Annotated in this window: 58 protein-coding genes (1 of these 58 cut by a window edge); 16 read left to right on the top strand and 42 right to left on the bottom strand. The window is 68.6% G+C overall.

The window, feature by feature from the left end; translation table 11 throughout:
• The 4 genes from ABZ855_RS28100 to ABZ855_RS28085 all read right to left on the bottom strand — a co-directional run.
• On the bottom strand, window positions 1-138 hold the 5' portion of the coding sequence (locus ABZ855_RS28100; protein WP_360811430.1) for a hypothetical protein. Its footprint begins 627 nt before the window's first position; 138 of the gene's 765 nt are visible here — the first part of the coding sequence; it begins with the start codon at window positions 136-138; its stop codon lies beyond the left edge, outside the window.
• 39 nt (window positions 139-177) lie between these two features.
• Complete coding sequence (locus ABZ855_RS28095) at window positions 178-762, bottom strand: CYTH domain-containing protein (protein ID WP_360811428.1); 585 nt, start codon at window positions 760-762, stop codon at window positions 178-180.
• Between the two features lie 158 nt (window positions 763-920).
• Window positions 921-1,220 carry a hypothetical protein gene (locus ABZ855_RS28090; protein ID WP_360811426.1) on the bottom strand — a complete coding sequence of 100 codons (300 nt, stop codon included), beginning with the start codon at window positions 1,218-1,220 and terminating at the stop codon, window positions 921-923.
• Between the two features lie 80 nt (window positions 1,221-1,300).
• A complete protein-coding gene (locus ABZ855_RS28085) occupies window positions 1,301-1,810 on the bottom strand; it encodes a nucleoside-diphosphate kinase (RefSeq protein WP_360811424.1) in 510 nt (169 codons plus the stop codon).
• Window positions 1,811-2,213: 403 nt separating this feature from the next.
• Between ABZ855_RS28085 and ABZ855_RS28080 the strand changes: the two genes are divergently transcribed.
• From ABZ855_RS28080 to ABZ855_RS28065, 4 genes are all read left to right on the top strand, one after another.
• Window positions 2,214-2,873 (top strand): NUDIX hydrolase, encoded by a 660-nt coding sequence (locus tag ABZ855_RS28080; RefSeq protein WP_360811422.1) that lies wholly within the window; start codon window positions 2,214-2,216, stop codon window positions 2,871-2,873.
• Window positions 2,870-3,283, top strand: a complete 414-nt coding sequence (locus ABZ855_RS28075; RefSeq protein WP_360811420.1) for an NUDIX hydrolase — start codon at window positions 2,870-2,872, stop codon at window positions 3,281-3,283. Before ABZ855_RS28080 ends, ABZ855_RS28075 begins: the two co-directional genes overlap by 4 nt.
• A 241-nt stretch (window positions 3,284-3,524) precedes the next feature.
• Entirely contained in the window at window positions 3,525-4,967 is a 1,443-nt protein-coding gene (locus tag ABZ855_RS28070; RefSeq protein ID WP_360811418.1) for a DNA phosphorothioation-associated putative methyltransferase, read from the top strand.
• 59 nt (window positions 4,968-5,026) lie between these two features.
• Window positions 5,027-5,878: a hypothetical protein gene (locus ABZ855_RS28065; RefSeq protein WP_360811416.1), complete on the top strand. Its 852-nt coding sequence runs from the start codon at window positions 5,027-5,029 to the stop codon at window positions 5,876-5,878.
• A gap of 113 nt (window positions 5,879-5,991) precedes the next feature.
• Here the strand turns inward: ABZ855_RS28065 and ABZ855_RS28060 are convergent, their stop codons facing one another.
• The 5 genes from ABZ855_RS28060 to ABZ855_RS28040 form a co-directional block, all read right to left on the bottom strand.
• Complete coding sequence (locus ABZ855_RS28060; RefSeq protein ID WP_360811568.1) at window positions 5,992-6,792, bottom strand: phosphoadenosine phosphosulfate reductase; 801 nt, start codon at window positions 6,790-6,792, stop codon at window positions 5,992-5,994.
• Between the two features lie 222 nt (window positions 6,793-7,014).
• On the bottom strand, window positions 7,015-7,662 hold the full coding sequence (locus tag ABZ855_RS28055; RefSeq protein WP_360811414.1) for a hypothetical protein: 648 nt from the start codon (window positions 7,660-7,662) through the stop codon (window positions 7,015-7,017).
• A 207-nt stretch (window positions 7,663-7,869) separates the two neighbouring features.
• A complete protein-coding gene (locus tag ABZ855_RS28050; protein WP_360811412.1) occupies window positions 7,870-8,772 on the bottom strand; it encodes a phospholipase D family protein in 903 nt (300 codons plus the stop codon).
• Window positions 8,769-10,652, bottom strand: coding sequence for an ATP-binding protein (locus ABZ855_RS28045; protein WP_360811411.1), 1,884 nt, complete (start codon window positions 10,650-10,652; stop codon window positions 8,769-8,771). The genes ABZ855_RS28050 and ABZ855_RS28045 overlap by 4 nt, the downstream gene beginning before the upstream one ends.
• Window positions 10,637-12,265, bottom strand: a complete 1,629-nt coding sequence (locus ABZ855_RS28040; RefSeq protein ID WP_360811409.1) for a DEAD/DEAH box helicase family protein — start codon at window positions 12,263-12,265, stop codon at window positions 10,637-10,639. Before ABZ855_RS28040 ends, ABZ855_RS28045 begins: the two co-directional genes overlap by 16 nt.
• 366 nt (window positions 12,266-12,631) lie before the next feature.
• Here ABZ855_RS28040 and ABZ855_RS28035 point away from each other — a divergent pair, with 366 nt between their 5' ends.
• Genes ABZ855_RS28035 through ABZ855_RS28020 form a run of 4 tightly spaced genes read left to right on the top strand, consistent with a single transcriptional unit; the run spans window position 12,632 to window position 19,470 of the window.
• Window positions 12,632-13,894, top strand: coding sequence for a cysteine desulfurase family protein (locus tag ABZ855_RS28035; RefSeq protein ID WP_360811407.1), 1,263 nt, complete (start codon window positions 12,632-12,634; stop codon window positions 13,892-13,894).
• Between the two features lie 58 nt (window positions 13,895-13,952).
• A complete protein-coding gene (locus ABZ855_RS28030) occupies window positions 13,953-15,068 on the top strand; it encodes a DUF4007 family protein (RefSeq protein WP_360811405.1) in 1,116 nt (371 codons plus the stop codon).
• Window positions 15,065-18,640 (top strand): ATP-binding protein, encoded by a 3,576-nt coding sequence (locus ABZ855_RS28025; protein WP_360811403.1) that lies wholly within the window; start codon window positions 15,065-15,067, stop codon window positions 18,638-18,640. The genes ABZ855_RS28030 and ABZ855_RS28025 overlap by 4 nt, the downstream gene beginning before the upstream one ends.
• Window positions 18,637-19,470, top strand: coding sequence for a phosphoadenosine phosphosulfate reductase family protein (locus tag ABZ855_RS28020; RefSeq protein ID WP_360811401.1), 834 nt, complete (start codon window positions 18,637-18,639; stop codon window positions 19,468-19,470). The genes ABZ855_RS28025 and ABZ855_RS28020 overlap by 4 nt, the downstream gene beginning before the upstream one ends.
• A 137-nt stretch (window positions 19,471-19,607) precedes the next feature.
• Here ABZ855_RS28020 and ABZ855_RS28015 read toward each other — a convergent pair whose 3' ends face one another.
• Window positions 19,608-21,419 carry an IS1182 family transposase gene (locus tag ABZ855_RS28015; protein ID WP_360811399.1) on the bottom strand — a complete coding sequence of 604 codons (1,812 nt, stop codon included), beginning with the start codon at window positions 21,417-21,419 and terminating at the stop codon, window positions 19,608-19,610.
• 367 nt (window positions 21,420-21,786) lie between these two features.
• On the opposite strand from ABZ855_RS28015, the gene ABZ855_RS28010 reads away from it, so the two are divergent.
• Both ABZ855_RS28010 and ABZ855_RS28005 read left to right on the top strand, forming a co-directional pair.
• Window positions 21,787-21,966, top strand: a complete 180-nt coding sequence (locus tag ABZ855_RS28010; protein ID WP_360811397.1) for a hypothetical protein — start codon at window positions 21,787-21,789, stop codon at window positions 21,964-21,966.
• A gap of 31 nt (window positions 21,967-21,997) precedes the next feature.
• Window positions 21,998-24,454, top strand: coding sequence for a DUF262 domain-containing HNH endonuclease family protein (locus ABZ855_RS28005; RefSeq protein WP_360811395.1), 2,457 nt, complete (start codon window positions 21,998-22,000; stop codon window positions 24,452-24,454).
• A gap of 119 nt (window positions 24,455-24,573) precedes the next feature.
• Here ABZ855_RS28005 and ABZ855_RS28000 read toward each other — a convergent pair whose 3' ends face one another.
• From ABZ855_RS28000 to ABZ855_RS27895, 22 genes are all read right to left on the bottom strand, one after another.
• Window positions 24,574-25,944 (bottom strand): DUF317 domain-containing protein, encoded by a 1,371-nt coding sequence (locus ABZ855_RS28000; RefSeq protein WP_360811393.1) that lies wholly within the window; start codon window positions 25,942-25,944, stop codon window positions 24,574-24,576.
• Between the two features lie 58 nt (window positions 25,945-26,002).
• Window positions 26,003-27,118: a DnaB-like helicase N-terminal domain-containing protein gene (locus ABZ855_RS27995; RefSeq protein ID WP_360811391.1), complete on the bottom strand. Its 1,116-nt coding sequence runs from the start codon at window positions 27,116-27,118 to the stop codon at window positions 26,003-26,005.
• Complete coding sequence (locus tag ABZ855_RS27990) at window positions 27,118-28,389, bottom strand: DNA cytosine methyltransferase (RefSeq protein WP_360811566.1); 1,272 nt, start codon at window positions 28,387-28,389, stop codon at window positions 27,118-27,120. Before ABZ855_RS27990 ends, ABZ855_RS27995 begins: the two co-directional genes overlap by 1 nt.
• A gap of 5 nt (window positions 28,390-28,394) precedes the next feature.
• Entirely contained in the window at window positions 28,395-29,270 is an 876-nt protein-coding gene (locus ABZ855_RS27985; protein WP_360811389.1) for a hypothetical protein, read from the bottom strand.
• Window positions 29,271-29,396: 126 nt separating this feature from the next.
• Window positions 29,397-30,101, bottom strand: a complete 705-nt coding sequence (locus tag ABZ855_RS27980; protein WP_360811387.1) for a hypothetical protein — start codon at window positions 30,099-30,101, stop codon at window positions 29,397-29,399.
• A 135-nt stretch (window positions 30,102-30,236) separates the two neighbouring features.
• On the bottom strand, window positions 30,237-30,836 hold the full coding sequence (locus tag ABZ855_RS27975; RefSeq protein ID WP_360811385.1) for a hypothetical protein: 600 nt from the start codon (window positions 30,834-30,836) through the stop codon (window positions 30,237-30,239).
• A gap of 80 nt (window positions 30,837-30,916) precedes the next feature.
• A complete protein-coding gene (locus tag ABZ855_RS27970; protein WP_360811383.1) occupies window positions 30,917-31,480 on the bottom strand; it encodes a hypothetical protein in 564 nt (187 codons plus the stop codon).
• A 455-nt stretch (window positions 31,481-31,935) separates the two neighbouring features.
• The gene (locus ABZ855_RS27965) at window positions 31,936-33,723 is read right to left on the bottom strand and encodes a TraM recognition domain-containing protein (protein WP_360811381.1); all 1,788 of its coding nucleotides are present in this window, start codon (window positions 33,721-33,723) and stop codon (window positions 31,936-31,938) included.
• 191 nt (window positions 33,724-33,914) lie between these two features.
• Window positions 33,915-34,514 (bottom strand): hypothetical protein, encoded by a 600-nt coding sequence (locus ABZ855_RS27960; protein WP_360811379.1) that lies wholly within the window; start codon window positions 34,512-34,514, stop codon window positions 33,915-33,917.
• 2 nt (window positions 34,515-34,516) lie between these two features.
• The gene (locus ABZ855_RS27955) at window positions 34,517-35,344 is read right to left on the bottom strand and encodes a DUF317 domain-containing protein (protein WP_360811377.1); all 828 of its coding nucleotides are present in this window, start codon (window positions 35,342-35,344) and stop codon (window positions 34,517-34,519) included.
• Window positions 35,335-35,475, bottom strand: a complete 141-nt coding sequence (locus ABZ855_RS27950; protein WP_360811375.1) for a hypothetical protein — start codon at window positions 35,473-35,475, stop codon at window positions 35,335-35,337. The genes ABZ855_RS27955 and ABZ855_RS27950 overlap by 10 nt, the downstream gene beginning before the upstream one ends.
• Before the next feature lie 27 nt (window positions 35,476-35,502).
• The gene (locus ABZ855_RS27945) at window positions 35,503-36,303 is read right to left on the bottom strand and encodes a DUF317 domain-containing protein (protein ID WP_360811373.1); all 801 of its coding nucleotides are present in this window, start codon (window positions 36,301-36,303) and stop codon (window positions 35,503-35,505) included.
• Window positions 36,300-36,683, bottom strand: coding sequence for a hypothetical protein (locus ABZ855_RS27940; RefSeq protein WP_360811371.1), 384 nt, complete (start codon window positions 36,681-36,683; stop codon window positions 36,300-36,302). The genes ABZ855_RS27945 and ABZ855_RS27940 overlap by 4 nt, the downstream gene beginning before the upstream one ends.
• A gap of 288 nt (window positions 36,684-36,971) precedes the next feature.
• Entirely contained in the window at window positions 36,972-37,748 is a 777-nt protein-coding gene (locus ABZ855_RS27935; RefSeq protein ID WP_360811369.1) for a DUF317 domain-containing protein, read from the bottom strand.
• 43 nt (window positions 37,749-37,791) lie between these two features.
• On the bottom strand, window positions 37,792-38,193 hold the full coding sequence (locus ABZ855_RS27930; protein WP_360811367.1) for a hypothetical protein: 402 nt from the start codon (window positions 38,191-38,193) through the stop codon (window positions 37,792-37,794).
• Between the two features lie 15 nt (window positions 38,194-38,208).
• Window positions 38,209-38,862 carry a hypothetical protein gene (locus ABZ855_RS27925; protein ID WP_360811365.1) on the bottom strand — a complete coding sequence of 218 codons (654 nt, stop codon included), beginning with the start codon at window positions 38,860-38,862 and terminating at the stop codon, window positions 38,209-38,211.
• Window positions 38,859-39,617 carry a hypothetical protein gene (locus ABZ855_RS27920; RefSeq protein ID WP_360811363.1) on the bottom strand — a complete coding sequence of 253 codons (759 nt, stop codon included), beginning with the start codon at window positions 39,615-39,617 and terminating at the stop codon, window positions 38,859-38,861. Before ABZ855_RS27920 ends, ABZ855_RS27925 begins: the two co-directional genes overlap by 4 nt.
• A gap of 24 nt (window positions 39,618-39,641) precedes the next feature.
• The gene (locus tag ABZ855_RS27915; protein ID WP_360811361.1) at window positions 39,642-40,253 is read right to left on the bottom strand and encodes a hypothetical protein; all 612 of its coding nucleotides are present in this window, start codon (window positions 40,251-40,253) and stop codon (window positions 39,642-39,644) included.
• A gap of 13 nt (window positions 40,254-40,266) precedes the next feature.
• The gene (locus tag ABZ855_RS27910; RefSeq protein ID WP_360811359.1) at window positions 40,267-41,124 is read right to left on the bottom strand and encodes a relaxase/mobilization nuclease; all 858 of its coding nucleotides are present in this window, start codon (window positions 41,122-41,124) and stop codon (window positions 40,267-40,269) included.
• Window positions 41,121-41,735, bottom strand: coding sequence for a hypothetical protein (locus tag ABZ855_RS27905; protein WP_360811357.1), 615 nt, complete (start codon window positions 41,733-41,735; stop codon window positions 41,121-41,123). Before ABZ855_RS27905 ends, ABZ855_RS27910 begins: the two co-directional genes overlap by 4 nt.
• 162 nt (window positions 41,736-41,897) lie before the next feature.
• On the bottom strand, window positions 41,898-42,335 hold the full coding sequence (locus tag ABZ855_RS27900; RefSeq protein WP_360811355.1) for a hypothetical protein: 438 nt from the start codon (window positions 42,333-42,335) through the stop codon (window positions 41,898-41,900).
• Between the two features lie 139 nt (window positions 42,336-42,474).
• Window positions 42,475-43,020: a hypothetical protein gene (locus tag ABZ855_RS27895; protein ID WP_360811353.1), complete on the bottom strand. Its 546-nt coding sequence runs from the start codon at window positions 43,018-43,020 to the stop codon at window positions 42,475-42,477.
• A gap of 515 nt (window positions 43,021-43,535) precedes the next feature.
• On the opposite strand from ABZ855_RS27895, the gene ABZ855_RS27890 reads away from it, so the two are divergent.
• From ABZ855_RS27890 to ABZ855_RS27875, 4 genes are all read left to right on the top strand, one after another.
• Window positions 43,536-43,796 (top strand): hypothetical protein, encoded by a 261-nt coding sequence (locus tag ABZ855_RS27890; RefSeq protein WP_360811351.1) that lies wholly within the window; start codon window positions 43,536-43,538, stop codon window positions 43,794-43,796.
• A 296-nt stretch (window positions 43,797-44,092) separates the two neighbouring features.
• Window positions 44,093-44,983: a helix-turn-helix transcriptional regulator gene (locus ABZ855_RS27885; protein ID WP_360811350.1), complete on the top strand. Its 891-nt coding sequence runs from the start codon at window positions 44,093-44,095 to the stop codon at window positions 44,981-44,983.
• 91 nt (window positions 44,984-45,074) lie between these two features.
• On the top strand, window positions 45,075-45,503 hold the full coding sequence (locus tag ABZ855_RS27880) for a hypothetical protein (protein ID WP_360811348.1): 429 nt from the start codon (window positions 45,075-45,077) through the stop codon (window positions 45,501-45,503).
• 188 nt (window positions 45,504-45,691) lie between these two features.
• Window positions 45,692-46,519 carry an SAM-dependent methyltransferase gene (locus ABZ855_RS27875; protein ID WP_360811346.1) on the top strand — a complete coding sequence of 276 codons (828 nt, stop codon included), beginning with the start codon at window positions 45,692-45,694 and terminating at the stop codon, window positions 46,517-46,519.
• A 3-nt stretch (window positions 46,520-46,522) separates the two neighbouring features.
• On the opposite strand, the gene ABZ855_RS27870 is transcribed toward ABZ855_RS27875, so the two are convergent.
• Window positions 46,523-47,461 (bottom strand): helix-turn-helix transcriptional regulator, encoded by a 939-nt coding sequence (locus ABZ855_RS27870; RefSeq protein ID WP_360811344.1) that lies wholly within the window; start codon window positions 47,459-47,461, stop codon window positions 46,523-46,525.
• Window positions 47,462-47,548: 87 nt separating this feature from the next.
• Complete coding sequence (locus ABZ855_RS27865; protein ID WP_360811342.1) at window positions 47,549-47,788, bottom strand: DUF397 domain-containing protein; 240 nt, start codon at window positions 47,786-47,788, stop codon at window positions 47,549-47,551.
• A 247-nt stretch (window positions 47,789-48,035) separates the two neighbouring features.
• On the opposite strand from ABZ855_RS27865, the gene ABZ855_RS27860 reads away from it, so the two are divergent.
• Window positions 48,036-48,491: an ATP-binding protein gene (locus ABZ855_RS27860; protein WP_360811340.1), complete on the top strand. Its 456-nt coding sequence runs from the start codon at window positions 48,036-48,038 to the stop codon at window positions 48,489-48,491.
• 10 nt (window positions 48,492-48,501) lie between these two features.
• Here the strand turns inward: ABZ855_RS27860 and ABZ855_RS27855 are convergent, their stop codons facing one another.
• The 5 genes from ABZ855_RS27855 to ABZ855_RS27835 all read right to left on the bottom strand — a co-directional run bounded on the left by ABZ855_RS27855 (window position 48,502) and on the right by ABZ855_RS27835 (window position 52,768).
• Window positions 48,502-48,999, bottom strand: coding sequence for a hypothetical protein (locus ABZ855_RS27855; RefSeq protein WP_360811338.1), 498 nt, complete (start codon window positions 48,997-48,999; stop codon window positions 48,502-48,504).
• A 79-nt stretch (window positions 49,000-49,078) separates the two neighbouring features.
• Window positions 49,079-50,224 carry a hypothetical protein gene (locus ABZ855_RS27850; RefSeq protein ID WP_360811336.1) on the bottom strand — a complete coding sequence of 382 codons (1,146 nt, stop codon included), beginning with the start codon at window positions 50,222-50,224 and terminating at the stop codon, window positions 49,079-49,081.
• Between the two features lie 41 nt (window positions 50,225-50,265).
• Window positions 50,266-50,616, bottom strand: coding sequence for a hypothetical protein (locus ABZ855_RS27845; RefSeq protein ID WP_360811334.1), 351 nt, complete (start codon window positions 50,614-50,616; stop codon window positions 50,266-50,268).
• A 453-nt stretch (window positions 50,617-51,069) separates the two neighbouring features.
• The gene (locus ABZ855_RS27840; RefSeq protein WP_360811332.1) at window positions 51,070-52,239 is read right to left on the bottom strand and encodes a hypothetical protein; all 1,170 of its coding nucleotides are present in this window, start codon (window positions 52,237-52,239) and stop codon (window positions 51,070-51,072) included.
• Between the two features lie 22 nt (window positions 52,240-52,261).
• Window positions 52,262-52,768 carry a hypothetical protein gene (locus ABZ855_RS27835; protein ID WP_360811330.1) on the bottom strand — a complete coding sequence of 169 codons (507 nt, stop codon included), beginning with the start codon at window positions 52,766-52,768 and terminating at the stop codon, window positions 52,262-52,264.
• Between the two features lie 299 nt (window positions 52,769-53,067).
• On the opposite strand from ABZ855_RS27835, the gene ABZ855_RS27830 reads away from it, so the two are divergent.
• Window positions 53,068-53,547 (top strand): HIT domain-containing protein, encoded by a 480-nt coding sequence (locus ABZ855_RS27830; RefSeq protein WP_360811328.1) that lies wholly within the window; start codon window positions 53,068-53,070, stop codon window positions 53,545-53,547.
• Between the two features lie 104 nt (window positions 53,548-53,651).
• On the opposite strand, the gene ABZ855_RS27825 is transcribed toward ABZ855_RS27830, so the two are convergent.
• From ABZ855_RS27825 to ABZ855_RS27815, 3 genes are all read right to left on the bottom strand, one after another.
• Window positions 53,652-54,197: a hypothetical protein gene (locus ABZ855_RS27825; RefSeq protein WP_360811326.1), complete on the bottom strand. Its 546-nt coding sequence runs from the start codon at window positions 54,195-54,197 to the stop codon at window positions 53,652-53,654.
• A complete protein-coding gene (locus ABZ855_RS27820; RefSeq protein ID WP_360811325.1) occupies window positions 54,194-54,889 on the bottom strand; it encodes a hypothetical protein in 696 nt (231 codons plus the stop codon). The genes ABZ855_RS27825 and ABZ855_RS27820 overlap by 4 nt, the downstream gene beginning before the upstream one ends.
• A gap of 40 nt (window positions 54,890-54,929) precedes the next feature.
• Window positions 54,930-56,134, bottom strand: a 1,205-nt coding sequence (locus tag ABZ855_RS27815; protein ID WP_360811323.1) for a hypothetical protein, incomplete at its 5' end; no start/stop codon positions are given.

Here is a 56,134-nt window from a genome sequence, read left to right as displayed (position 1 = left end):
CGGCTGGGGCGCCGGCGGGAGGTCGGGCCTGTGGTCGCTGATCCACGCGATGGTGGCGTGATCCATGTGCTGGTGGAGCGGGAGCTGCCCTTGGGCGGCCAGGTCGATCAGGCTTGCAGGCAACGGGGTCGTGCTCATTCGTGCCCACCCCCTTGGTGGTCTCCGCAGTGATGTTGATTACCGGATCGGCGCGGCCTGCTGCTCGCGCTCCTTGCGCTCCTTCTCGGCGGCCTCGAAGGCTGCGGTGAAGTCGGTCAGTTCCTGCTCCGTCATCAAGGTCACGCCGAGCGCCGTGGCGACGTCTGTGATCTTGGCCTCCGCCTCGGCGCGGGCGGCGTCCGGGGCGCCGTCCTCCAACAGGACCTCGAACTCGGCGTGGTAGCCCCACGCCTCACTCCACTTGACGGCGATCTCGACGCCGTCGAAGCGGAAGTTGTGACGGAAGTTGAACGCCTCGTGCATCGCCGTCTCGAACCCCAGGGCGTTAAACACCTTCACTGCGGCGGGAACGTCGGTGGGGGCGATGGTGAACTCGGTCTCAGCGAAGGCCGCGCCCTGTCCGATCTTGCTCCCCTTGAGGGTGATCTTGGCGGTGCCGGCAGCGGTGTTGTCGGTGACCTTCAGGAGCTGGTCGGGGAGCACGTAGAAGTAGATGTGCTTGTCGTCGGGGCCCAAGTCCTCCCCGTCCGCCTTCAGGCGGGCGACGAGCTGGTCGTGGAACTCCTTGGTGAAGCGGGCTCGCATCTCGATCTCGATGGCCACGGGGCTGCTGCCTCCTCGTTTTAGGCATGGCGAAGCCAGCCGGACCCTGCCGTGTGGGGGCCTGTCCGGTCGGGCGATCGCTATGGGGTTGGTGGTCGAACGCGGGGTGATGCGGCCGACGCGGTGCCGGCCGCATCACCCCGGTGGATCGGTAGGTGTCAGCCGAGGGCGCCGAAGCGCTCCTGGACGACACCTGAGTGCAGGTAGGTCGGCAGCTGGACGCCTCCCACCGACGTGCGGCTGGTGGCGACCTGCTCCTCCGTCTCGCTGGGGAAGCCCTCCAGTAGACGGAGGCACTGCTCGGCCCACTCGCGCGACGCGGGCCAGTCACCCAGGTCGCGGTGGCGCACTGCAAGGGCGTACGCCGTCTCGGTAGCCGCCCACAGGTCGCTCGCCAGATCACGCTGGAAGACCGACTCCAGCTCGTCGGTGGAGGCCAGGCGGGTCTGGTTGGTCATGGTGCCCTCTCGGTTCAGACGGTCGTGCCCCAGTGGTGATCAACGCGACGGCGTCTCCACAGTGACGCCGTGATCCGCCGCTAGTACGTGTAGATCTCGGCCAGCGTCTTGTAGTCCTGCAGCTCGCCTTTGTCGAACCACAGCTCCACCTCCTGCTCGGCCTCCTCCGCGTTGCCGGAGGCGTGCACGAGGTTCGCGACTGCCTTGCCAGAGGCGATGCTGGCCGCGGCGCTGTAGTGCGAGAAGTCGCCCCGCACCGTGCCGGCCGGAGCCTGGTTCGGGTACGTGCTGCCGACGATTTTGCGGACGGTGGCAATGGCGTCGAAGCCCTCCAGCACCAGGGCGATGACAGGGCCCTGCTGCATGAACGTTGACGTGACTCCGTAGACCTCCGAGCCCAGCCGTTCCTCAAGGTCGAAGTAGTGCCGGCGGGTGAACTCCTCGTCCATCCATTTCATCTTGGTGCCGACGATCTTCAGCGCGGCGTCCTCGAACCGCGTGATGATCCTTCCTGCCAGGCCACGCGCCAGCGCATCGGGCTTGAGCAGGACGAGCGTGCGCTCGACAGTGTGTGCCTGAACCTCGGGCATTGACTCCCTTTCGCCTTGCTAGCAAACGAACATGACGGATGATCAGCCGTCACCTTCTGAGGTTACCGGCGCTGGCAGTACGGTTCGGGCCTGCGTGCGATGCCAAGGACGCTGAACGCCGGCAATGTGTCGACGCCTAGTTGATCGAGAGGTCCGATTCAGCCAACTTCCCTGCCCCTGCTATTTGATGGGGGTACGCACCTAGAATCTCCCTGTGGTCGGCTGGCGCTCGTGCGCCTCCCACGTGCCTTCCAGGGACTGAGCCTTCATCGAGTGGTTTTTTGGCCCTGGTGACTCCGATTCTCCCGGGGCTCTTCTCGCGCGACCATGCAGTGCCAGTGCAGGGAGAGTGCATTTTGGGCGTGCGAGTTCCTGCACCGGAGCGGCGACGAGGGGCAGTCTTGTGGAAGTGATCGAGAGCTGGAGCGGCCGCTACGCCTGCCTGCTGCAGTCCGCCCTGAGGCTTGGCAACGAACAGTTCGCCGCGCACCTGGGTATCGCCGTGAGGACCGTGGCCGCCTGGCACTCCGACGCGTCTGTCGTGCCTCGCCGAGAGATGCAGCGGCTTCTCGACACGGCCTATGAGCGGGCTCCTGCGGCTGCGCGACAGCGCTTCGCGCTCCTGCTGGCGAAGGAACGGGCCTCAGCGGACTCGACGCCCCTGGGCGCGCAGGCACTGCGGGTGGCCATCGCGGTGGTGGTCCGCGACAGCGATGTCCTCCTTGTGTGCCGGCGGGACGACGACGTTGCCGGGATCACCTGGCAGTTCCCGGCCGGGGTCATCAAGCCGGGAGGCAAGGCGGAGACCACCACCGTGCGGGAGACCTTGGACGAGACCGGTGTCCACTGCGCAGTTCGCCAGCACCTCGGCAAGCGGCTTCACCCCGTGACCGGTGTGCTGTGCGAGTACTTCCTCTGCGAGTACCTGACGGGCGAGGCCACCAACAGCGACGCCGTCGAGAACATCGACGTCATGTGGGTCCCGAGAAAGTCGGTGCCCCGGTTCATCCCCATCGATACGATCTTCCCACCCATTCTGGCTGTCCTGGAGGAGCAGACGTGACGCAGCAGAACGCGGAGGAACGACCGGGCATCGCCGCGGCTATCGTCGTCCACGAGGGGCGCGTGCTTATGGTCCGCCGCCGGGTCAGCGAGGGGCAGCTCTCCTGGCAGTTCCCGGCTGGTGAGGTCGAGCCCGGCGAGGCGCGTGAGGACGCCGCCGTGCGGGAGACCCAGGAGGAGACCGGCCTGGACGTGGCCGCCGTGAAGCTGCTCGGCGAGCGCATCCATCCGAAGACGGGCCGGCTGATGTCGTACACGGTTTGCGAGGTGATGGGCGGCACCGCCCACGTAGCCGACACCGAGGAGCTGGCCGAGCTCGCTTGGGTCGCCCATGGCGAGATCCCGCAGTACGTGCCGTACGGGTTGTTCGAGCCGGTGCAGGAATATCTCGACGCAGCCCTGATTACCTGAGCACTCCCCTCTCAAGGTGGCGGGCTCCTGATCCCGAATGAGTGTGCTGTTGTCGTCGGGGCGGAGTGCTGGCCCTGACGATCGCCGTCTTTCTCTCCGCTGGGCGAAGTGTCCGGTCTCGGCCACCACGGGACGGGTGGTCTGGAGGCGCGGCTCCGCGTAAGCCGGGTGGCCGGAGCGGGGGTCACGTAAGGTTCGGTGCTGTCGCATGCTGGCCTGTCCGTGGAATCAGGGGACACCGATGACACAGCAGCTTTGGAGCAGCCAGAGGCATCAGACGGCGATCGGCCGAGTCGGCCTCTCCCTGCCGGCCCGTCGCGCCGTCGGCGACCTCCAGCTGGAACCCGACACGGGAGTGCTGGACTACGGTTGCGGCCGTGGCGGCGATGTACGGGCACTGCAGCACCTCGGCCTCGATGCCGCGGGATGGGACCCTGTCCATTTCCCGGACGGGCGGCGTGGGCCGGCCGAGATCGTCCTCCTCACCTATGTCCTGAACGTCATTGAGAATCCCGCCGAACGACGCGAGACGCTCCTGCGGGCCTGGGACCTCACTAAATCCGTGCTCGTGGTGTCCGCACGGTTGAGGTGGGAGCGCAACCAGATCAAAGGCACCGAGTACGGCGACGGCATCCTCACCCAACGCCGCACCTTCCAGCACCTTTACGCCGCTGGCGAGCTGCGCGACTACGTCGAGGAAGCCACCGGCGTCCGCTGTGTATCGGCGGCGCCCGGCATCGTCTATGCCTTCAAAGACGATGCGGCCCGCCTGAGTTACCTGGCCCGCCAGGTCGCTCCTGACGGGGGATGGCTGGCGTCCGAGGACACCGCCTCGGCGATCACCTCGGTCGTCGATCATCTCGAACAGCGGGGCAGGATGCCTCAGCTTGAGGAAATGCCGCAGCCCATCATCAGCCTCCTCGGTCACCTGCGCCCAGGCGAACTGAAGCGCATTGCCGAGCAGGAAGCCGACCCCGCGAAGGTCGAACGAAGTGCCGAGCGTGGAGCGCTCGACACGCTGCAGTTCCTCGCGCTGGAGCTGTTTCACGGCCGAGGCCCGGTGAGTAGCCTGCCGCTGCCGGTACAACTGGACATCCGTGCCTTCTTCCCGTCGTACACCGAGGCGTGCCAGCGAGCGGATCGGCTGCTGTTCAAGCTGCGTGACGACGCATACGTCCGTCGGGCGATGAACGGGTCGATCGCCGGCAAGTTCACTGCGACCGCCCTGTACGTTCACCGCCGCGCACTCCACCGGATCCCGGCTGTGCTGCGCCTGTACGAGCAGTGCGCGAGCATCGCTGCCGGTCGGCCCGGCGAGTGGTCCGTCGTCAAGCTCCGCCACCAGGGGCGCGGCGTCAGCTGGCTCGACTACCCCGAGTTCGACACGGACCCCCACCCGCGCATCGCGGCCACGTACGCCGTCGACCTGAAGACCCTCAAGTCCTCCTTCATCTCGTACGCGGACTCCACCAACCGCCCCCTCCTCCACCGTAAGCACGAATTCCTTGCCGAGGACGATCCCGACGTACCCAAGTACCGGAGGCTCACGGATGCCGAGGTGCGCGCCGGCCTCTACGAGAGCCCGCACCTGATCGGTACGGAAGAGGGCTGGGAACGCGAACTCGTTCGTTGCGAGCGGGAGTTGCGCGGCCACCGGCTTGTGCGGCGTACCACCGGCACCTGAGCTTGGCCCCGGCTCTCGTCGCCGGAGTGATTGTCAGTGCCGTGTGTCACGCTCCACCCATGACCACTATCCGGGTGGAGGGCCCCTGCCTGCCCTCATACCGAACGCTGTCCAGCCTCGCGCTGTCCGAGCCCGAGGACCATGTCCGTGAACTCACCGACTGGGTGGAACATGCCTCCGCCGTCACCGGAGTCTCCGGGGTGCAGAACGGCTGGGACACGGCCTACAAGTGGCTGCGTCTCGCCCAGGGCCTGCGCGCGGTGACGTTCGACATGTCGTACGACGACGGCGGCATGTGCTCGGCGGGCCTCGACTTCGATGCCGTCTGGACGGAGATGATGGAGGAGTTGCAGCAGCACCAGGTTCGTCTCGGCTACCTGCGCGCAGCGCTCGAAGGATTCGTCCGGCTGCTGTACCCGGACACCGCGGAGCCGGGTCTGGCGGTGGAGGCCGCTGAACGGCAGCTGCAAGACCACGCCGACGCATGGCCGGTGCACGCGCATGCGGTCGCCGACCATCTGCGGACGCATGCCTCGGACGGCATGCCGGGGGCTGGCCCCTCGGTGGCGGCAGCGGTGACTCAGGCGATTGTCCTGCACGAGATGGCCGTCGGGGGCCGTGCTTCCATCCCCGAGCCGGGAAGCGACGAGGACGGAAAGGTCTTTCCCACCGGACACGCCGAGGTCTGTGCGGTAAAGGAAGCCTCCACTGCACTGCTGCTGGGGATCCAGCTGCTGATGTCCGCGGCGGTGAAGGAGGACCGCGTCGCCGTCTTCGACGACAAGTACCTTCTCGACGGCATGTGGATTCCCGACGCCTCAGGCGGCAGCCGCTGGGTGGACGAAGAAATGCCCTACGGCGAGTACCTCGCTGTTCTCCACCTCCAGCCCGGCGAGCCGCCCGAGCTCTGATTCCGCCGCCCGCAGAACCTCTGTTCGGCTCCGTCGGCAGACCAGGGGCAAACGACGGGTGGGCCCGACGCCATTGGCGTTGGGCCCACCCGTCGTGGCCTGCTCGGCAGGTATCAGGTCATGCACCAGCCGGAGTCGCATGCCCCGTCATCCTCATCCGCATCGCCTTCCCCTGGGCTCTCGTCGGGGATGGCTTGAGTGAGCGGGATCCCGTACCTCGTGAGATAGACGTCGTCCCGGCCGAGCGCGGCCCGCCGTCGGTTGATGGTCTCCTCCAGTTGGACCGACTGAGCGAACAATTCGGGCTCGTGGCGACGCTGGTGGCGCCAGGCGCCGACGGTGCGGAAGGGGCAGAAAAAGCAGGAGCTCTTGGGCGGTACCGGCAGACCGGCCTCGGCGATGATGCGCTCGCAGTCGTCCCGGCGCAGTTTGAGGTCGAGGAGGGGGTATTCGATGACCTCGTGGGCTTCCCTCCGTCGGCGGTTGGCCCGGTGGATTTCGTCGAGCGATATGCCGATGCCGACCGCTGCCGGGGCCTGCGCAGTGGCGCCATGCTCCCGAAGCCACCGCCCAACCACCTTGATCTTGAAGTCGGCGGTGCAGTTGCGGCGGCCCGGAGCGCCGTTCGCCATGCGGACCGGGATGGGGATCGACCGGGTTTCCGGCCGGTCCAGCCGCTGCATGAGCGTTTCCGTGGTCCCGTCGCGGCGGCGTCGCTTGAGCTCGTGAACATCCAGTCCCGCACGTGCGGCGTACGGGATGGCGATCTCGCGCACGTACGCGAGGGTCGCGGGGTGCTCGCTGTCGTCGCCGACGTTGGCGAACAGGAAGGTGCGGAAGTCGATCTCTCGGCGCGCGGCGAGCACGAGCAGGGCTGTGCTCTGTACGCCGCCTCCGTAGGAAATGACCTTCATGGGGCGCCGGTTGGGCTCGCTGGAAGCGGCTCGCGGAGCGGCGTCGGTTGGATTGGCGTTGTGGGCTCCCGGGGGCTGCTGCAAGATCGACATATGAGAGACAGTATGGATGGTCAGCCAGTAAATCAAGTGTTTCTCTCACTGCTGTCGGCGAACAGCGACAACAGTCGTGTGCTGGAGCGGGGAGCATGCGCGCCGGAGGTTGTGCGCGGAGAGGCGAAACTAGCGCTGTGGTGTGATGGTGACGGAGTTGCCGTCGGCGAGGACCGATGTGAGGAACTCGGCTGCGGTGGCCTGCTCGGCGGCAGTGAATGTCCGTGCGGCGGGCAGGGGCTTCAGCGGCGGAGATACGGCAGGAGGGCTGGTTCTGCGCCCGCGAGGTTTCTGGGGGCTTCGCTGCCCTGCGCGGAGTTTGGCGACCTCTGTCTGGTCGACGGTCCGCTGCCGTTGTGGTGCGTCGGCCAGGATGGTCTCCAGGAGCCAGAGGGGGGAACCGGAGAGGACCAGGTCGGCCTCGGCGATTCTCCGTCGGTTACGCCAACGGGAGACTGCCTGTGCGTCCTGGCCGAGGACGCGGCCCGCTTCTTGGATGCCGAGGATGACGGGCAGTTGCTCCTTGGCCTGCACCTCATAGCCGTGGGGGATGCTGGCCCTGTAGTCCGTCAGACGCTGCTGATCGACCTGTCGGTCGCCGTCGCTGCTGATGCCAAGCACCGTCGTCAGTAGCCAGTAGGGGTTGCCGGATGCGAGCAGGTCGGGCTCCGGGAGCGTGCCTTCCGTACGCCATTTCTGCGATGTCTGGCGCTCGACGGTGAACAGGGAGGCGATCTCGGTGTGCCCGAGAAGATACGGGACCCGCGCTTGAGACATGCGTACCCTCCCCACGCCGATGTTCCTGCCGAGCGACCGCCAGGTGGGTGCTGCTGGCGTACCAGGCTGTCCGCAGAGATCCTAGGTGTGCTGACCGTCGGTCCAACGCATCGGGACAGAGGCTGTGGAGAGTGTCGCCCGGGCAGGCAAGTTGTCCGGGCGGGAGGCCGGCCTCGGTTTCAAGGCCGGCGCGATCGCCCGCAGGGGTTAGGCCAGTTCCTGTCCGTGCCGGATTTCCCACGTCCCGACGTCGGTGTAAAAGCGGCCGAAGTACCGAAGCCACGCTGCGATGGTCTCGGTGCTCCTTCTGGCCTGTTCGTCCGTCATGCCTGTCTGCTCCTGCAACGCGTGCTGCAACTCGATGTTGCTCAGGCGGTCTCCAGCCACGAGCGCCTGAAGAGCGGGCATTTCCCGCAGGCGGCCTTCGATCACGTCCGAGAACTCTGTCTCGGACAAGCCGGCGGGCATGCCCAGGAATGCGAGGTCCTGGAGGATGGCCGCTTCGACGGACCGCCCGAACTGCGCTCGCCCGCAGTAGTACGGGTAGATAGCCTCCGGTCGCCGTGTCACCGGGTACCAGCCCTGCTGTGCTTCTTCTCTGGGCTGGTCGGAGGCAGTCGGACGGTGTTCCTTGAGCAGGTCGGCCTGCCTTCTCACTAGGTCGGCCATGTGGGGTGTCGCTTCGACCGCGCGGGCCTTGATCGCGGTGAGTACCCGGACGACTTCCGGATGGGTCGCGGGCGCCTCCACCAGGATCTCGATGTTGGCGTTGGGGACGCGCCCGGTGGCCTTTCCCGTCAGGTTGGCGGACCCGATCAGGCAGCGCTCGCCGGTGAGGTAGAGCTTGGCGTGCAGGCTCGGGCACAGCGCGATGCGCAGCCGCTTGTCCTCCTCGGCGAGCTCGATGATCTCGGGGTCGGACACCCCTGCCGCCACCTCTTCAGGGACCCAGCGCGTGATGCACTCGATGTCCTCGACGGTGGTGGGGAGGGCGGACAAGGTGGCCGCCAGAACCTCTCGCTTGATGAAAGGCGCCACGAGGGTTACCTGCCGGTGGGCGCCCGCCATCAGTTCTTCGATCTGCCGCCAGATGTGGCCGGGCTCGGTCACGCGCCGCCGGCCTTTCCGTCCACGAAGTGGCGGGCGTACCGGCCCCATTCGCGGCGCGCGTCCGCGATCCGCTCACGGAGATTGTCGGGGTGGGTCTCGTCTTCCATGCGGGCCCAGGAGAAGAGCAGCAGCTTGAAGGTCTCCGCAGCACGGTTGAGCCGGTCGCGAAGGTCGTTCACGTCGGCGTCCTCAGGGACGTCTTCAAGGACGGACATGAGCTGGGCGTGCAGCGGATGCTTCTCGTTGAAGATCACCTGCAGCATGCCGGCCATGAGGTCGATGCTGAAGAACGCGGAGGTGTCCTGGAAGCTGGAGATCCACCGCGCGCGCAGATCCTTCTCCAGGGCCTCGTCGACCATGGATTGAGCGGTGTCCTCGTCAAGGTGATGCCGCTGCGTGAGGGCGGCGACTTGTTCCTGCCGCTTGGCGTCGGGGGTTGTGCCCTCTTCCAGTTCGTCGGTCTTGCCGGTGTAGCCCTCCTCGCTGCGTCGCTTGACGGCGTCCGTGGCCTTGGACGCAGCGTCATCATCGTGCCGCTTCTTGCTCTTGCGGGTCCCGATCGTCTGCTGCTTCAGCTGGCGCCGCATGGCTGGGAGGAGCTTTTCTTCCAGGTACAGCACGAGGTCGATGAGGGGAAGGCGCGGATCGCCGAGTTCGGCAAGGCGCTCCTTGAACCCCTTGAAGGATTCGCCGGCCTCCGCGTGGGCCTTCCAGTCGAAGTGGGACAGAGACGAGAAGACCGTGGCGCTCTGCTTGTTGTTCGTCACGCCGAAGATGGCATCGAGGTCCGGCGGGAACTCGACCTCGATGCCCCACCACCGTTCGGCCGTCTCTTGATTGGCCCATGATGCGTCGAGGTCCAGCTCCCTGCCCTGGCGCACCAGCGAGATGCCGACGTTGCGCCGGGCATGCTTGCCCCACGGCAGGATGCCGGAGTCCGTCGTACGGCTGATTCCATCCGGCCACGGATGGCCTTCGACGTCGGCACGCCGGGCCTCCGGACGGGCGATAGAGGCCCGGACGGTGATGTAGTGCCTTTTGCCTTCATGGACCACGGGGAACTGCGTCACGCCGGGCTCTGACTCACTGCCCATGGAGAAGGGCATGAACATCGGCTTGTCCGAGAACGGCTTGTCGGTGGAAGTCGGCGCCATCAGGTAAAGAGGGTCGTTGGGCACGGCGTGGTACTCGCCGTCAACGACCTTGCCCTCCCGGACGGGGGCCATCCGGATGTCGACGCGTGCGTCCTGGAGGTAGTGCCGGTAGACCCGGCCGATCAGGCCGGCGGTGTTCTTCAGCGTGGCTGCGGCTCCGTACCAGTTGACCTTGTCCAAGTTGGTCCAGACGACGAGCGTGCCGGTGTCCCCGAGGCCCTCGCTCAGGTCTCGCCAGTAGTCCGGCAGCGGGGAGTGTTCAGGCTCGGGGACGTCGTCGATCTCTCCCTTCTCGATCTCTTCGAGGCTGAGGTAGGTGTGCATGGCGTTGCCCGCGCCGTTGGTCCAGGACCAGACGTCGAGCCGGGTGCACTGGGACATGCTCGAGTTGGGCAGGCCCATGCCGAAACGGCCGATGCGGCCCGGATCCGCCCCGTCCCCGTCGCCGTACTTCAGAGCGCGCCGCAGCTGCGGTACTTCCATGCCGTGGCCGTTATCGAGGACCGCGATGGTCTCCACGCGGTGGCTGGTCCGGGAGCCGACCTGCACGGGGTTCTCGCAGGCGAAGACCTCCACAAGGGTGGCCTTGGCATCGATGCTGTTGTCGATCAGTTCGGCGAGGGCGTAGGCAGTGTTCTTGTAGCCGCTGTCCCGCATGGCCTTGACGGTCAGCTTGGGACTGACAATCCGGTAGTTGCTGCCGTCGTTGGTCACGCTGTCTCCCATACGTCTTCCCAGTTGGTGAATGCTTCTGCCACGTCGCCGAACCCGGGGAGTTCCGGGTTCACGACGGTGACGATTTCGCAGGTATCAGTGCCGCCGGCCTTCGGGCCGCGGATGACGCGGCCCACCATCTGGCTGTACAACACAAGGGACTTGGTCGGACGGGCGATCACTGCCGCGCTGGCCGCCGGTGCGTCGAAGCCGGTCGTCAGGACGCCGAAGTTGCACAGCACCATGGGACGCCGGCCGGACCCCTTGAACCGGGAGATGACCTGGCTGCGGTGCCGAGGGGAGGACTCGCCCGTCACGAACTCGGCATCGAAGCCGGCTGCGGACAGCACGGCCGCGATGAGCCGGCAGTGGTCCACGGAAGCGGCGAACACCAGGATGCGCCGGTGCTGCTGCTGGAGCAGCTCCGTGATCGTCTGGACGATCTTGAGGTTCCACTGCTCATCGCCCGCGACCTCGGCCAGCACGCTGGTCGGGATGTCGAACGACCGTGCAAGGAGCTGCTGGTCCCGGGCGGACAGATGCATGCCCGCCTCGGAGGCCACCGTCCGCATAAACGGCTTGGCCAGATACCCCTGCTCGATCAGGGCCGTCACGGGGTTGGTGTAGCCCTCGATTTCCAGCATGACCTTCTGCCGGGAGAAGTAGTCGGAGAGTTCCTCGTCCTTGGAGATCTCGGCCCACGTGCGTCCCGGGGTGGCGGTCAGTCCGAGCAGGCTCGCATCGTGACGGATCGTCAGTTCGTCGACAACTCTCTGGAAGGTGGGGGCGATGATCTGATGGGCCTCGTCGAAGACGGTCAGCGTGCTGCGTGCCGCGAGAGTGGCCAGGAACTGCGGGTCCGACTTGGCTGCCGAGACGGCCTTCTCCAGGCCGAGAACGACCAGCCCGTCGGTCATCTCCGCAAGGTTTGCGGGGGTGTTGCCCCATACCCGCAGGACGTAGAGCGGGCGGTCGCCGACCTTTGTCCAGGCGCGCTCGAACTCGGCGGCGGCCTGCTCCAGCAGCTCCTGTCCGTGGGCAAGCCACACCACCACGGTGGGTTCGTGCTGCCGCAGGTGATCGCAGATCAGGCTCATGCCGGTTCGGGTCTTGCCCACGCCTGTCGGAAGATGCAGCACCGTCCGCCGTGACCCGTCGTACAGCAGTTCCTTGACCCGGGCCGCGGCATGACGCTGATGCGGGAACAAGCCGTACTCGGGAGCCGACTCCTGCTTAAACGCCGGAGGAAGGGACGGCACCCGGTCGATCGTGAAGCCGAAGAACTCCAGCAGTTCGCGCCGCTCGTCCGCCGTCCACTTCAGGTTCTTCAAGTAGTCCAGCGGCTGCTGTTCGTCGCCCACGGCGCCCAGGCGCTGCGCCAGCTCCGCCTGCTTGGGACCCGGCACCAGGGCGATCAAGGCAGAGCGCTCGCCCTCATCGGCGACCAGGCGCTCCGCGTCGATGGCGATCGGGGCAACGGCCCGAAGGCGGTCGTCTCCCGCCGCACCTCCCTCGACGAGATCAAGCAGGGCGCAGAGCCGCTCGCCGACATGTTGCCGGATGTACGTCATCGGTGCAGCCGTCAGGAGAGCCTTGAAGGACATCCCCGGTGACCACGTCGTCACTGACTCACCTGCCCGGCGGGCTCCAGTCCGCGCGCGTTCGCGGCTGGAACAGCTGTCGTCGTCAACCTGCACCCCCAGTTCGAGTACGCCAAACGCCGCCCAAGCGTGCGTAGTTACTGCCACCCTGCAGCGTGCCGACCACCCTAGACGGGGCCACTGACAACAGGGGCGCCATCAGACGAAAAGCCCAGCCAGGGAGGGCATTTGACCCTGCTAGTCGACTTGTCGGGTCAAGGTGAGGATCTTGGTGCGTGCGACTTGCGCGCACAGCACTCCGTATAGAACATTCGTTCGGTAGGCGGTGTGTGACACCACGCGTTCAGGTGATTCAAAGAGTGGATCACGGCTCGCGGCTAGGATCACTGAGTGCTCCTGGTGGAACCCCGGATGCGAGAGAAGGTTTCCACCAGCAGTACATTGGTGTGTGACACGAGCGAGGCGGGGTGGCAGATGATGAACGGGTCAAATGGGCCGGATATGGCCTACCTTGACTACAATGCCACTGCCCCGATCCGGCCTGAGGCTCTCGCGGCCGTCCTTGAGGCCATGCAGTCGGTTGGCAACGCATCGAGCCTGCACCAACCGGGTCGGGAGGCGGCCCACCGGGTCGATGCCGCCCGTCGGCAGCTAGCCGACCTCCTTGGCTGCTCGCCCGGCGAGATCATCTTCACATCAGGGGCGACCGAGGCGAACAATCTGGCCCTCCGTGCCGCGTTCGCCGCCGGAAATCCCTTGGTTACCAGTCCTGTTGAGCATCCGGCTGTCCTGGAGACGGCCCGCGCGGTCACCGCCGAGAGCCCCGAGGATCTTGTGCTGCTGCCGGTCGGCACCGGCGGCCTGGTGGATCTCGGCGCGCTGGATCAGGTCTTTGCGGCACGCCGCGGGGGTGTGGTCTCCCTGATGGTGGCGAACAACGAGACCGGGGTTCTCACCGATCTCCACGTCGCGGCCAAGACCGCCCGGGAGGCCGGCGCCCTCGTCCACACGGACGCCACGCAGATCATCGGCCGCCTCCCGGTAGACGTTGCTGAACTCGACGTCGATCTCCTGTCGTTGTCGGCCCACAAGTTCGGCGGCCCGCAGGGAGTCGGCGCCCTGTATGTGCGGCGTGGGTCTCCGCTCCCGCACCGGCCGCTCCTTGTGGGTGGCGGACAGGAGCGGGGCTGGCGCGCGGGCACGCTGAACGTAGCGGGGATCATCGGCATGGGGGCAGCGGCCGACGCCGTGCGCCGCACTCTCGGCGAGGAGGCCGAACGGATTGCGGCCCTGCGCGACCGCCTTGAAAACCTCGTGATCGCCACCCTGCCCGGCTGCCGTATCAACGGCCAGCGTGATCAACGCCTGCCGGGCGTGACGAGCATCACCTTCCCGGGCCTGCCGGCGGATGCGGTCCTGGCGGCCATGCCCGACGTCGCTGCCTCGGAGGGCAGCGCGTGCGCATCCAGCGCTCCCACGCCGAGCCATGTGCTCCTGGCGATGGGACTGTCCCGGAAGGACGCCGACAGTACGATCCGCTTCTCGCTGGGCTACGCCACCACGAATGCCGAGATCGAGCACGCCGCCCACGCCGTCAAGCGCGCCGTGACGCAGGTTCGTGGCGCGCTGGCCGAAGCCGATGGTCCTAGCTGACCGTTATCCCGTTTACCACCTCGTTAGAGCAATCGCATTGGACACAGAGAGGTCCCGAATGTCAGACAGCCGGCTTGGGGAAGCCGCCCATTTTGCCTTCGCGCGACACGAAACGTTCGCGCCCCGCTTCGGCTGGCTGCACAAGGCGTACATGCAGGTCAAACGCGACCAGGGTGCGTTTCTCGCGGACGACGCGCCGGTGTTGTTCGGCGTGGGCAAGAACATGGTCAACGCCATGCGCTACTGGTCGCGTGCGTTCAAGCTGACCCGCGAGCACTCGCCCGGGCAGCGCACACAGGCCAAGTTCTCCTATCCCACCTGGGAGGCCCGCTGGCTCCTCGACGAGGACGGAGGAGCGGACCCGTATCTGGAGGAGAACGGCAGCCTGTGGCTGCTGCACTGGTGGCTGGTTTCTTCCCGCCCCGGGGCCAAGAGCCACGCGCCGGCCTGGTACACGGCCTTCCACCTGGCGCCGTTCTCCCGGTTTTCGACCGCGGACATGACGCAGGTGGTCACCCGGCATGTGAACTTCTCCTACGACAAGAGCCTGGAAGAGGCGTCGATCGTCCGGGACATCGACTGCATCACCAAGATGTATGCGCGCAGCGCCCCGGAGAAGGCCGGCTCGCCGGGCAGCTACGAGGACCTGCTCGCCTGCCCCTTCCGTGACCTTGACCTGCTCACCTTCGTGGGGACGCGTGGCAAGCCCGAGTGGCAGTTCACCAGCGGGCACCGCACCTCGCTGCCTGCCCGGGTCCTGGCCTACGCCTGTCTGGACTACGCTGCCAAGTTCTCCCGCCAGGCCAACTCGATCTCCGTGGCCCGCCTCGCCAACGAGCCGGGCTCCCCGGGGCGCGCTTTCCGTGTCCGGGAGAACGAGATCGTCATGGCGCTGCAGAAGGTCGCCGCGGGCCACCCGCAGCTCAACCTGACTGAGGCCGTGGGACAGCGCAGCCTCGCCTTCGCGGCCGACCCCTTCGAGCTGGCCTGGGAAGTGCTGGACGAGCAGTACGACTTCGTCACCCGCCGTCCAGGTTTCCCCACCCGTGAGGAGTGGGCTGCCAAGTTTCCCGAGCTCGCCATGGCCGAGCAGAAGGAACTCGCCGCGAAGGCCACGGACGCCCCCGAGGCGGCCGACACCACCGAGATGCTCTTTGCTGAGGAGACCGCGTGACCACCGCAACCCCCACGCGGACCCCGAGCAGCTCGGCGAGCTCCGCCCCGCAGTTCCCCGCCGGCATCGAACTTGTCGGCTCCCAGATGCGCTCGACCAACCTTGAGCGCGATGTCGAGGACGCCCTGCACGACCCCTACGTCGGCGCCCGGGCCGTCGACGTTCTAGAGCGCATCGCGAGCGCCCTGGCCGACCAGCGCCGCACCCGGGCCTGGTCGTTCACCGGCCCCTACGGCTCCGGCAAGTCCACCCTGTCCAACATCATCGACGCTCTGCTGGGACGAGACACCGAGCGGCGCAGCGAGGCCGAGCGGATCCTCGAAGAGGCCAGTCCCGCCCTCGCTCACCGTCTTGCCGCAGCACGCGACGCCATCGCCTCCGAGGGATTCCTTGGCGGCGTGGCCACCGCGCGCCGGGAATCTGTCGTCGCCACGCTCTCCCGAGCCTTGCACACCGCAGCCGCGCGCCGCTGGGGCAAGCGCGTCCCGAAGGCCATCGCCTCCGCCCTGGAGGCGTGCGCCGATGCGGAGCGCGCCGGGGCCAAGGAGATTCTCGGCGCCGTCACGGCTCTGACGGCAGGCGGTCAGCCTCTGCTCCTCGTGATCGACGAGTTCGGCAAGACGCTGGAACACCTCGCCGGCCACAACGAGTTCACCGACGCCCAGCACGACCTGTTCCTGCTGCAGGAACTCGCCGAGAAGGCGGCCGGCCCCAGCGGGCTGCCCGTCTACCTGATGACTCTTCAGCACCTGTCGTTCATGGACTACGCCTCACGGTCCAGCGAACTCAAAACCCGCGAATGGGCCAAGATCCAGGGGCGCTTCGAAGACATCACCTTCGTCCCCCACCACGGCGATTCCCTGCACCTGCTGCGCCGCCGCCTCGACCGCTCGGCCGTCAACTCGGCGGGGCAGGCCCTGATCACCGCGTCGGCCGAGGCATCCGCGGACATCTGGACACAGCACGGTCTCGGCGTTCTGGCCGAACTCGGCCCCGCCCACTTCGCGGACCTCTACCCGCTGCACCCGATCACGGCCCTGGCCGCGCCGACCCTTGCCGCTCAGATCGGCCAGCACGACCGCAGCCTGTCGGGCTTCCTCAACAGCGGCGAGCCCAACACCGTCCACCACTCGCTGGCACGGCACAGCGACCGGAAGGCGGAGCACGCCAGCACGGTGCGACTGCCGCAGCTGTGGGACTACTTCCTCAACTCCGGGCGCACCACCCTGCTCGCCTCCTCCAACGCGAGCAAGTGGATCGAGGTCGACTCGCGCATCCGGGACGCCAACGGCCTCGCGGAGGCCGACCAGGACGTGCTGAAGACCATCGGCGTCCTCAACCTGATCGACTCCGACGGGGCGCTCAGCGCCACCGCGCCGATGATTCACTTCGCGCTTCACGACCCCACCGACGTCGCCGACCCCGACGCCTTCACGGCGCTCGAAGAGCGGCTCGCCGACCTCGTCAACCGGGGCTTTGTGGTCCACCGCGAGTTCAGCGGTGAATACCGGGTCTGGCAGGGCACGGACGTCGACATCGACGGCCGGCTCAAGGAAATCATCAGCCGCTTCGATGACGCCTCGGTCATCAACCGGCTCGGCAGCCTCGTCCCGCAGGCATTCGTGGCCGGCCGCCACAGCCAGGTCACCGGCATGATGCGCGTGTTCTACACCGCGGTCAGCGGCCCGGAGACCAAGTCCGTCGCCGCCCCGGACGAGCTGAAGGAGCCTGCCGACGGCCTCGTCGTCTTCCACCTCGGCACCGACGCCGACCGGCCCAATGTCCACTCGCCGCTGCCAGTACTCGTCGGCACCACCCCCAAACCCGACGTGGTACTCAGCACGGCCACCTACCTCGTCGCGCTGAAGGAACTCAGCACCGAGCAGGACATCGACCACGTCGCCCGGCGGGAAGTCATCGAGCGGCTCGTGCAGGCCGAGGCCGAGTTGCTGGAGCTCCTGCAGGACGCCTTCTACCCACCGTCCTCCGAAGCGTCCTGGAGCCTGTGGCACACCGGAATCGCCCCCGGCGAAGAACCCGCGGCCTCCGGCCTGACGGCCCGCAGCCTGAGCGGCCTGGTCTCCCTCGCCTGCGAGTCGGTGTACCCAGGCACCCCGCACATCCGCAACGAGATGCTCGGCCGTCACGTCCTGACCAGCCAGGCCGCCCAGGCCCGAGGCGTCCTGCTGACGGCCATGCTCGCCGCCTCGGGCGAGGAGAACCTCGGCCTGACCGGGTACAGGGCCGAACGGGCCATCTACAGCGGTGTCCTGGCCTACCTCGGCCTGCACCGTCAGAACGGGGTGGCTCAGGCCGAGAGCCAGCAAGAAAGCCTGCTCCCGTACGGCTTCTCCCCGCCCGGCGAGGGCCACGAGAAGTCCCAGCCCGCCTGGAACGCCCTCAACGAGGTCCTGACCGGCGCCACCGACCGGGTCAGCATGGAAGACGTCATCCGTGTCCTGATGAGCCCGCCGTACGGGCTCAAGGCCGGCGTGGTCCCGGTCTTCCTGCTGCCGGCCCTGGTCATCCGCCGCCACGACATCGCCCTGTTCGAGGAAGGCACTTACCTTCCCCGGCTGACGATCGACGCGGTCGAGCGCCTCGTCAAGGGCCCCGCGCGTTTCATGGTGAAGTACACGCCAGCCGGAGACGGCCAGCGCGGCAACGTCATCAAGAAGCTGATGGTCTCGCTCGGCGTGGAGGCACCACGGTCCAAGGCCCTGCGCAACCCCGACCTCCTCGCCGTGGCCAGTGCCCTCATCACACGCGTGGCCGACCTGCACAAATACGCCCGCGCCACCAGGAACATCTCCGCCGACGCGAGCACCGTGCGCACGACGATCATCCGGGCATCGGACCCCGACGACCTGATCTTCCACGCGCTGCCCAAGGCCCTCGGCCTGCCCGAGATCCTCGCCCACGCCCGCGCCAACGCAGAAGCGGCGAACACCTACGTCGAACGCCTCACCGCGGCAGCCGACGAACTCGTCGCCATCGATGGCCGACTGCGCACGCAGGTTGTGCACGTCCTCGCACAGGAATTCCGTCTGCCGGCCGAACTGCCGCAGCTGCGCGCACAACTCGCTTCCCGTCTGCGAGGCTTCGCCGGCGCGGTACTCACCCCGGAACTGCGGGGCTTCGTGGACTTCGTCCTCAGCGACAGCCTTGAGGACGAAGACTGGCTTGAGCCCATCGTCGTACGCCTGACCAACTCCGCCCTCGGCGACTGGGACGACCAGGAAGCCAAGGTCTTCCCGCAGAAGGCCCGGTCGATGGCTGCGGCCCTCGACCGAGTCGGGCACCTGCACCACGCCGGGAACGAGGCCCGTGGCCGGGAAGAGAAACTCGACGCGCAGTTGTTGACCTTGACCGACAGCGCCGGCGTGGAGCAACGCACCCTGATCTACGTCCCGGAGCAGGCCCGCACCGAGGCCAACAGCCTCGCGGCCGACGTCCTGAAGCAGGCCGAGAAGGCTCTTGGACCGGACGGAGCGCGGATCCTGCTTGCCGCCCTCGCCCAGCGCGTAACCGATGCCGCGACAGCGGCGAGTGAAAGGAAGGCACAGGGATGACCGACGAAGCCGACACCCAGAAGGTCCGGCACGTTCTCGGTATCTCCGGCGGCAAAGACTCCTCAGCGCTCGCCGTCCATATGCGCAACCGGGTCCCCGAGATGGAGTACTTCTTCTGCGACACGGGCGCCGAACTGCCCGAAACCTACGAGTACTTGAACCGGCTTGAGGCCGCCCTCGGCAAGTCCATCGTCCGGCTGAACGCCGACCGCGACTTCGACCACTGGATGGAGGTCTACCAGGGCACCCTGCCCAGCCCCCAGATGCGCTGGTGCACCAAGAACCTCAAGATCAAGCCCCTGGAAGACTGGGTCGGCGACGACAAGGTCATCTCATACGTCGCCATCCGCGCCGACGAGAACCGCATCGGATACGTCAGCACCAAGCCGAACATCGATGCCGTCTTCCCCTTCCGCGAGGAAGGCATCGACAAGGAAGGCGTCATGCGCATCCTTGACGAGGCAGGCATCGGTCTGCCCGGCTACTACGAGTGGCGCACACGCTCCGGCTGCTACTTCTGCTTCTTCCAGCGCAAGCACGAATGGGTCGGCCTCAAGGAACGCCACCCCGACCTGTACGACAAGGCCGTGGAGTACGAGGACAAGGTCCGCTTCCGGCACACCGCCATGAAGGGCCGCAACTACACGTGGTCTCAGGGCGAGTCGTTGCCGGAGCTGATAGAGCGCAAGGACGAGATCGAGGCCAAGCACGAGGCGGCCCTTGAGCGAGCAGCCAAGCGCATCAAGCCCAACCGCCCCTTGCTAGAGGTTCTTTCCGACGCACTCGACTCAGACGACGACGAGGCCGGCTGCTCCGTCTGCCACCTCTGACACACACCCACACGCAGCGGCCCCAGCATCCCGAGCTGGGGCCGCTGTTGTTTCCCGACTTCCAATCAAGCTCGTCTCGCTTACGGTTGAGACCTTGCCCAGGCTCTGTCCCAGACCTCGGATGCTGTTGGCGATCTTCATTGGGCCAAGTTCCGGCAGAGGCGCTGGAATTGGCTGGTGCGACGGGGTGGCCGGGGCGGGATGGCGCCTGGTGGGAAGTGCCCGCTGAGTCGGACGATGTTGGTTCCGGCGGCGATGAGGACGTGCTGGACGTGGGTCTTGGCGATTCCGTGGTAACGGCAATGGCGTAAGCCGTGAGCGTGGACCGTCTCGGAGACGGTGGCCTCGCAGCCGGCGCGGACCGCGTAGTGCTGCTGCCACCGAGGAGTGTCCTGCTCGCGCCGGACTCGAGTCTGGATCTCTTGCAGGTGCTGGGGCAGCAGGATGATGTGACGGCCCCGTCCGTCGGCGTTGCCGGTGCACTCCAGCCGGTCGGGGCAGGCCCGGCAGGCTGGCTTGGGAAACAGGACGGACAGCCGCTCGTGCCCGTCGCCAAGGGTCGGTTTCCACGGAGGGCTGGTGACTCCCCGGGGGCAAGTGAGAGTTCGCGCCTCCCAGTCGGGAACGAAGTCGGCCTTGGTGAAGCCGGGATGTTCACGGGCCCGGGGGTCGGGGCGGACCGGACCGGTCAGCACGAAGCCATGTGCGTTGGCCGCCTGATGGATCGACTCGGGGGTGACGTAGCCGGCGTCGACGAAGTGCTCCAGACCGGTGAAGCCCTGCCGGACCAGTGCCTGGTGGATCGCGTCTAGCGCGTCGATGTCCTGCTCGGGCGCCGGGTGGGTCATGACCTGCACGATCACGTGCGGGCCGTCGTCACAGGTCTCGGTCTGGTGATCGCGATAGCCGATCCAGTCCTTCTTCCCGGCCGCGGTGAGCTTCTGGCAGTAACGGGCCTCGGGATCGTAGGGCGAGACGATCTCTATGCTGGCCCACGGAACACTGGCCTTGTCTGGGTCCGGCCGTCCTTCCGTACCCGGCGGCAGTGCGGCCCTGCGGGCCATGTCACGTCGGCTCAGGCGGTCCCTGTGGGACTTCGGGTCCCTCCAGCGCAGCCGACCCGAGCCGTCGTGCCAGTACTGCTGGACCCACACCTGCCGCAACAGCTCCACCTGCGGCAGCGCACGCAGCCTCGGCGGGGCATCGTCAGCGAAGACGGCCGTCAGCAGTCCCACCCCGTCCGCGCCGACCTGCAACACGTACTCCTCCAGGGCCGCTTTGCCCTTGGGGAGCCGGTGGTAGAAGGCCGGGCGCCCGTACCGGTCTGCCCAGTCCGCAGTGATCAGAGGTGCCAGCCACTGCTCGTCCGCCAGGACGAGTTGCTCCAGGGCAGCCCGCAGGGTCTCAGTGACCAGCTCCGTCCGGCTCAGCGTCCGGACCGCAGCCAGCACGTGGGTGGAGTCCGTCCGCACAGCACCACGCCGCTTGACCAGACCTGCGGAAGCGAGGCGGTCGACCATCACGGCCAGCAGTCGGTCCGCCCGGCCGTCCTGGGCCATCCGGTCCCGAAACTCGCTGAGCACCGAGAAGTCGAATCCCGAGTCGTCCAGTTCGAGCCCGAGACAGTATTTCCAGTCCAGGCGGCAGCGGACCGCCTCGGCCGCCTGCCGATCGGTCAGGTTCTCCGCGTATTGCAACACCGACACCATCGCCAGCCGGGCCGGAGACAGACCCCGGCGTCCGTCGGACGGGTACCAGTCGGTGAAGTCCTCGTCCGTGAACAGCTCATCCAGCCGGTCCCGCACCCACATCGCCACCGTGCCTCGCGGGTTGCTCGCCCGCGCCATCCGCACCGTCAACGGCGGGACCATCCGCCCCGAAGCCGAACCCATCGCCACCGCGGCCACCCCCGACCGCTCGCTCCGCCCCGCACCCGACCAGCGGACCACGACGGTTTGATCAACAGGGCGAATCTCAAAGGGACTTCACCAGGACGAATGAAGATCGCCAACAGCATCGACCTCGTGAAGGAACGCAGCGCACTCGCGCACGGCAAGTCGACTTTCTCCGTGTTGGAGTGACGCAACGTCACATGTGGGGCATGATGGGCGCATGTCGCTCCTGCTACCTCTGACGACTACTCATATGCCACCATGAGGGACAACTCGCCCACAGGCGACGAACGGTAACGGAGAGAGATCGGGGATATGGAAACTCGCCGGATTTTTGACGCGGCACCGTGTGAGTTTTTCAGTTCCTCGGTGAGCCCAGTCAGGGCTCTCCATTCCTCCGTGATGGTGCGCATGCACCTGGGAGATGCCCGAGATCAGGCGCCTTCTCGGCGGCGTCGCGCACGGCCTTGAACGGCTTGGCGAGTTCAAGGACTCGATCTGTCTGCTCGGTGCTGTCATCGCGCTTCGCGACATCAACTACACGACCGTTGAGCTGAAATGCAGGTCGCAGATCCCGTCTGAGATGATTCCGCATCTGATCTGACCGAACCTGCTGGACGAAAAAGGGACTACGCATGCCTACGCAGGCCAAGGAAATATTCGAGGCGCAGAGTAAGAGTGTCCGCGAGCTGCTGTCTGACAATGGTCTGGGCCTCTACCTGCCGCCCTACCAGCGTCCGTACGGCTGGGGCAAAGACAAGGTCGAGAAATTGCTCGACGACACACTGCATGGTCTTAAGAATCTCGGCAAGGCGCCGGACAGTTTCACCTTCTTGGGGACCGTCATCACCATCCATGACGTCAATCACGTCACGGTGAAGCCAATCGTCAAGTCCGAGGTCCCGTCCAAGGTCCTCACCGTGATTGACGGGCAGCAGCGTTTGTCGAGCCTTCTTATCCTGCTGGTCGGCCTGCACAACCTTATTCGTCAGCGAGCATGGAAGGTCTTCAAGGGTAAGACGCCGGATCCAACCGACAGTGCTCGGACTCACCTCTACTCGGAAACGAGCGACATCCTGCAGATGCTTGCGGCGGCGTTCTACGAGCGAAAGAACTTCGGAACTACGCCGATCTATCCGCGCCTTATTCGAGCCTTCGTGGATCAGTGGGCCAGGGATGAGAAGCTCAAGCAGTATGAGTCGCCGATCGCCAACCTTATCTACAGGTACTCATTGCTAGTCGATAGCGAGCCGGCGGCTTCTAAGCCGACGGACTTTAAGCCGATGGCGCGACAGAATGCGGGTGAAGGCGAAGGCGACCTCATCAAGAGGTTCAACGAGATCCGTACGGGGTTGACCAAGCTGTCGCAGCGAAAGTCCATCGAGGAGCTGGAGGATCTGCCGCCGCTAGTCACCCTTGCCACCAACATCGAGTTCCAGCGTGCGCTCTTTAATCACGAACTCGACCCCGAGCTCTGCGCTTGGCTGGGGGAGTTGGATGGCGAGCCCGAGGCTGAGCTGATGCGCCTCGTCATGTTTGCTGCCTATGGCTTGAACCGCATCGCTCTGACGGTCGTGCAAGGCAAGGACGAGGACTATGCCTTCACGATCTTCGAGTCGTTGAATACCACGGGTGAGCCTCTGACCGCCTTCGAGACCTTCCTCCCTCGGGTGGTGATGGCAGAGAAGATTCAGGACTACCAGGACTCGGACGCGCACGCGTACATGAAGGCAGTTCAGGGATACCTGGACCGTTTCGACGTCGGAGACAAGCTTCAGAACGCAACGCGAGACCTGCTGGTCACTTTCGCGTTGACAGAGACTGGGGAGAAGCTCTCCAAGCGCCTCCCGGATCAGCGGGTCTACATGCGCGATACCTTTGAGCGCCACAAGGACTCGGCCGATGATCGAAGCGCGTACTTGCGCCACCTAAGCGACACGGCGGCCTTTGTCGGGAATGCCTGGGGGCCCGCGGCCAACGCTCCTCGCACGCTAGCCGGGCTAGAGGCGACTGCCATGACGGACACCGTGAAGTTGTGTCTGGCCTTCCTCAACTCGCTCAATCACACCATTGCCATCGCGCCGCTCGTGCGCTTCTACTCCGAGGCTGTCCACGCGGACGAAGGGGAGGCAAGGACCGAGCGCATCGCCGAGTTCGAGAAGGCAATCAAGGCAATCACTGCCTTCACGGTCTTCTGGCGAGCAACCCGCCGCGGCACGGGCAACATCGACAGCCAGTACCGGGCGGTCATGGCCGGGGACTCGCTCACGGGCATTGGACCTCTAGCCCGGCAGTGGGCAGAGCCCGATGCAACGAAGCCTGATCCGATCGTCGACGCTGAGGCTCTGAAGAAGGAACTCGCGGCGCGTTTGTTGCACCCTAAGCTCGGCGGTGTCCAAAACTTGGCGTCGTTCCTGGCATCTGCTTCCGCGCTGCCACTCTACAAAATTAGCCGCCCCCTGACGCGTTTCCTGCTTCTGGCTGCATATCACGACACAACTGAAGATCTGGAGAATCCGGGACTGATTATCCAAGGCAAGGCGGGGGTCGCCTCGTGCTTCACCGCAGACGGTTGGGCGGACGAGCCGCACTTCACGATCGAACACATCGCACCACAGCAGGCCACGAGTGGCTGGGATGAGGAGTTCTACAGCGAGAAGGAGACCGTCCACAAGCTGGGCAATCTGGTCCTGGCGCCAGGCGCCGCCAACGCGTCCCTCAGCTCGCGGCCTTGGAACGAGAAGAAGGTCTTGTATGCGGCACTCGGTGCCCCGACGGCCGACGACGGGAAGTCGATCCTCGACAGTTCCGGCTTGAATTTCGCGCAGGCGACTGAAGATCTAGCGGCCATGTCGCGCTACCTCCCGCACCTGCGGGCACTTGGGCAGCGTGAGGACAAGTGGGATCCGACTTTCATGGATCAGCGTGCTGACGTCCTCCTGCGTCTGGCCTACACGCGACTCAAAGGCTGGCTCGGCCTGGAGTTGTCTGAGGCCAGTGGTGATCCGGTGGTCAAGGTCGAGGATGCGGAGATGGAGAACGACGAGCTCGACGAGAGTGAGGATGCCGGAGGGGCAGTTGGAACGGCGTAGCTCCACGGGCCCGTTGGGCGTCGGAGTTCCCCCAACAACGAACTGCAATACCAGCTTGCGGCCGATGGGTTCGGGCGCCGCAGAGGCGAGGCCATGGACTGTCAGGGTGGTCGGCGAGCTCAGCGGCGTTTGCCCCTTGGGGTAGTGATCGGTTGGGCATCGGGGCTCCGCGCGGTAACGATGCGGTGGGCGGGCTGGGCTACTTGACCGGTGATATTTTGGCGTGTTCCGATTCCGTGCGCGAGGGTTTCGGAGAGATCGGCAAGCAGCGAGCTCGGGGTGTGCGGGGACGCGTTGACGGCCCAGGTGGGCCTGTCAGGATCAGGACCGGTCCAGACGGTCCAGGTGGTCAGGTTCTGGCTCGGGTGCTGGGCAGAGAAGGCGTCGAACCGGACGCCCGCGTCCCCGGCGGGGGATGTCCAGCGGATCCATCGCCCGTCCACGGTGTGCTTCCATCCGGCGTCGGTCAGGGGCTGGGTGGCTGCGGTGACCATCTTCTCGTCCACCGGTGCGCCGGTAGCCGTGTCCCAGCCGTCGCCGTCGGCAAGGCGATGGAGAAGCTCCTCTATCACCGGGGCGGGGGTGGCGCCGGTCGCGGTGAGGACCCACATGCGGTCGGAGACGGGCGTCTCGTAGGCGGCCACGGTCCATGCGGTCTCGTGGGCCGGGCTTTCGTGGATGCGCTCGATGCGCAGGGTCTGGGACTCGTGGATGGCGTGGGTCGTCCCGTCCGACCAGGTGCGCCATTTCTCCCAGTCGGCGTGTTCGGAGAGGAACGTGTCGAGGAGGGCGTCGTGGTCTGCGGGGTCGGCGGCGTACGCGGATACCTCTTCGGCGACCGGCGTAAGCGCGGCCGACGGGGTGTCGGGTGACCGGAGGCTGGTGCGGGCCTGGGCGGTCTGGCGTTCGGTGTCGGTCATGGGGGCGGGGCCGGGGCGCAAGGTGTCACGGTGGGTGCGTTCGAAAGCGGTGAGCGCATCGGCGATGGAGTCGAAGGTGCCGGCGACGCACCGCAGGTGGTTCTCGCCGTGGAGGTAAACGCTTTGGCCGGTGTCGCGGTAGGTGCCGACGGCTACGGTGGCCCCGTCGTCGTCGGCGTGGGCGTGGATGAGCAGGCGGCCGTGGCGGATGTCGTCGTGGATCTGCTGGGCCTCGTCGGAGACGTTGCGGATCTCACTGCGGGTGAGCCAGGACATGGGGTGGCTGGCCCAGGTCCACTCCTCGTGGATGGCTTCCCGCAGCGGGGGAGTGATGTCGCTGGCGATGCCTTGGGCGGCTAGTTCCTGGGCGGCCTCATTGGCCCAGTATGGCTCTTCGTGGTCGATCCGGGCCAGGACCATGGTGTGTTCATCGAGGGGCTCGAAGCCCCGGCCGGTCAGGAGAGCGTGCGTGGTACCCAGCGTGCCGCCGGTGAGGTGAGCGGTGACGGCACTGGTGTGGGCGGGATGGGTGTCGAAGCGGACGTGGACGTCGGCGGTGGTGCCGGTCATGAAGGGTGGGCTCGATTCGGTCCGGGCCCGGCGACGGGGCGGGGCCCGGCGGGTGAGGTCATCGGTGGGCTCGTAGGGCGGTCGGGGTGGTCCGCGGCGGAGGTCCGGCTGCCCGGGGCAGTGGCGCGGCGCGTGCGGGCGGAACGGCGGCGGGTGTGGTGGCGCGTCGGTAGCGGGTGCGCAGGGTGTTGAGGTCGGCCAGGGCGCGGCGGCTGCCGGTGATGAGCTGGTGGGGTGTGTTGGCGAGGTCGTCGGTGTAGGCGGTGATCCGTGTAGCGACAGTCTGGGCGCGGGCGAGGAGCGCGCGTCCCAGGATCTGCTCGCCCCAGTACTCGGGAGGACCTGCGGGGTCGGAGACCAGGGCCATGAGGTCCCGGGGGGTGAGGGTCGCGGTGATCAGTCCGTGGTGCTGGGCTTCGCCGAGGACGGTGACCGGGTCGATCATGTCGCCGCGGTGGACCAGCGCTGTGAGGGACTGCCACAGGGTGGCGTGCAGCGGCAGGGCGAAGTCGTCCGCCGTCAGCCACCGCATCCGCTGTACGTCCTGCGGGTTCGCGGTGGCCGAGGCCAGGAGCAGCCGTTCCTCGTCGAGTTCCTCGTCGCCGGCCTGCCGGACGGCCGGGGTGGGGATCGCCGTACGGGGCAGGGAGCCGGGGTGCGGGGTGAACTCGCCGGTGAGGTCGTCCAGGAGGCGGCTGAAGTCGTCGGCGAGGACGAGGACCGTGGCTGTCGGGTTCGGCAGGCCGGGGTCGGCCGCGGTGAGGCCGAGACGTTCGGCGTGTCCGCGCAGGAGCCGTCGTGCATAGTCGGCGTGGATCATCTGGGCGTACGCCGCGGCGTGCTGGGGACGGGGGCAGAACTGGATGAGGGCGTGGAGGTAGGAGGCGCTCAGGCCGGGCGCGTGCGGGCGGGCGAAGTCCAGGACCTGGTTGAGCCAGGCCGTGTCCTTGGCGTGCTCGTCGGGATCGGGCGCCGGGAGGGTACGGATGCCTGTGAACAGCGCGGCGTGGGTGTGGCTTTCGAACTGGTCGGCGGTCAGCTGCCCGATGTCGGCGAGCCGTGCGGGTTCGAGGAGGAGGGCGCCGAGGAGGGCCTGCTCGGCGTAGTGGACCGGACCGGGCGCCGGCACGCGGTCGATGCCGTCGTCCTCGAAGGTCTCGGGGGTGTGGGGCATCAGGCGGTGAGGGTGAAGTCGTCGGGGTTGAAGGGTGTGTTGGGGCGGAGGTGGGGGAGGAGTAGGTGCGCGGCCAGGCGCGGGGGTACGGCGTTGCCGATCTGGGAGAACTGCTGGCCTTTGTTGCCCTGCCACGGGTAGTCGGCGGGGAAGGTCTGCAGGAGGCCCGCTTCGCGGGCGGTGATCCTGATCGGCGGCGGCGCTGTCGGCTCGGCGTCCTCGGTGCGGCCTGTGGGTTCGGCGACCCAGGTGCACTGGTTGGCCCGGTGACCGAAGAACAGTGTGCCGGCGGGCTCGGTGAGGGGCCGGACGGTGGCGTTGGTCTGGTTGTTGCTGCGCAGAGACCACGACCAGCGGGCTGCCTCGGCGGTGAACGCGGGCGCCGGCGCATCCGCCGGGCGGTTCTCACGGACACCGGGCTGGGCGGCCCAGCCGGAACCCTCTTTACGGGAGACCAGGACGGACTCAGTGTCACGGGCTGTCCAGGTGCCCCGGGCGCGGGCGTCGGAGAGGGTTTTTCGGGACCCGGAGGGGAACGGCTCGGGGCCGCCGCCCGGCCCGCCGCCGGCGCAGACGGTGGGCACGGGGCGGTCGGTGGCGCCCCATCCGAGTGCCCGTGCCATCGACACCCACCGCTCGCGGCCCGGCCCGAACAGGGACTCGGGCTCGGCGACTTGGGCGTGCGTGGGCGGCGGGGGTTCGGCGGTCCGGACGCGGGAGGCGAGCAGGATCGCGCGCCGTCTGGTCTGCGGGACGCCGTAGTCGGCCGCGTTGAGGATCCCGGTCCACACCGAGAAACCCCATCCGCGCAGCACGGCCGCGTACTGCCGCCACAGCGGAAGAACGTCCGGGACCTCCTCCATCAGCACCCACTCCGGCTCGCCCACCGCGTTCAGCGCGTGCAGATAGCGCATGGGCTCGGCGGCGAGGAGAGAGCGTGCGTCCGCGCACGCGCCGCGGAGTTGCTCGCGGGTGTCGCGTCCGGCGGCGAGGTCGGCGACGGCCTGGTGGACGAGTGCCTGGTCGACCAGACCGAGCCGCTTGCCGGCCATCGACCACGCCTGGCACGGCGGGGAGGCGATGAACCCGAGAACCCGCCCGGAGAAGATCCACACGGGATAGGCCGCGACGTCGGTCCGGATCGTCGACTGGCCCGCCCGTGCGCGGGTCTTGCAGGCCCATTCGTCCCATTCCAGGCCGATGTCCCGCGCTCCGAGGAGCGTCAGAGCGTGGCTCCAGCCTCCGGGGCCGGCGAACAGGTCGAGGATGATCCGCCTCACGAGGCCAGACCGAAGTCGACCTGTACCGGATCGGGTTCGGAGCCGCGGCACGCCCACGGGGAGCAGCCGTCGACCACCCCCGTCTCCAGTTCCTCCACGACGGCGTCACGGTCGTCGAGTTCCTGCTGGCGGGCGGCCCACTCGGCGGCTGTGACGTGGTCGATGGGGGCCTGGTCGAGAGGGATCCGGGAGCGGTGCAGGAACGCCTGTCCCAGCAGCCGGTTGCCGGCGGCGTTCGCCCGCGCGTTGCCCTGGCGGATGGCCGCGTCGAAGGCGACTACGTCCGCCCATTCCTGAGGACTGGTGTCTCTGATGTTTCTCCACTGTGCGTTGCCGTGAAACGGGCAGCCGAGGCAACTCGATTTCGGTGTATCTGCCAGACCGATGGAGGTGAGATAGCGGATGCAGTCCGCGCGGGACCAGTCGAGGTCGATGAGCGGGTGCCGGTTGCGCATGTACCGGACGTCTGCGTCCTTGGCCCGGTGGAATTCATCGGTCGAGATGCCCACCCACTGCTCGACGAAAACACCCTTCGGGATGCGCTGCGGGTAGGGGTAGTCGAGAAGTTCCCGAACCTTCTTCTTGATGGGTTTTATCTTGTATTCCCCGGTGCACTGGCGCCTGGTCATGCCTTGTTTCCCGTCCTGGTTGAGGACGTAGAGGGGCATGGAGGCGAACCGGTGGGCGGGGTCGAGGGCGTCGTCCCGGATGTTTCCCGAAGAAACTCGGAGAATGGGTATTCCAGCGGGTATAGCGATTTCTCGTTCGAGACGGTCGAGATGATCGTAGACCGCTCGTGGCTCCCAGCCGGTATCGGCGAAGATGGCGTAATCGGCCTTCGGGAGAATTCCTCGCGCGGACAGGGCGAGCAAAGCGCTGGACTGAACTCCGGCACCCAGAGAGATGCAAGTGAGGGCTGGTGTTTCGGAAATGATGGTGTGCTTTCAGGTGGGGGTGGGTGAGCTATGGGAGGGCAATGCGCGTGAGATCGGCGACGTTCACCGCCGTCTGCCGGCCGCGGCGGGAGCGGGCGCTTTGGCCGTGGTGGTTGTCGGTGTGCGGGCGGTTTTCTGGGCGTCCAGGGCCATGCGCCCGGCGGCGGTGACCGTGACGTTCCGGCTGAGGAGGGGAGAGGTCCCCTGGTGGACGCGGATCAGCTTGTTGTCCGCGAGCACGGTGAAGGGCTTGCTGTGGAGGGTGCTGCCGTCGCCGGCCAGGACGGTCTCCCGCTCGCCGCGCAGAGACCGGGAGACGCGGCTGCCGCCCTGGGCGATCTTCTCCAGGACCGTGTACTGGGCCGGAGTCAGCGGCGGAAGCGGCGGCAGATGCTCTGGATGATCCTTGAGACCGCGGAGGATGCCCGATGCGGTGGAGAGGCAGCCGGTCGCACACAGATCCAGTTGATGGACGGCGTCGCCCAGGGCCTTGGCCAGACGAGGGACGGCCTCGGCGTGCCGGGCGGTGTTGCCGTCCGGGGGCGGGCTGCCGACGACGATGCCATCCAGCGGGTTGTCCGCCACCGCGGTGGCGAGGTCGCGAGCGGCGAGGGAAGCCGCTTCCACGACGGAGCCGAGTGTTTCCAGGGCGGGGCGGCTGCCGGGTACAACGGTGTACTGGCTGCCGGCGAGGGCGGCCAGACGCACCAGGGTGCGGCCGGTCAGCTCGTGCACCTGGGCGATCTTCGGGGCGAGCTGTTCCAGCATCTCGCTGCCCAGGGGCGCCTTCAGCGTGCTGACGCTGGTCTTCAGGGCGTCGAAGTCGGCGCCGAGCCGGCGGAGGTGGTCGACCTGGACGGGCAGATCGATCTGGCGGATGGCGATGAGGGGTCTCCGGTGAGGTCAGTGAGGGCGGCGCCGCGTCGGCCGTGTGGCCGGGCCGCCGGGGACTGAGGCCGGAGTGCGCTGGGGCGCGGCGGGGATCGCGTCGGGGGTGGGGATGCCCAGCTCGACGAGGACGCACAACGCGTCGGCGTGAGCGTGGGATTCGGCGCGGACGACCGTGTCCAGCAGGTCCCGCTCGTTCACGGGGGCCGTCGCCTCGTACGACGTGCCGTCGCGGTGCGTGAAGCCGTGGTGTTCCAGGAGGGAGCGGGCTTCGGCCGTGGCGGCGGTCGCGGTGAGGGCGGTGTCCGTGAGCGTGAAGCGCAGGTCGGGTTCGGGTCTCGGGCTGTGGGGGCTGCGGCGGGTGGTCCAGGACAGGTCGACGAGGTCGTGGGTATGGGACAGCAGTCCGTACATTGCGATGCCGGCCCGCTCGTCGGCCTCCTCGGACGTGGTGGGTGGGAGCAGGTAGACGGTCCGGCCGTTCACCGTGCGGGCGGTGAACCCGGCGCCGGTCAGCAGGCGGTTGGCGCCGCGGATGCGGCGGTTGAGGACGACGAACGTGTGCGCGTCACCGGTGGAGCCGATGAACACGTCCGGTTGGTCCACGAAGGACATGGATCTCCAGGAGAGGGGAATGCGGGGAGCGTTGTCAGCGGGCGTGGCGCACGGACGGGTTACGGCGGGCGCATGAGCTGTCAGTGCCTCGTGCGGGTGACCGGTTTCGGGGCCAGCCCCGCCGGTGTGGGTGCTGCGGCGCCGGACTTCTTGTCCGAACCGTTTGCCCGCGCATGGGTGATGAGCTGCTGGTCTTCATGGCGTGCGGCGGCTGAAGCCAGCCTTCGTGAGAGCAGCCGTGCCAGAGCGCGGTACGTGGTGGCCGCCCGCTGCATTTCGTCACCGGCTCGCCGGAGCTGCTCCCGGCTGGTGTTGGGGGTGGGGTCGGCGTCCTCGTACAGCAGGGACTCGGTGCGGTGGTGGATGGCGAGGTTGCACAGCGTGGCCGCCAGCGAGACCTGGGCGCAGGCGCCGGCGAGGTGAGCGAGGTTCTCGGGGCCGCCCGTCATGACCGCGTACTGGCTCCTCGACAGGTCGTGGAACTGCTGGGTGCACTGCATGGACAGCTGCTGTACCCGCAGGGTGAGGGGCGCGATCTCCCGGACCGGCTGGGTGATATCGCCTTCCTGGATACGTTCCGCCGCCTCGCGCAGGTCTTTCAGCGCGGCGGGTACCTGGCCGAGGAGGCGGGTGTGTTCGCTCATGTCGAGGCTCTGCAAGGCACCTCCGGTGGGGATGACGTAGGGGAACGGGTGGTGCGGAGAACTGACCGCCCGCATACGGGGGGCCGGTACTGGCTGCGGGCGATCAGGGGGCTTCCCACAGGAACCGGGCGGTGTGGTCGGTTGCACGGGGCCGGGAGAAGGGGTGCGCCATCCGGTGCGAGGTGGGCGGCCGGCGATGACGCGCCGGCCGGTGCCGCGCAGTGACGCACCGCTCTCGCCCTCCTGCGGGTAGGTGACCAGGCGCCGGTATCCGAGAGCTTTCGCCGCCCGCCACGCTGCCCCGCACTACAGGGAGTTGGCGTTGCGTGCGCCGTCGCTGGCGGCTCAGACGGCGAAGGTCTGTCCGGCGGGCTGCGGATGGTGGCGGTGCCAGGTGCGCGTGAACTCCTTCGCTTCGTGGGAGCGGACCGGTACCAGGTGCAGCCGGGATCCGTTCACGCGGCCGTGCCGAAGTCGGGCTGGGCGGGGGTGTGTTTGGCGACGGCGCGTGCGGTGATGCCCTTGGAGGCGCGGTCGGAGGCGGCGGCCAGTTCACCGGCACCGGGCTCCGCGTACCAGGGGCGCAGGTCGAGCATGGCGGCGCGCATGCCGGTGGCGAAGACGAGGGCGGTGCCCTTGGGCAGGGCGCGGATCGCGTCCGCGGGCAGGATCCGTTCCTGCCGCATCGACACCGACGTCGACTTCCCGGACTCGGACGTGGAGGTGGAGGTGGTCTGGACGTCGTGGTCACCGATGAGACGGGAGAGCTTGTCGGCGAAGTCCGGGTCGTCGATGCCGGAGCCGATCACCTTCACGGTGGAGGCGGACCACATGGCGTCCATGCCCGCGTCCCCCCACACTTTCTGGCCCTGGCGGTAGGACTGCAGGATGGTGATCGGGATGATCCCGCGCGAGCCCAAGTGGCTGTACAGGTCGGGCAGGTCGGAGATCTTGCAGACGTTGGCGGCTTCGTCGAGGATCGCGAGCATCGGCGGGTCGAGGCGTCCGCCGGCACGTTCGGCCTGGGCGGTCGCGGCCCGCATCACGGAATCCGCGCACGCGGCGATCAGCGCCGAGGCTCCGCCTCCGCCGTCCTTGGACAGCAGGTACAGCGTGTCGGAGGAGCCGACGAACTGCGTAGGCCGGAACTCGGGGATGTCGGTCTGCGGGGTGACCCAGCGGGCGATCTCGCTGTTGAGGAGGGCGGCGGCGTACTGGCGGGCGGTCTCGTAGATGCCGTCCCTCGTCTCGGGTGGTCCTTCGACGGTGCCCTTGAGCTGGGCGGCGACCGCGGTGAAGCTGTGGTCGCGGAGGATGTCCAGCGGGGTGCGGTCGGCGGGGAACGCGAGCCACTGCATGACGTCCGTGATGGGCCGTTCGTCGAGCGCGGCGGCGAGGAACAGCTGGGAAAGGATGTTGCTGCCGGCCTTGGACCAGAAGTCGCCCTGCTGGGAGGCGTCCACGGAGGCGGCGAGGAAGTGTCCGGCCAGCCTGCCTGCCCCGTCCAGGGTTGTGGCGTCGGCCAGCGGGTTCCACCACATCCGGTGCTCGGCATGAGCGATCTGCTGCGGGTCCATCGACCACACCCGTCCTACCGACGTGCGGGCGTCGAGGGTGGCGGTGTAGGCGTCGCCGGCTGCCTTGTTCGAGGTCAGCAGGACAGGGCCGGGGGCCGCCAGGATGGAGGGGATCGCGAGGCTGGTGGTCTTGCCGGACCGGGGGGCCATGATCGCGACGGCGACATCCTCGTACCCCATCCTCACCTCGTGGCGGGTGCCCTGAAGGTTGCCGAGGAGGATGCCGGTGTCAGTGGCGGCGATGTGCCTGGTGTTCTTCAGGCTCGGGCGCAGAGAGCGGGCCTTGGCGGTGATCGCCTTGGCCATCAGGGGTTCGATGTCCCTGGCCTTGGCCATACCCGTGACCTTCTTCCGGCCGCCGCCGCGGTTCTTGTGCCGGCCCCACAGGAGGCCGGCTGCGGCGGCGAGCGCGAGGAGGATCACGATCGGCGCGATGCGCGCCCCGATCAGCAGGGACGTTTCCCCGAGGTCGGGCCACAGCTGTTCGGGGTGGAGCAGTGCGAGGGCCGGCTGGTACGGGGCCCAGGCGCCGCCGGTGAGGCGGGCGGTGATGTTCCCGGACAGCCAGGCGAGATGGGACAGGGGGACGACGACGGCGAGTGCTCCCAGCAGGAGCCGGAAGAGAAGGTCGTAGCCGTCGCTGCTATTCGTGGAGGAGGGAGGCAAGAGGAGCTGGATACCTCGATGAGATGGAGGGGGAGAAGGATTCAGCGGATGCGGCCGGTGGGGGTCCTGGCCGTAGCTCCAGCCGCAGGCGTGGTGCAGGGAGACGGTGATCTAGGAAGGGTCTCCGCCGCCGGCCAGGTGACGCGGCGCGATGAAGTCGACGTCGACCGTCGCGGGACCGGGAGGCATGGTCACCTGCGCACCGTGATGGTCCGGCCGGGCGCGGGGAGGACCGGTTTGTCGACGGGCGGCGGTGCCAGCGGCGAAGGGGCGTACCGGGCCGCGGTGTTGATGTCGCCGATCACGTGGCCGTGGGTGGCCCAGTCGTCGAGGTAGCTCCAGCATTCGGCGTGGTGCTCGGCGAGCGCGTCGCCGAAGACCGCCGTGCCGGACCCTGCGGTGGCGGGGAGGTTGTCACGGGTGCCCAGCCATTGTTCGTGCAGGGCGTCGAGCCGGTCGAGAGCATCGTGCAGGACACCGAGCCGGTAGGCCCAGTGAGCCTGGACCGAGGCGGACGGCAGGTGGGGCAGCTGCACGTCGGCCGTGGCCAGCAGGTGGCGGGCGCCGGCACGTACGGTCTCGAACGCTGCGGCGGTGTCGGCGTCACGCTGGCGCTGGCGCAGTCCGTAGGCATCGTCGTCGAAGGGCCAGCCGTCGAGGCCGGTGTGCTCCTCGGAGTAGGCATCCCACGCGTCGAGGATCTCCTCGCTGTCGCGGATGAACGCGTCGAGGTGGCGCAGGAAGTCGCGGTGAGCGAGACGGTCGAAAGAGATCGGAAGGAGTCCTCTCAAGATCAGCGGCGAGCGGCCGGACGGGCGGCCGGGCTGGCCGCCGGGGCCCGGGTCGTGGCGGGGGTCTGCTGCTGTCGGCGTGCGGAGCGTGCCTGGGTGCGGATTGCGTCGAGTCGGCGGGTGTGCGCTGCGACGATCTGCTGAGGTGTGAGCGGGCTGGGTTGCTGCGCGGCGGTGTAGTGGGCGGTGCGGTCCGACATGCCGCGCTGGAGCGGGGCGGGGTCGGCGAGCGTGGCGATGAAGGCGTTGAGTAGGTGGACGGGGGTGTGGCTGTCGAAGTGGGCATGCCAGATGCGGCGGCCCCGGGGGGTGCCGTGTCCGGGCTCACGTACGTCTACCTGCCAGTACGTGGTGCTGCTGCCGTCGATGAATATCTGTTCGACCTGGCACATGCCGTCGGGCGAGTGGGCGGCATTCGCCGTGTCGGTTGGCCAGTTCGCCGATTGCAGCGTGCGCAGGAGATCGCTCTGCTCGGCCGGCGGTGGGGCGATCACGGCGTCGGTGACGCTGGTGAGAAGTTCGGCGGGGACGAGTTCACCGAACTCCGCATACCAGCTGGGCTCGGTGGCGGTGGGCCTGGCCCGCAGCCGCCACCAGGCGGAGGTGGCGGACTGCGGGTCGAACTGGAGGTGGTGGCGGTGGTCGGGGCTGGTGAGGACGATTTCGGGGCTGAGCGGGTCGGAGGTGCGCCGCCATCCGGCGGCGGCCAGGCCGTGGGTGACGCGGCGTCCGTCGCCGGGACCGGCGAGGTGGCGGGGGCTGGTGTCGAAGGGGATCCGCCAGAGGTGGGTGTCGGCGAAGGCCGCGAGCTGCTGTTCGCTCACCGCCATCGGCCGCACCTGCGGACGTTCGACGGCGTGTCCGTGCACGGGGTGTGCTCGGGGTTCTCGCGCAGGCCGTCGGTGGTGCGGCAGACGGCGTCGGCGGAGGCGTGGTCGGTCTCCGGGGTGAGCGCGGGCATGGGACTCCTGGGCGGTCGGCGGGAGGATCAGCGGCGGGCGCGGTTGCCGCCGGCGGGAGAATGGGCGCGCGGTGTGGTCCGTGGCTGGCTGGCGTTCCAGGTGCGGGCCCAGGTCGCGGCGCGGGCGGCGGTGATCCGGGCCTGCTGCCAGGCGCTGAGCTGGGAGGGCAGGACGGACACGGACGTGGTGTGGATCTTGGGGTGGTGCGGGATCCGTCCGCGCGGGCGCATCACGGGTTGTGGGCTGGCCAGTTCGGCTGCGAAGGCTTGCACGAGGTGCATGGGGGTGGTGGGGGCGAACCGGGCGCTCCAGCCGCTGCCGTGCGGGTCGCCTCCGCCGGCCCACCACAGTGCGTTGCCCGTCGCGTCCTGGCGAAAGTGCATCCACGCCGAACCGTCCCTGCTCGTCGCGGTGTAGTGCCGGCCCTCGGGCCGCAGATCCCAGTGCTGCTTCGTGAGCGGCGCCCACACGTTGGGAGCGTGCGCGGAAGGCGGCCCGGTCAGGGCGTCGGTGAGCCCGGCGACAATCTCCACCGGGGTCTGGCGGCCCAGCGTCGCCCACCATTCGCCCTGGTTGCCTCGCGCTGCACCGTGAATGGCCCATCCGCCCGGCTGGATGTACGGGTCGTAGGAGATGCGGATCGTGCGGTCCGGGCTCTCCATCGCCAGCGAGCCGTCCGTCCTGGACCGCTCACGCCAGCCGGAGGCGCGCAGATACTGCGAGACGTGCCGGATGTCGCCGCCGCCGGCGAGGGCACGGGGGGTGATGAGATAGTGCTGTTCGGGCTGCTCGCCGGGGCCCCAGCCGGCCCACTGTTTCTTCGTCACCGGTGCCGCCGCACGACCAGCGGGGCCGGTACCGGGGGCTTCGCCGCCGTCGTGGTGGCCGGTTGGCTGACGTGGTGCAGGGTGGCACGGTGTTCGTCGAGGTCGTGGCCGATGTCGTTCAGTTCGTTCGCCGCTCGGCCCAGAGCGAGCCAGACCTCTGCCGGAAGCCGTCCGTGCTCGGCCTGGGTCTTGGCGAAGCGGCTTCCGCCGGTCACGAGGCCGGTGATGCCGCCGAGGACCCCGTCGTCCGGATCGAGGATGTGGGCGATGACGGACGTGGCCTCGTCGGGAGGCAGTTGAGTGAGGTGGTCGGTGAGTCGGCCGAGCTGACGGGTGATCTCGTCGGCCAGCTGCACCGGGTTCACGGTGGGGTGGGTCATGCTCCTCCAGGGCGAGGGGTCGGGGTCAGTGGTGATGGCGGTGGCCGGTTCGGCGGGCCTCGGCGAGCACGGTCTCGGGGCGTGTGCCGGCCAGGGGCTCGGTGTGGTCGGGGTGGATGGGGATGAAGGCGCGCAGGTAGCGGCGGAAGAGGAATGCGGCCAGACGGGGCCGCCGCCCTGCGGTGATCGGTGGTGGCTCGGGACGAGGAGGCGTGCGGGGTATAGAGGGCTCCTGAACGAAGGAGGGCGAGAATCGACGAGGGCGGTGACGCACGGAGTCCGTGCGGGTCAGCGGTTACGGGTGGACGCCGTGGGCGTGGCGGGCTTCGGCGGCGGGACGGCGGTCGGTGATTTGGTGGTCCGTCGGGTGCGGGCGTCGGTGATCCGGGCTTCGAGGAGCGCCTGTTCGTCGTCCCACCCGTACGTGGTTCGGGCCAGGCGGGTGTAGGGCCCGCAGCCGTACAGCGGCGTGCCGATGGCCATCCGCGGCAGCGGATTCTCGCGGGCGAGACTGCGGGTGAACGCCGTGACGACCGCGGGCGGGGTGTGGGAGGTGAAGGCGGCCGTCCACCAGCGAAACCCGTTCACCGTGCACGCGGCCCGCCAGGCTGCCGGCGCACCGGGGCGAGAAGGTTGTCCGGTGACGCGGACCAGACCGTCCGGTGACACCGCCGTGGAGGCGGGGCCGCCACCGTCTGGGAGCCAGCCCGCCTCCAGCAGCGGGTCAAGAACCCTTCCGTGGCCGGGGGTTGACGGCCGGCGCATGGCGTCGACCATGGTGGTGACGTACTCGACGGGGAGGTGCGCACCGAGGACTGCTTCCCACCTCCGCCCGTCGGGGCGTGTGGCACGCAGGTTCCAGTTCCAGCCCCCACGCCGGTCGTGGACGACGTGCAGGCTCCTGTCGGGGCTGGCCAGGGCGGTGTGATAGTCGATCGTGGACATGTTGTGCCAGCCGTGGCCGCGCAGCAGCAGCTCGGTCAACTGCTCCCAGTGACCCCCGCCGGCGAGGTGGCCGGGAGCGGTCAGGACGTAGGGGACGGAAGATGGCGGACGCGGATTCACCCGGGTGTGGACTCCTGACGGACGGGCAGTGGGCAGGGACGACTCAGCCGCGCGAGCGGCGGGGCCGGACGCCCGCCGCGGGCGAAGGGACGGCCGGTGTTCCGCGCTGCGCGCGGATGTCCTGAACGGCGCTGTGGTAGACGGCTCGGTCGAAGAGATGGTCGGGGATGGAGACGCTGTACCCGGCGGTGAGGAGGGTGGGAACGGCGCGCGTGGCCAGCCGCTTCGTTTCGTCCTCGCCGAGGTGGCCGGGGGCCTCGTGCCAGACGTACGTCGGACCCTCGTCGCCGGCGGGCCTCATGGTTTGGCGTTCGAAGCCCAACTGGTCGAGCAGTGCGAGGAGTTGTTCGGGAGCGCCGGTCGCGGTGTCGGCGTGGACGGTGTCGGTCAGGGGTCTGCGGTAGATCGCTATGTCGGTGCCTTCGTCGTCGGCACGGTTTCCCATGAACAGTTCTCCGGTTCAGCGGCGGCGGGACAGGGGCGCGGAGGGGCGTGGCGCCGGGCTGGGCGTCGTCGTGGTGGGTGCCGGCCGGTGGGCCGTACATGCGGCGTGATTGCGGGACAGGAGGATGCCGTCTTCGGCGCGGGCGAGGGCATGGGCCGTGTCCCCGAGTCGCGCGGCTGCCTCCGGGGCAGCGCCGACGGTCTCCAGCAGGTGGGACCAGCCGATGAAGGCGCCGACGACGGCCTCGCGCAGGAGAGGCAGCAGGCCGGCATCGGGTTCGGCGATCTCGGTCAGGACCGCGGCGACCTCGCCACCGCTGCGAGCGTCGAGGGCCCGTCGGGAGAGCTGGGTGAGATAGCGCAGGGCGGCTTCGCGTTCGCCGTCGGGCGGGTCGAAGGCGTTCAGGTCCGGGGCGAGGTGCACGCTGTATCCGACGGCGAGCAGGGTGCGCGAGGCGGCCGTGGCCTTCCGCCGCTCCTCTTCTGCCGGGAGGCCGTGGGGGAGACGGTGGTACGCGCCCCGGGGGCCCGGGGCATCGAGGAAGCCGTTGCGCTGGAGGATGCCGGCCGCTTCCCAGGTGCCGCCGAGGGCGATGACCAGCCCGGTGCGGGAGTCCTTGGTGATGGTGAGGTACTCCAGCACCGCGAAGTCGGGCTCGCCCTGTCTCATCGAGTCCTGGTCGCCGACGCCCGAGGAACGGCCGGGGCCGCAGGGGCGGTCGCCGGTGCGGTGGCGGGGGCGATCCGGCCCGAGGGGTGCTGGAGGGCGAGGGCGATGCCGTGCGCATTCAGCCGTCGGCCGGTCGCGCGGACGGCGCGGGCCTGCACCGTGGTGTCGTCGCCGCTGAGACGGTAGATGCCGGTCTTGTGGTCCGCCACGAAGCCCTGGGCGGTGAGCACGTCCTGAGCCATCGTGTCGACGGGGGAGGCGGCCAGGCTGCCGTCGGCCTGCCAGGTCAGCACGACCCGCTCGGGCGCAGACGGCTCGATCGCGGGGGCGGCGTTGTGGCGGACCTGGGCGAGCGCGCTCTCGTAGGGGGTGAGCAGGCCAGTGGCGACCCGCTCGGCGCCCAGGAACGGATCGTCGCTCAGGGCGATGCCGCCTGGTTCGCGCACGCCGCGGTACGCCTCGTCGGGCAGATCGTGCGGGGCGACGGCGCCGATGAGGAAGCCCTCGCGTTCGCCCGGCCGGTCCAGGACGACGAGCCGGGCGCCGTCCGGGCGGGACAGGACGGCTGCCCGTCGCAGCGGCTGGGCAGCCAGTGCGGCTGCGACGAGGTCCAGATCCCAGATCCGGTCCGTGAGTTCGGCGAGGTCGTCCTTGTCGTCGGACGGGTGGTAGGTGCTGGTCCAGTCGCCGGGAAGTTCGCCGGCGAGGATGTCGGCGTACGAGGCGAGGCGCTCGGGGTCTTCGTAGGGGTGCATGGTGTCCTTGGCGGGGAGTGGCGGTCAGCGGCGGTGCGAGGTGGCCACCGGAGGCGGTGGCGGCACCGGCGCGGTCTGCGGCGGGGGTGCGCAGGCGCACACGGCGGAGCGTTCGCGTTCGGCGGAGGGAACGTCTTGGGTGCGGGCGGGGTGCGGGGTGTGCCGGTCGGCGGTGTACGGGTCGGCTGCGGCGCCGAGTCCGTCGTGGAAGTCGGCTGTGGCATGCAGGACGTGCTCGATCGCGGCGAGGACGCCGTCGTGCGGGGCGGTCAGCTCGGTGAGAGCGTCGGCCGCGTCCTGAGTGATGGCCGCCTGCCGGAGGCGCTCGGCGAGGTGAGCGACCGAGCCACCCAGCGGCAGATGGCGGGCCGGACGGCGGCCGGTGTCGAAGTGTTCGTCGCAGCCGACGGGGTGACCGGCGGCCCGGAGGCGGGCGACGGCCTCGGTGGCGAGCCGGTCCTCGGCGCCGGTGTCCAGGCCGGTGGGGTTGCGGTGGTAGGTCTCGTGGAGGCGGACGACGGGCACGAAGCCCGTCCGCTCCAGGATGCTGTGGGCCTCGCTGTCGCCGCCGCGGGCGAGGACCTCCGCGGAGTGCGGATCACGGTGGACGGTCAGGAAGTGGTGAGCCGGAGGCAAAGGAACGTTTCCCCTATGGTGTGTGGCGGGCGGAGGCCCGGGCTGCGGGCGGCGCCGGGGCGGGCGTCGTACGCAGGCGGGGCCGGGGGTTGATCCGGCCGGCCGTGGAGTTGAGGTCCTCCTGGATGCGGTGGAGGCGGGTGGCGATCAGCTCCAGGTGGTGCGCGGTGTCCGAGCCGGCGGCGCCTGCCTGGCGCGCGAGGCGGTGGGCGGAGTGCTCGATCAGCCCCCGTACGGTGGCCAGCGGACCGTGCTGTTCGTCGGCCAGCTGGGTGAGGAGGGCCGCGAGCTGGGTGGACGCGGTTGGCGGGCGCCGGGTGTGTCCCGGACCGTCGGACGTTGCCGCGGGGATGAGGTGCAGGTCCTGCTCGATGTGGCGGGCCTCGTCGCTCAGACGGCGGGAGAGATCGGCGGGCGGGTGCTGCCAATCCCCGTCGAGGCGGATGAGGTTGGCGACCAGATCGAGGCGGCTCGGCTTGGCCTGGACGGCGATCCAGCGGCAGCTGTTCGCGTCGCCGGGGATCTCGATGCCGGCGGCACGGGCGAACCGGTGGGCGATCTCGGCCCACTCCGCACCACTGAGGTCACGGTCACCGGGGTGGAGACGGACATCGAGGTGGGCGATGGCATGCCGGTCGCCGCGCGGGCTCGCGGCGAAGGGATTCTCGAACAGCGGGTCTTCGAGGTGGTCGGCCCACTGGACGGCGCTCCACGCTGCCTGCTCGTCGTCCAGGGTGTAGGAGTCCAGGGCGGGCCAGTAGACGACGACGGTGTGCTCGGTCAGGCCCTCCTCCGTTGTCACCGCCCGGCCGAGGGCCTCGCAGAGCGGGTCTTTCGCGCTGATGGTGCGTTCGTTGACGCGGGGTATCACGTCGGTGTGCCTCCGAGGACGAGGGAGCGGTGGTGAAGGTCGCGGGCGGTCGCGGTCAGGGACTGTGCACGCACGAGATCGGCGTGGACCGTCGTGTCGCCCGGCGGCAGAAGGCCCAGGGCGTGGTCGACGGTCGCGAGTGATGCCTCGTAGCGGCCGAGCCGGCGCAGCGCACCCGCCCGGCGGAAGGCGACGACCGGGTCCGTGTCGGCGGCGAAGGGTGGCCGGGCGCTGAGGGCGAGGAGCCGCTGCGCCCCTTGGTCCAGGTCGACGCCGAGCCACAGTCCGTGCAGAAGAACGTGCAGGGTCGTGGCGTGATCACCGGTCTCGTCGAGGACCTGGTCCACCACGGCCAGCCCTTCGGGGCGGGACTGGCCCAGCAGCGCGAAGGCGTACAGGGCCCGGCTGTAGCAGTCCAAAGGCCGGTGCTCGGACCGCGTGAGCGGTTCGGCGAGTGCCTGGAGGGTGGCGCAGCGCACGTCGTAGCGAAGAGCGCTCAGGTACAGATGCCGGTAGGTCCGGGCGGTGACCGGGTCGTGGCCAGGCGGCGGTGACCCGGTCGGGCTGCAGCCAGGGTCAGGACGCTGTTCCCGGCGGTGTGCGCCGCCCACGCGGCATCGGCGCAGACCTCGGCCGACTCCCGCCAGTCGGGTTCGAGTTCACGCAGGTCGCCAGCCAGCCGGACCGGCCACAGCGGGTCCGCAGTGTTCTCGGTGGCGCGGGTGCGGGCCCGCAGCAGGGCGAGGGCCCGGCCGGGACGGCGGACGGCAGACTCACCGGCGGCCCATCGCGTCTGCGACGTGGACGAGTTGGCCGAGGGCGGTGGTGGTGTACCAGCCGCAGTCGACGAGCGCGTCGACTCCGGCGTATTTCGGCAGGAGGTGGTCCTCCATGGCGCGCAGGTGGATCAGGCAGTCCGGGCAGCGGTGCGAGAGATGCACGAGGTAGCGGGGGTGCGCGGTGACGAAGCTCTGCTCACCGCCGGTGGCGTCGCGCAGCCGCCATCCGTCCTCGTCGGTCGGGGTGTGCCAGGACGGGGCGACGACACGCATCGAATCCCCCCACAGCTCCTTGCCGGCCACGCCTTTGAGGACGACGACCTGCTCACCGGCCTGGAAGTGGGCGTGGGTGATGTCCCGGGCGGGGGTGAACGGATCGGGAGTCGGCGCGAACGCCGGTGTTGACGGAGGCGTTGACGAGGACGGGAACATGCAGGACCTTCCACACGGTGCGAGGTGGCGGCGGGAAGATCAATGGTCCGCAGGATCGCCGGTTTGGCTAACCGGCGATCGTCGGCTATGTTCCGGGCCCCTCAGCGGAACCGGTTCTGTGCACTGCAGTCCTGCTCAGCTACGGAGTCGAGAGTTCGAGCAGGTCAGCGCTTTCTGTGTCACGGTGAAGCCGCCATCGGCAAACCCAAACTGGGCACTGGTTCGGCATCTCGATGACGACGAACAACTCCGGGCCGCCCGCCGGGCAGCCCACCTGCTCCTGCCACTGTTCGCCCAGTTGAGCCGACGGCCGTAGCAACCACCCCACCACCGGGCACATCGTTGACCGGAGCGGCGCACTCGCCGAGAAGCCGGGAGAGTCCTTGCTGAGGCTCCCTCCCCTCTGGACGGTCTGATCCGTCAGCTCCTCGAGCGCGGGAAGTCTCACCGTGCTCTGATTCGGCACCGCCGAAGCCAGCATGCCGGCACGGGGTCCGAAGGCCGCCACACCTTCGGCGGTGTGAAACTGTGCGCCGAGGCTGATGCCGAGGCCAGACATGCCGGAGATCACGTCGAACGGGGCGACGGTCGGAAACAGGATCCCTAGCCTCGTCGAGTTCGGCGGCCTGTTGAGGGCTGGCGTTTGCTGCGGTGGCGTGTTCGACAGCTCGGCGGCGTCTCTCACCTGGCTGCCTGGTGCTGCCGTTCGGCGGTCGGGGCGCAGGACATGCCGGTTGCACAACCAGGTCTTCAGCTGGCTGCTGGCGAGGCGTTCCCTCGCCCCCGCCCCCCGCCCGCCGCCCGTACGACGACTTTGGCCTGCTGTTTTCCTGTTGCCAGCCTTCTGTGCGTGCCGTTTTCACGCGTGGTTGGAACGTACTCCCGGATTCATGCATTTGAGCCATTTTTCCGAGGTTCACATGAACGACTTTTACGTCGGGTCCGACATGAAAAATCCGGTTCATGGCGCGCATGTTTTCGATATTAGTTCGGAAGTGATCGGAGATGGGTGTCAGTTGTCGTGACGGGGAGACGAGTCGGTCAACGAGGCGGGGTTGCCCCGTTTTCATGGCCGATATACGCCGATGCGATGCCGGGGAAGGGGGTTATAGCTTCTTGCCGCCGCACATGAGTCAGGGCCCCGCGGACACGGGGCCCTGACGGCAAACCATGTGTGTTTCGAACGAAAGGAATCCGAACATGGCTCACCTGCGCCGGCTGCTGGAAAGGCTGCTCCCGGCTTCAACAGAGGTTAGCTTTCCGCTGAATTCCATGGCCCAAACCAGGTTGCTGAGTTGCCTTGCCGTCAAGGTGCACTGGAGTGCTGCCGCGATGACGATGCTGGCCGCGACGACGGCCGTCTGCGGCCCTGTGGTGCCCGAGAAGGTGTGGTGGGGCGTTGCCGCGGGGGCGCTCGCGGACGGGTCGGTGATCAGTTACCAGCGTCTCCGGCGCCGTTGACACCTGTGGTGAGGGGCGGACGTCGGTGAGGCGTCCGCCCGCACCGCGGGGCCCTTTCTGTTCCGGGTGGCGGGCCGAGCTGGTTTCGCTCCTGGGAACGCCACAAGTTCAGCGGATGGACGAGAAACATGCAGCAGGGCGCAACTCGCCGGGGACGCGGCGAGTCGTATGAGTACAGGGTGTGCGCGTTCGCCTCGTGCGGGCGCCGGTTTCGGCGGCCCAGGAAACCGGGCCGGCCGCGTCTGTACTGCCAGGACGCCTGCCGCCGCCGTGCCCAGCGGCTGCGCGGCCGGGAGATGACCGACGAGTCGGCGGCGGTCTATACGCCGCGCTGGGGGCCGGGGGTGGCGCAGGACCTGCAGGCACTGGCGGCCGAACTGGTGGAGGCCGAACGCCGCGACGCCGGTCTGGAAGAACTGGTCGAGCGGGCCCTGGCGGTGGGCGCGGAGGTGACCCACTATCTGGGAGCGGCTGTGCACGATGCCCGGGAGTGCGGAGCGAACTGGAACGAGGTGGCACGCAAGGCCCGGGTCAGTGAGGCCACCGCTCGCGCCAAGTGGGGGCCGCGGATGGTGCGCCGGCAGATGGGTATCCGGGCCCAGCGCACGGCCGTGCCGGTCACGGACGTCGAAGCGGACCGGTCCGCCGGCGCCTCCTCGCACCGGCAGAGACTGGGTGCCGCCCTGTCCTTCCTCCTGCGGGTGCGGGGTCGCACCGCGCAGGCGGTCGCGCGGGAGGCGGGGGTCTCCCCGTCGTGCGTGTCACGGCTGCTGGCCGGGCAACGCGTGCCGGACTGGCCGACCCTGCACACGGTGGTGACGGCGGCCGGCGGGGTCCCGGCGGAGTTCCGGGTGCTGTGGGAGTGGGCGCGCGGACACCGCCAGCCGCAGCGGCGCTCCGCCGCCGCCGCACTGACACGCTTTCACGGCGCGTTGCGGGGCCTGCAATGGGCTGCCGGCACCGTCCACTCCGGGCTGCCCGCCGACGACCACGACTCGGACGCCCTGGATGCCGTCCTCACCGGTGATCTCGTTCCGGACTGGGAGACCACGCACCGGATCGTGCAGCACCTCGGCGGTACCCCCGCCGAGGTGCGGCCCTTGTGGGAGGACGTCCAGTACACGTTCCTGATCGCCCACGATTTCTTTCCTGCGCAGGGGGTTCCCGGTGCGAGCCAACTCGCCTGACGCGGTGCCACAGGGCCGGTCCCGTCGGGGACCCTTCGCCTCCCGACGCAAGCCACCCCAGCCGTCCGCCCGCCAAGGGACCCGCCCGGCGGTGAGGGAGGTCTGCGCGCTCGGCGAGGCGGACGTGGCGATCGGCATGCCCAGTGCCTTTGCCGCGTTCTGCGTGCGCCACCTGGACATCTATACCCGCTACGCCGCCGTGCGGATGAGGGACGGCGGCCAGGCGCGGGCACTGGCGCAGGCGGCGCTGGGAGATCTGGCCATGATGTGGGCGGAGGCGTTGGAGAGTCCGTCCCCCTCGGCTCTGGCCTGGCGGCTGCTCGCGGTCCGCACCGGACGTGCCGCGGCGGGAGGGGGGCTGGAGCTGTACCGGATGCTGCCGGTGCCCCAGGCGGATGCGGTGCTGCTGCGCTACCGCCTGGGTCTGTCGGCGGCCGAGGCGGCCGAGGTGATGGGCTGGGAGCCAGGTGAATTCGCCTGTCTCCTCAAGGCCGCCGTACGGACCGGAGCCGCCCGATAATTGCGCCCATACGCGGTGGGATGCGGTGAAAGCGCCCGCGCGCGCCGGCGCCGGTGAGTCGTTTCTCCGGCGTGCCGGGTTGCAATTTCACTCCTGCGTGTCAATCGAAATCTGCTGCCGGGGTGGATTGCCTGGTGCGTAACTCCTAGCATGGTGCCTACTTGACGCGCCGTCTCACAGGTCTTCCTGTGCACTCGCACGCGGCGGGCGACGGCATGCGGGGGCAGATGCTGATGATCGATGTGACCCAGGCCAGCGACGCGCGCATCTACAACCGTCTCCTCGGCGGTACGGACCACTACCCCGCGGACCGCGAAGCCGTCAGACGCCTCCTCGCGCTCGCGCCGAATGCCCGGCAACTCGCCCACATCAACCGCCAGTTCCTGGTGAGAGCTGTGCGGTATCTCGCCGGGACCTGCGGGATCGGCCAGTTTTTCGACCACGGTGCCGGACTGCCCCTCCGCGACAATGTGCATCAGGTCGCCCAGCGCGCCAACCACACGGCCCGGGTGGTCTACATCGACAACGACCCGGTCGTCGTCGCCCACGCCCGGATGATGCTCGACGGGGAGCACACCCTCATCCTCGACGCCGACATGCTCGACACCTCCGACGTCCTCGCCCGTATCCGGCAGGCAGGCTTCCTCGACCAGGACGCCCCGGTCGCGGTGCTGTTCGTGTCCGTGCTGCACTGCGTGGCCGACGAACGCGATCCGTGGCGGCATGTGCGGGAACTGATCGACCGGCTGCCCTCCGGAAGCCACCTTGTCCTGAGTCATCTCGCCTGCGACGATCCGTCCTTGCGTGAACAGACCAGCGCACTGATGCGGCGGCTGACGGGGCGGCAGTGGGCCCGAGTGCGCTCCTTCGCCGAGGTGGACCGGTTCTTCGACGGACTTCAGCCGGTCGGCGGCCCGATCGGCGATGTCGCCGCATGGAGACCGGGTACCGACCTGAAGCTCCGGCTCGCCGACCGCACCTGGATCGCCTACGGCGGAGTGGCCCGCAAACCCTAGGTGTCAGCCGGCGAGCCGGTCGATGTACCGCTGGACCAGGGCCAGGGTCTCATCCCGGGTTGTGGCCCTGGACCACAGCGTCGTCAGCGCCAGACGGTAGCGCTGCACACGCTCGGGGTCGGTCAGATAGCTGCCCCCGCTGGGGACCTCCAGGTACACGATGTCCTCCTCGCGGTCGGCCGGGAAGGACAGCAGGGTGAGAGCCGGCGCCGGAGCCAGCCCCTGGGCGCCCGCGCTGAACGGCAGCACGCGGATGTGGATCCGCTCCTCGTTCTCCTCCATGCTGTACAGCTCACGCAACTGGCCGCGCATGACGGCGGCTCCGCCGACCGCCCGGGCGAGAACGCCTTCGTCCATGAGTGCGAACAGGTCCGGAGCGCCGGGCTCGTGCAGCAGGCTGCGCCGCCTCTGGCGTACCTTCCCCGCCCGTTCCAGCCGTGCCTGGCGCTGGTCCTCGTCGGTCGGCGAGATGGAGGGGATGGCCTGCTGCATCAAGGCGCGGGCATAGGAGGGGGTCTGCAGCAGACCCGGCACGTACTGCACTTCGTAGGTGCGGATCTCCTGAGCGGACGCTTCGACACTGATGAGACGTTCCAGCCAGCCCGGGATGGCGTCGCGGAACTCCTCCCACCACTGGGCGGCCTGCGAGGAACTGACCAGCCTCTCCAGCGCGTCCAGCTGGACCTGGTCCGTGACTCCGTAGAAACGGGCGAGCGCGAGCACCGTGTCCGTCTTGAGCGGCGTGGCCCCGGTCTCGATACGGCTGAGGGTGGGCGGGGAACCGACCTGGTCGACCTGGCCCACCACATCCTTCAGTCGCAGTCCGCGCTCCTTGCGCAGTCGGCGCAGGTGAGTGCCCACCACTACCCTGCCCGCGCCGGCCTGCGGACTGCCCGGATCGTCATCGTCCCTGACAGCCCGCAGGAATTGACTGCCCGACACCCAGACTCCTAGGTCACCAGTGATTTCGACATGAGACCCCAGACTGGGGATCGAGCACGGATGACCGCAAGTCCGGTACGTCGAGATTCAGTCGGCCAGAGCGTCGAACTCGCCCTGCTTCGCACCGGCGAGCATCGCCTCGATCTCCGAACGGGTGAACACCAGTGCGGGCCCGCCGGGGAAACGTGAGTTACGGACTGCCGTGCCGCCGTTCGGCAGTGCTGCAAATTCTACACAGTTGCCGCCCTCGGGCGTGCTCTTCGAGCTTTTCACCCACCGCACCTCCTCGATGGAGTCGGCCGCCACGCCGTTTGCGTAGTCTTTCAAGGTCGTCCTCTCGCTGTTCCTGCTCTGACGGATCCGCGTTTGGCCGCCCATGCGGAACCGTGTTCGGGCAGGCAGGGCGACGTCCGCGTACGCCCCGTGAAATTTCATGGGAGCGTGGAATATCTTCGATGTTAGGGGGTTGTTTTCGTGAATGCCGTCCCTCGAAAGGGCGTTCTTTCCTGTGTGGTGATCCGATGAATGAGGGTGAACGTCTGTGCGGCAGGCTGAGGGTGCGTCGTATGTCAGCTTGGCCGGATCCGCAGGGGTGGCGATTCCTGGCGAAACCTGGGCGCTCGACTGGGGCCTGGCCATGGGGATCTCGGTCGCGAACTTCGCCGCCAGCAGGGTCGACGCGAGCGCCGAAGGACTTCTGAACGCCCGGCAGTTCACCCGCTGTCATCTCCAGCGGTGGCGCCTGGAAGAGACCACCGATGACGTGGTCACCGTCGTGGGTGAACTCACCTCGAACGCCGTGCGCCACACGGCCGCCGCGACGGACGGAGTCTGGCTGGCCCTGGCGGCGAGTCCTCGCACAGTCATGTGCGTGGTACGCGACCCCAGTTCACAAGTCCCCGCCCGGCGTACCGCCGCGTATCCGGCGACCGGCGGACGGGGCTTGAGCGTCATCGCGGGTCTGTCGTGCGTGTGGGGCTGGAGTGTGGAAGGCGACGGCAAGGCGGTCTGGGCCCGCGTCCCGATCTGACCGTTGGTCGCTACTGGTACGGGTTCTCGCTGCCGCGGTCGTTGTCGGTGGCGGCGTCGAGGAGTTCGAGCAGGTCGGCGCCCTCAACGTCGCGCTGGTCGATCCACCATCCCGCGATGGTGACCGTACGGGCCTTCTCCTCCAGTTCCGCCCAGTCGGCCTCGTCCCAGGTGCCCTCGATGACCAGCGCGGTGTGCGCGGCGGCCATCAGCTGGTGGCGGGAGCGCTCGCCCCAGTCCAGGGCCCGTTCGGGTCCTTCCAGCGGCGGCATGTCGAAACGGGCGGCCCACTGTGCGGCGGCCTGCTGCTCCTCGGCACGCTTGGCGGCGAGCCACTGCTCCTTGGACTCGGAGTCGGTATCGCGGGCGGCCTTCCAGCAGTCCGAGCAGTCCGTTCCCGCGAGCCAGCGTGCGAACCCGGCCCGCCGGTCGGCGGGCCGACCGGAAAGATCATGAACGACCTGGTGGCCGCAACGGTGCTCGACAGTCCACTTCAATCGGACAGTCATCGATCAAACTCCTTAAACGTGCTGATGAGAACGGAAGTTGGAGCGGTTTCCTCGGACACGGGCATGCCTGCGGCGGGGGTCACAGGCGGCGCACGGGGGAGGCGGTGTGTACCGGCGGGGCGGGGGGTGTGGTGTCCAGGGCGGGACGCGACCGGACCCGCGGCGACTTGGGGGCGCGGTGCGGGGGCAGGACGGCTACGGTGGCACCGAGGTTTTCGGCCGTCTCGTGGACCTCGGCCACGAGGAAGGCGAGCTGCCTGCTGAGCGCGCCGAGCCGGGCGCCGAGCCGTTGGCCCTGCACGGTGTCGAGGGCGTGGGAGAACGCGGCGGCGGCATCGAGGAGGTGCTCCAGGCGGACCATGGGACCGGCGTCGTAGCCGGTCTGCGTGGCGCTGAGCAGGGCCTCGGAGACGTCGCCGGCGGTTCGGGCCTCGACGACGTCCCTCAGTAGTTCCTGCAGGGGCCGTTCGGGCACGGGCTCGGGGCGGTCGAACCGGGACGTCGTGTCCGCGCGCAGGACGCCGGGCGGGACGGGCCGGGGAAGTGCCTGGCCGGCCGCGTACTCGTTGCCGAAGTGACCGATCACTTCCCAGCCCGGAGCGTCCGGATCCCCGGCGAGGGCGATCACGGTGTCGGTGTCGTCCTCGATGAGATAAGCGAGGGTGATACGCCGGCCGTCGGCCACGTACCAGGACTCGATCAGATCCAACTCGCCCAGCCGTCGCGCAGCTTGAACCCTTTCGGTCCATATCTCGCGCTCCCCGGCGATCAGTTGGGCATGGGGCTGGTGGTGCTGGTCGGCGAGGTCCGCAGCGAGGGAGCCGTGCTCCGCCCAGAAGGCGACCTGTGGCCACAGGGCGGAGTGCTGCTCTCGCTCGGCGGCCGAACCGGGCTCTGCGGGACGCTCCAGAGCACGGACGATCTCGGCGTGCGAGGCGTCGAGCGCGCCGAGCAGTTCGCGCCAGGCGGTGATATGCCGGGCCGGGGGCAGTGTGTCCAGGGCGCGTCGCGCCGCCTCCAGCAAGTGGCCGCCGTGCGGGGCGAGATGGGCGGCATATTCGCTCACGGCTGCCTCGTTGCGGCGTGCGCGGGCCGCTGCCGCGGCGTGGTGGTGGACGGTGCGGCCGTACCGGTCCCGGGTGGTGTCGAGGGCGGTCTGGATCTCGCGGTCGATGACGGCCATGCGCAGCCGGAATCCGCGTGCCCGGGAGACGAGGTCCGCCATGCTTGGTGCGGGGGCGTCGGGGATGGGGATTCTCCTGGGAGTCATGGCTGGCGGCGCGATGGACGGCCGGGCGGGGCGGCAGCTGTCATGGCCGGCGGGCGCGGCGGACCGGCGGGTGCGGCCGGTTTCGGGGCGTGGGCGCGCAGGTCAGGGCCGAGGTCGACGCGGTAGCGGGCAGCGGTAAGCATCTCGGCTGCCCAGGTGGCGTGTTCGTTCTCCCAGACGCGGCCCAGGTCGAACGGGAAACGGATCCAGACGCTGCGCAGGGTGGGCTCGAAGAGGAAGCCGGCTCTGCGCAGCACGTCGCAGGCGAACGCGTCGACACAACCGGTGACTTCGACCTCGCCGCCGTGCCCGCGCAGAATACGGATCGGCTGGGTGTCGGATGTCATCGTGACCGCCCGACGCTGGGCAGGTGACCGGCGGGCGCGTGCGCGGGCGGGTTCGGTCGTACAGGCGGCGCAGAGGCGGCCGGAACCGAGCCGCTCTGGGGGAAGGGACGGGCGGCTGCCCCTGCCCGGACGAGACGGCTTTGCCGTTCGTGCATCCCCTGGTCCTGGAGTGGGCGGGGTGGCGCAGGGGTATCAAGGGCGGCGCCGGCGTGTACGCGGTAGCCGAGAGCGCGCAGGCCGTGGACGGCTTGGCGGATGCGGCGCTGTCCGTCGCGTTCCGGTGCGGTGAGCCGGTACAGGCCCGAGGCGCCGGGAATCGATTCGAACTGCTCGCGGGTGAGGAACCAGTCGGCCTGGTGGGCGGGAATCTGCGGGCTGACTGCGGCGACGTAGCGGTGCTCGGGATGGGCGGCGAAACGGAAATGGCCAGACAGAAGGGGGCCTTCTTTCTGGTCAGCGATGCGCGGACGGAGAGGGAGGCGGCAGGACAGGCCGGGCGGCGGGAGCGGGCACCATGGCAGCCGTTGGGATGGGAGAGGGGAGGGCGGCGTGGGCGATGCGCGCGAAGGCGTCGGTTTCGGCGAGCCAGATACCGAGGGCCGGCATCACCTGTCGTCCGAGCCGGGTACGCATCTGCCCGGGCGGCTCCAGGGCGCTGTGCGGCAACAGCCGTAGGTCTCTGAGGCGGTCCTGCCACACCTTCATGGCGGGCGTGCAGAAGGCGAGGGCGTCGGTCAGACGGCGCACGACGCCGGCATCGCCGGGGTAGTGGGCGACCGCGGTGGCGCAGTTGTCCAGCACGCCGGGCGCGTGGGTGAGAACGGGCAGGAACTCCAGCCAGACGCGGTCGGCGAACACACTCTCCACCTTCTGCAGTACCTCGGGTGAGCTCAGAGGGATGCCGTCGCTGAACCGGCCGGAGGTGTGCATCGCCCGCAGGGCGTCGTACTCGGCGCCGATCGCGTCGAGCGCCGCGAGGACGGCGTCCGTACGGCGTTGGTGCAGGGCCCGGTGGTAGGCGGGCAGGAACGTGCCGGTGATGACTCGCGCGGCCGGGCGCGGCCTTGAGGGAAGGACGATGCCGGCGGGCGCGTGCGGATTGTCGTAGCTGTCCTCGAACTCCTCGGCGGGAGCGAACGCCCCGATCAGGTAGCCGTGTTCGGGCTCCAGGCCGCGTTCGGCAAGCAGCAGTTCGATGCCCGTATCGTTGCTGAGTTTCGCCGCGTACGGCACCCGCCGTTCTTCCACGGCCCGTACGAGTTCGCCGCGCTCCCACAAGTAGGGCAGGAGGTCTTCCTGCCAGATGGGATGGCTGTAGATCTCCACCTGTGCTGTCCACCGGCCGGGTAGCCGTGCGGCGATCTGGTCGGCGACATCGCCGAGATACGGGCGCCCGTTCACCTGGACCTCGACCCGGTGACGGTGCGTGATCGGCAGTAGCCTCGCGGCAGCCATGGGCACACTGCCGCCCGGAGCGCGGAAGCTGCCATCGTCCCGCTTGGTGAAGCTTCCTTCTGCGAGGGCGGTGTGTGCCCAGCGCCATTGCTCGCCGTGGGCGATGGCGATCAGACCGGCATGGCGGCTGTAGGCGAGGCTGATCTGTGCGGGCGGGTTCGGCGGCAACGGGGCTTTCCTTCAGGGGATTTCAGAGACGGGTCCGCTGCGGGACGGCGGCCCGCCGGGTGGCCGGGCGGGTCGTGCGCGGCGTCGGGGGCCCTGTCGTGCGTAGGTCGGCGGCGGTGTTGCGCAGTCGGGCGCGGGCCGCGACGTACTTCTCGGCCGTCAGCATCCGCAGAACCTGGGGGTCGTTGCGTAGATGCGAGTGGGCGAGGTCCGGCACGGCCTCACGCTGGAAGTCGGCCGTGGCGTAGGTCAGGGCCTCGGTCAGGGTGTCCAGAGCGCGTGCGATGCCTGCGGCGGCCTTGGCGAGCCGGAGCAGGACGAGGCGTTCGGGCGCGTGGACGGTGGCCGGGGCGGTGAACCGTTCCTGTGCGCGTTCGGTGGCCTGTTGCAGATGATGGGTCAGCGTGACGATGTCGTCGGCGAGCGTGACCGGGTCGACGGCCTCGGGGCTGGTGGGAAACTCGGCGGCCAGCTCGTCCAGACGCCGGGCCAGGTAATCGAGCGTGGCCTGGGAGACGGAGGACGACATCACACCACCCCGACCGCATCGTTCGTTGTTGCAGGCAACACGATTTCGTGAGCACTGGCTCCTGCGGAAACGTTGCAATCCGGGCTTGGTGAACAGTGACGGTGTTGGTACGTCTTGAGCAATCGGTAGCGTCTCTATGGGGAGGTCGGTGACTGTGCAATTGGGCCGATGGCCTTGGTGAACGCCGGCTGGGGAGACCGGAGTTCCCTGGCGCCAGTGACTGCTTTCGCGATGCGTTGCCGGGCCGCAGGGCTCTGGCCGGTGGTTTCGCCGTCGGGTCTCAGGAACCGCAGCTGACCGTGAAACGGCTGGCAGCCACCGTGCCGGATCTGGCAGGGTCGGGGCACATGAGCTGCACATTCTGCCGCCTGATCCACGAGGACACCGCTCGCTGGGTTTTCCGTGGGCAGCTGGCCAGCGCATTTGCTCCGCTGAACGCGCTCGCGCCAGGCCACACCCTGGTGATTCCTACGTCTCACTACACGGACATCTTCGATACGCCGTCGGAGGTCTTGCCCGGGATCATGGCGCTCGTCCAGCGAGTTGCCGTGGAGATGCGAACCACATTGGCGGCTGGAGGTGTGAACATCCTCAACGCCAGCGGTCCCGGCTCTGAGCAGTCGGTGCCTCATCTTCACTTTCATGTGGTTCCCCGCTGGCCGGACGACGGATTCTCGACCTGGCCGACCCAGCAGTCTCAACACCACGTCGGAGTTGACCCCGTTGTACGGCTCACCGCAGCCATGACGGCCAGCCATCAGACTACTGGCAACTACTGAACGTGACCCTTACTCGTGATCACGCGGAATTTCTCACGAAACCGCGGAACCTGGAGTCGCCCGGGAGAGGAGAGGCCCGGACGGCGGGTCGATGACGCCGCGGCTCAGGGGCGGCGGCGTACGGGGTGGGCGCCGGAGGTGTCGGCGGCCCGGCGCTGCTGCTCGCTGACCGTCGGCATCGGGGAAGACGCCGAGGCGGGTTGAGCGTCGGCGAGTGGGTTGGTGACGGCTACGAGAGCTCGCTGGAGGCTGCGCAGGGCGGCGTCGTGACCGAGGGCGATGTTCAGCTGGCTCTTGCCCGGTGTGGCGGTGCCGGGGCGGGCGGTGAGCCGGTGGGCGTCGGCGATACCGGTCACGGCCGTGCTCAGGTGGGCAGCCGTCCGGTTGCTGTGTTCGAGCGCCGTGGCCAGCTGGACGAGGTAAGCGCGTCCCGCGTCGGTGGTGGCAAGGTCGCTGTCGGCCGACCGGAGCAGCTCACCCATGAGCCCGGAGGACAGGTTGTACAAGGAGACGAGCTGCTGCAGCAGGGGCGCGAAGGCCGTCTGCGGGATGCCGGTCTGGGGTGGGACCAGGCTGGTGGCGGTCTGCCGGATGCGGCGCTGCCAGGTGGCGAGCTGGGTGCGGATGTCGGCGTCGTCGGTGGTGCTCATCGGCGGCGTCCCTGGCGCGGGTTGCCTGGTGGAAGGGGTGGGTGGGAGCGAGGTCCGTCCAAGGAGTGCACGGTGATGTGGAAGTCGTGGTGCCGCAGCCGCTGCAGGCTTTTGATCAGCTGACGCCTGGTCTGCTCGGGGGTGAGGGAGTCGGGCAGGTGGCATTCGCCGGTGGCGGGGTCGAGGAGGAAACCGCCGCGCGCGAGCAGCTCGATGAACACGGGGATGTAGCCGGTGCGGATCCGCGGACGCTGCTGCGCGTCGAGAGTGACGTGGACCTGGAAATGTCCGGGACTGCTGCGCCGGATCGGGGTGGCCGAGGCGAGACGGTAGTCGGTCAGCAGCCGGCGGTGCAGTCTGGCTGCGGCCCGGGCGGGGGCGGCGGGGACGGCGATGCCGCGCGGGGCCCTGAGGCCATGGACGTGCTGGTGGCTGGTGTTGGCCGGCAGCATCGGCAGGACGAGGTACTCGTCCGGGCGGTGGGGGCGGGGCATGACGTACAGCTGCAGGCCGAAATGGTGCGTCAGCACGCTCCGCTGCACGGCGTCCGTCTGGAAGGCCGTGTAGGGCAGGGGGCCGCTGTCCCAGATCCGATTGCTGGCCGGATCGTCGGCGATGGGTACCGCGGTGGCGGCGGGCTGCCAGCCGGGCAGGCGTTCGGCGAGCGCGTGGGTGAACTCGGTTACGTGCAAGAGCGGTTCCTCGTGCGGTGGGATGTCTGGATGGTGCTGGTCACGAGGAGGTGGCCATGCCGTGGGCGTCGGTGCGGCGGCAGGTGTAGCCGAGCAGCGTGGACTTGCCCGCCGTGGTGGGGACGGTGGCGACATCGGAGCAGGTGAACGTGTAGGTGAAGTACGGGGAGTTGGTGGTGCCGAGCCAGGCGCGGTCGTCCTTGTCCGGAATGATCTCCAGCCCCGGGGCGACGGTGTCGCGCTGGGTGTGCGTGTGCGCGAAGACGACGAGGGCGCTGTCGTTGGCGGTCTTGAAGGCGTAACTGTCGGTGAACTCCGGGCTGGCGGCGGAGAACGCGGTGGTGCCCCGGGTGCCGAACTTGCGGATCGTCTTGTCGTGCACCTTGATCTGCCGGGTGGACGCCTTGGCCGTGGCGAAGAGGTTCTTGCCGCTCATGTCGCCGCCGGTGGCGAAGTTGTCGCCGACAGCGGTACGCAGGACATCGACCGGGGCGGAGACGTTCTTGGCCGAGGTGGCGTCGAGGGCGGTGGCGTAGCCGTCCGCGTCGAGGGCGATCTTCGGGAGCTGCTTCTTGTCGTCGAGGTCGACGGAGGAGACCATCTCCCACCGCTTCGTCGTCGCCTGCTCGGCCATGACGAGGAGACGGGCGTATCTGTCGGCCTTGCCGCTGTAAGTGACGGCGGCGAACCACCGCTGTTGGCCGGCAGCGAAACGCGGAACGTAGACGGTGGTGGAGGCGAGGTTGTAGGACCACCGCTTGTACGTTTCGCGGTCGGCCTTGGGCAGGCCCTCGTCCTGCTTGTAGTCCGCGATGGACATCGCGTACAGCGGGCCGTCCTCGATGGTGTCGAGCAGTCGGCGGTTGTGGGTGGCGTTCGCCTGGTTGTTGATTTTGGAGTAGTGGACGATCTGGGCGAGTGCCTGCTGCTTCGTCAGGGCCGGATCGGCGGCCGGCGCGGGAGAAGCTGTGCGGTCGGCCTTGGCCGTGGTGTCGGTGTCGTTGCTGTCCGAGGTGGTGCAGGCGGAGGCGGTCAGCGTGGCCGTTACGACGGCGGTGAGCCAGAGGGCTGTGCGGCGGGCGGAGGTGTGCAGCGGAATGAGGAGGCTCCGGAGAGGTGAGGGATTAGCGGGTACGGGACGTGGTGGCGGAGGCCGCGGGTGCGGAGCGCGTCGGGGCCGTGTGCGGTGTCGTCCGGGTGTCGGCGGCGGCACGCAGCCGCTTCGAGGCGCGGGCCAGATGCGCA

Source organism: Streptomyces sp. NPDC047042 (assembly GCF_040644035.1).
Classification (GTDB): Bacteria; Actinomycetota; Actinomycetes; order Streptomycetales; family Streptomycetaceae; genus Streptomyces.
This window is presented reverse-complemented; position numbering and strand designations above follow the sequence as displayed.

Bases quoted from the DNA above. Each gene is read 5' to 3' on its own strand.
- ABZ855_RS28090 (WP_360811426.1), bottom strand. From the start codon at position 1,220: ATGACCAACCAGACCCGCCTGGCCTCCACCGACGAGCTGGAGTCGGTC.
- ABZ855_RS28085 (WP_360811424.1), bottom strand. From the start codon at position 1,810: ATGCCCGAGGTTCAGGCACACACTGTCGAGCGCACGCTCGTCCTGCTC.
- ABZ855_RS28070 (WP_360811418.1), top strand. From the start codon at position 3,525: ATGACACAGCAGCTTTGGAGCAGCCAGAGGCATCAGACGGCGATCGGC.
- ABZ855_RS28065 (WP_360811416.1), top strand. From the start codon at position 5,027: ATGACCACTATCCGGGTGGAGGGCCCCTGCCTGCCCTCATACCGAACG.
- ABZ855_RS28060 (WP_360811568.1), bottom strand. From the start codon at position 6,792: ATGAAGGTCATTTCCTACGGAGGCGGCGTACAGAGCACAGCCCTGCTC.
- ABZ855_RS28055 (WP_360811414.1), bottom strand. From the start codon at position 7,662: ATGTCTCAAGCGCGGGTCCCGTATCTTCTCGGGCACACCGAGATCGCC.
- ABZ855_RS28045 (WP_360811411.1), bottom strand. From the start codon at position 10,652: ATGGGAGACAGCGTGACCAACGACGGCAGCAACTACCGGATTGTCAGT.
- ABZ855_RS28030 (WP_360811405.1), top strand. From the start codon at position 13,953: ATGTCAGACAGCCGGCTTGGGGAAGCCGCCCATTTTGCCTTCGCGCGA.
- ABZ855_RS28020 (WP_360811401.1), top strand. From the start codon at position 18,637: ATGACCGACGAAGCCGACACCCAGAAGGTCCGGCACGTTCTCGGTATC.
- ABZ855_RS28010 (WP_360811397.1), top strand. From the start codon at position 21,787: ATGCCCGAGATCAGGCGCCTTCTCGGCGGCGTCGCGCACGGCCTTGAA.
- ABZ855_RS28005 (WP_360811395.1), top strand. From the start codon at position 21,998: ATGCCTACGCAGGCCAAGGAAATATTCGAGGCGCAGAGTAAGAGTGTC.
- ABZ855_RS28000 (WP_360811393.1), bottom strand. From the start codon at position 25,944: ATGACCGGCACCACCGCCGACGTCCACGTCCGCTTCGACACCCATCCC.
- ABZ855_RS27995 (WP_360811391.1), bottom strand. From the start codon at position 27,118: ATGCCCCACACCCCCGAGACCTTCGAGGACGACGGCATCGACCGCGTG.
- ABZ855_RS27980 (WP_360811387.1), bottom strand. From the start codon at position 30,101: ATGCTGGAACAGCTCGCCCCGAAGATCGCCCAGGTGCACGAGCTGACC.
- ABZ855_RS27975 (WP_360811385.1), bottom strand. From the start codon at position 30,836: ATGTCCTTCGTGGACCAACCGGACGTGTTCATCGGCTCCACCGGTGAC.
- ABZ855_RS27970 (WP_360811383.1), bottom strand. From the start codon at position 31,480: ATGAGCGAACACACCCGCCTCCTCGGCCAGGTACCCGCCGCGCTGAAA.
- ABZ855_RS27955 (WP_360811377.1), bottom strand. From the start codon at position 35,344: ATGGCGGTGAGCGAACAGCAGCTCGCGGCCTTCGCCGACACCCACCTC.
- ABZ855_RS27950 (WP_360811375.1), bottom strand. From the start codon at position 35,475: ATGCCCGCGCTCACCCCGGAGACCGACCACGCCTCCGCCGACGCCGTC.
- ABZ855_RS27940 (WP_360811371.1), bottom strand. From the start codon at position 36,683: ATGACCCACCCCACCGTGAACCCGGTGCAGCTGGCCGACGAGATCACC.
- ABZ855_RS27930 (WP_360811367.1), bottom strand. From the start codon at position 38,193: ATGGGAAACCGTGCCGACGACGAAGGCACCGACATAGCGATCTACCGC.
- ABZ855_RS27925 (WP_360811365.1), bottom strand. From the start codon at position 38,862: ATGAGACAGGGCGAGCCCGACTTCGCGGTGCTGGAGTACCTCACCATC.
- ABZ855_RS27920 (WP_360811363.1), bottom strand. From the start codon at position 39,617: ATGCACCCCTACGAAGACCCCGAGCGCCTCGCCTCGTACGCCGACATC.
- ABZ855_RS27900 (WP_360811355.1), bottom strand. From the start codon at position 42,335: ATGTTCCCGTCCTCGTCAACGCCTCCGTCAACACCGGCGTTCGCGCCG.
- ABZ855_RS27890 (WP_360811351.1), top strand. From the start codon at position 43,536: ATGGCTCACCTGCGCCGGCTGCTGGAAAGGCTGCTCCCGGCTTCAACA.
- ABZ855_RS27885 (WP_360811350.1), top strand. From the start codon at position 44,093: ATGACCGACGAGTCGGCGGCGGTCTATACGCCGCGCTGGGGGCCGGGG.
- ABZ855_RS27855 (WP_360811338.1), bottom strand. From the start codon at position 48,999: ATGACTGTCCGATTGAAGTGGACTGTCGAGCACCGTTGCGGCCACCAG.
- ABZ855_RS27850 (WP_360811336.1), bottom strand. From the start codon at position 50,224: ATGGCGGACCTCGTCTCCCGGGCACGCGGATTCCGGCTGCGCATGGCC.
- ABZ855_RS27845 (WP_360811334.1), bottom strand. From the start codon at position 50,616: ATGACATCCGACACCCAGCCGATCCGTATTCTGCGCGGGCACGGCGGC.
- ABZ855_RS27835 (WP_360811330.1), bottom strand. From the start codon at position 52,768: ATGTCGTCCTCCGTCTCCCAGGCCACGCTCGATTACCTGGCCCGGCGT.
- ABZ855_RS27825 (WP_360811326.1), bottom strand. From the start codon at position 54,197: ATGAGCACCACCGACGACGCCGACATCCGCACCCAGCTCGCCACCTGG.